The organism is Rhizobium sp. RCC_161_2 (assembly GCF_041355235.1).
Classification (GTDB): domain Bacteria; phylum Pseudomonadota; class Alphaproteobacteria; order Rhizobiales; family Rhizobiaceae; genus Rhizobium.
In genome coordinates this window covers 1-57,671 of sequence record NZ_JBFUPL010000001.1, presented here as the reverse complement: position 1 = coordinate 57,671, position 57,671 = coordinate 1, and the positions used below count along the sequence as shown (strand labels likewise).

The 57,671-nt window shown below is 57.4% G+C and carries 48 protein-coding genes and 1 pseudogene (1 of these 49 running past the window's edge); 21 read left to right on the top strand and 28 right to left on the bottom strand.

Annotated features, from left to right (window positions below):
• From AB6803_RS00245 to AB6803_RS00230, 4 genes are all read left to right on the top strand, one after another.
• Positions 1 to 792 carry the 3' portion of an O-antigen ligase family protein gene (locus AB6803_RS00245; protein WP_371106970.1) on the top strand. The gene continues 435 nt to the left of window position 1, outside the view, so 792 of the gene's 1,227 nt are visible here — the last part of the coding sequence; its start codon lies beyond the left edge, outside the window; its stop codon occupies positions 790 to 792.
• Between the two features lie 79 nt (positions 793 to 871).
• A complete protein-coding gene (locus AB6803_RS00240) occupies positions 872 to 3,097 on the top strand; it encodes a family 16 glycosylhydrolase (protein ID WP_371106969.1) in 2,226 nt (741 codons plus the stop codon).
• Positions 3,094 to 4,317 carry a polysaccharide biosynthesis/export family protein gene (locus AB6803_RS00235; RefSeq protein ID WP_371106968.1) on the top strand — a complete coding sequence of 408 codons (1,224 nt, stop codon included), beginning with the start codon at positions 3,094 to 3,096 and terminating at the stop codon, positions 4,315 to 4,317. The genes AB6803_RS00240 and AB6803_RS00235 overlap by 4 nt, the downstream gene beginning before the upstream one ends.
• An 830-nt stretch (positions 4,318 to 5,147) precedes the next feature.
• The gene (locus tag AB6803_RS00230) at positions 5,148 to 6,956 is read left to right on the top strand and encodes a hypothetical protein (RefSeq protein WP_371106967.1); all 1,809 of its coding nucleotides are present in this window, start codon (positions 5,148 to 5,150) and stop codon (positions 6,954 to 6,956) included.
• Between the two features lie 150 nt (positions 6,957 to 7,106).
• Here the strand turns inward: AB6803_RS00230 and AB6803_RS00225 are convergent, their stop codons facing one another.
• The 6 genes from AB6803_RS00225 to AB6803_RS00200 all read right to left on the bottom strand — a co-directional run bounded on the left by AB6803_RS00225 (position 7,107) and on the right by AB6803_RS00200 (position 13,552).
• On the bottom strand, positions 7,107 to 8,381 hold the full coding sequence (locus tag AB6803_RS00225; protein ID WP_371106966.1) for a neutral trehalase: 1,275 nt from the start codon (positions 8,379 to 8,381) through the stop codon (positions 7,107 to 7,109).
• A 26-nt stretch (positions 8,382 to 8,407) separates the two neighbouring features.
• Positions 8,408 to 9,463, bottom strand: a complete 1,056-nt coding sequence (locus tag AB6803_RS00220) for an ABC transporter ATP-binding protein (RefSeq protein WP_371106965.1) — start codon at positions 9,461 to 9,463, stop codon at positions 8,408 to 8,410.
• A 13-nt stretch (positions 9,464 to 9,476) separates the two neighbouring features.
• On the bottom strand, positions 9,477 to 10,307 hold the full coding sequence (locus tag AB6803_RS00215) for a carbohydrate ABC transporter permease (RefSeq protein ID WP_007699644.1): 831 nt from the start codon (positions 10,305 to 10,307) through the stop codon (positions 9,477 to 9,479).
• Entirely contained in the window at positions 10,304 to 11,155 is an 852-nt protein-coding gene (locus AB6803_RS00210) for a carbohydrate ABC transporter permease (protein WP_371106964.1), read from the bottom strand. Before AB6803_RS00210 ends, AB6803_RS00215 begins: the two co-directional genes overlap by 4 nt.
• 63 nt (positions 11,156 to 11,218) lie before the next feature.
• Positions 11,219 to 12,496, bottom strand: coding sequence for an extracellular solute-binding protein (locus AB6803_RS00205; RefSeq protein WP_371106963.1), 1,278 nt, complete (start codon positions 12,494 to 12,496; stop codon positions 11,219 to 11,221).
• A 54-nt stretch (positions 12,497 to 12,550) separates the two neighbouring features.
• Positions 12,551 to 13,552, bottom strand: a complete 1,002-nt coding sequence (locus AB6803_RS00200; protein ID WP_371106962.1) for a LacI family DNA-binding transcriptional regulator — start codon at positions 13,550 to 13,552, stop codon at positions 12,551 to 12,553.
• 231 nt (positions 13,553 to 13,783) lie between these two features.
• Between AB6803_RS00200 and AB6803_RS00195 the strand changes: the two genes are divergently transcribed.
• The 9 genes from AB6803_RS00195 to AB6803_RS00155 all read left to right on the top strand — a co-directional run bounded on the left by AB6803_RS00195 (position 13,784) and on the right by AB6803_RS00155 (position 24,282).
• Positions 13,784 to 14,515 carry a FadR/GntR family transcriptional regulator gene (locus AB6803_RS00195; protein ID WP_371106961.1) on the top strand — a complete coding sequence of 244 codons (732 nt, stop codon included), beginning with the start codon at positions 13,784 to 13,786 and terminating at the stop codon, positions 14,513 to 14,515.
• Positions 14,512 to 16,098 (top strand): ABC transporter substrate-binding protein, encoded by a 1,587-nt coding sequence (locus AB6803_RS00190; protein WP_371106960.1) that lies wholly within the window; start codon positions 14,512 to 14,514, stop codon positions 16,096 to 16,098. Before AB6803_RS00195 ends, AB6803_RS00190 begins: the two co-directional genes overlap by 4 nt.
• 66 nt (positions 16,099 to 16,164) lie before the next feature.
• Complete coding sequence (locus AB6803_RS00185; RefSeq protein ID WP_371106959.1) at positions 16,165 to 17,124, top strand: ABC transporter permease; 960 nt, start codon at positions 16,165 to 16,167, stop codon at positions 17,122 to 17,124.
• A 3-nt stretch (positions 17,125 to 17,127) separates the two neighbouring features.
• Entirely contained in the window at positions 17,128 to 18,003 is an 876-nt protein-coding gene (locus AB6803_RS00180) for an ABC transporter permease (RefSeq protein WP_371106958.1), read from the top strand.
• Positions 18,004 to 18,022: 19 nt separating this feature from the next.
• A complete protein-coding gene (locus AB6803_RS00175) occupies positions 18,023 to 18,940 on the top strand; it encodes a dihydrodipicolinate synthase family protein (protein WP_371106957.1) in 918 nt (305 codons plus the stop codon).
• An 8-nt stretch (positions 18,941 to 18,948) separates the two neighbouring features.
• Entirely contained in the window at positions 18,949 to 19,965 is a 1,017-nt protein-coding gene (locus AB6803_RS00170; protein ID WP_371107675.1) for an ABC transporter ATP-binding protein, read from the top strand.
• The gene (locus AB6803_RS00165) at positions 19,966 to 20,922 is read left to right on the top strand and encodes an ABC transporter ATP-binding protein (protein WP_371106956.1); all 957 of its coding nucleotides are present in this window, start codon (positions 19,966 to 19,968) and stop codon (positions 20,920 to 20,922) included.
• 60 nt (positions 20,923 to 20,982) lie between these two features.
• Positions 20,983 to 21,489: an N-acetyltransferase family protein gene (locus tag AB6803_RS00160; RefSeq protein WP_371106955.1), complete on the top strand. Its 507-nt coding sequence runs from the start codon at positions 20,983 to 20,985 to the stop codon at positions 21,487 to 21,489.
• A gap of 396 nt (positions 21,490 to 21,885) precedes the next feature.
• The gene (locus AB6803_RS00155) at positions 21,886 to 24,282 is read left to right on the top strand and encodes a hypothetical protein (protein ID WP_371106954.1); all 2,397 of its coding nucleotides are present in this window, start codon (positions 21,886 to 21,888) and stop codon (positions 24,280 to 24,282) included.
• A 277-nt stretch (positions 24,283 to 24,559) separates the two neighbouring features.
• On the opposite strand, the gene AB6803_RS00150 is transcribed toward AB6803_RS00155, so the two are convergent.
• The 7 genes from AB6803_RS00150 to AB6803_RS00120 form a co-directional block, all read right to left on the bottom strand.
• Positions 24,560 to 25,387 (bottom strand): FkbM family methyltransferase, encoded by an 828-nt coding sequence (locus AB6803_RS00150; protein WP_371106953.1) that lies wholly within the window; start codon positions 25,385 to 25,387, stop codon positions 24,560 to 24,562.
• A 258-nt stretch (positions 25,388 to 25,645) separates the two neighbouring features.
• Entirely contained in the window at positions 25,646 to 26,866 is a 1,221-nt protein-coding gene (locus AB6803_RS00145) for a DUF1501 domain-containing protein (RefSeq protein ID WP_371106952.1), read from the bottom strand.
• Between the two features lie 2 nt (positions 26,867 to 26,868).
• A complete protein-coding gene (locus tag AB6803_RS00140; RefSeq protein ID WP_371106951.1) occupies positions 26,869 to 28,344 on the bottom strand; it encodes a DUF1800 family protein in 1,476 nt (491 codons plus the stop codon).
• Positions 28,345 to 28,418: 74 nt separating this feature from the next.
• On the bottom strand, positions 28,419 to 28,868 hold the full coding sequence (locus AB6803_RS00135) for a periplasmic heavy metal sensor (protein ID WP_371106950.1): 450 nt from the start codon (positions 28,866 to 28,868) through the stop codon (positions 28,419 to 28,421).
• Complete coding sequence (locus AB6803_RS00130) at positions 28,865 to 29,314, bottom strand: hypothetical protein (protein WP_371106949.1); 450 nt, start codon at positions 29,312 to 29,314, stop codon at positions 28,865 to 28,867. Before AB6803_RS00130 ends, AB6803_RS00135 begins: the two co-directional genes overlap by 4 nt.
• Complete coding sequence (locus AB6803_RS00125; RefSeq protein ID WP_371106948.1) at positions 29,307 to 29,885, bottom strand: RNA polymerase sigma factor; 579 nt, start codon at positions 29,883 to 29,885, stop codon at positions 29,307 to 29,309. Before AB6803_RS00125 ends, AB6803_RS00130 begins: the two co-directional genes overlap by 8 nt.
• A gap of 241 nt (positions 29,886 to 30,126) precedes the next feature.
• Positions 30,127 to 31,542 (bottom strand): dipeptidase, encoded by a 1,416-nt coding sequence (locus tag AB6803_RS00120; protein ID WP_371106947.1) that lies wholly within the window; start codon positions 31,540 to 31,542, stop codon positions 30,127 to 30,129.
• A 244-nt stretch (positions 31,543 to 31,786) separates the two neighbouring features.
• Here AB6803_RS00120 and AB6803_RS00115 point away from each other — a divergent pair, with 244 nt between their 5' ends.
• Genes AB6803_RS00115 through AB6803_RS00085 form a run of 7 tightly spaced genes read left to right on the top strand, consistent with a single transcriptional unit; the run spans position 31,787 to position 38,532 of the window.
• Entirely contained in the window at positions 31,787 to 32,671 is an 885-nt protein-coding gene (locus AB6803_RS00115) for a dihydrodipicolinate synthase family protein (RefSeq protein WP_371106946.1), read from the top strand.
• Between the two features lie 25 nt (positions 32,672 to 32,696).
• A complete protein-coding gene (locus AB6803_RS00110) occupies positions 32,697 to 33,356 on the top strand; it encodes a GntR family transcriptional regulator (RefSeq protein WP_371106945.1) in 660 nt (219 codons plus the stop codon).
• Between the two features lie 51 nt (positions 33,357 to 33,407).
• On the top strand, positions 33,408 to 34,739 hold the full coding sequence (locus AB6803_RS00105) for an ABC transporter substrate-binding protein (RefSeq protein WP_371106944.1): 1,332 nt from the start codon (positions 33,408 to 33,410) through the stop codon (positions 34,737 to 34,739).
• Entirely contained in the window at positions 34,739 to 35,677 is a 939-nt protein-coding gene (locus AB6803_RS00100) for a carbohydrate ABC transporter permease (protein WP_371106943.1), read from the top strand. The genes AB6803_RS00105 and AB6803_RS00100 overlap by 1 nt, the downstream gene beginning before the upstream one ends.
• Complete coding sequence (locus tag AB6803_RS00095; RefSeq protein WP_371107674.1) at positions 35,677 to 36,498, top strand: carbohydrate ABC transporter permease; 822 nt, start codon at positions 35,677 to 35,679, stop codon at positions 36,496 to 36,498. The genes AB6803_RS00100 and AB6803_RS00095 overlap by 1 nt, the downstream gene beginning before the upstream one ends.
• A gap of 25 nt (positions 36,499 to 36,523) precedes the next feature.
• On the top strand, positions 36,524 to 37,582 hold the full coding sequence (locus AB6803_RS00090; RefSeq protein ID WP_371106942.1) for an ABC transporter ATP-binding protein: 1,059 nt from the start codon (positions 36,524 to 36,526) through the stop codon (positions 37,580 to 37,582).
• Entirely contained in the window at positions 37,582 to 38,532 is a 951-nt protein-coding gene (locus AB6803_RS00085; protein WP_371106941.1) for a sugar kinase, read from the top strand. The genes AB6803_RS00090 and AB6803_RS00085 overlap by 1 nt, the downstream gene beginning before the upstream one ends.
• On the opposite strand, the gene AB6803_RS00080 is transcribed toward AB6803_RS00085, so the two are convergent.
• The 11 genes and pseudogenes from AB6803_RS00080 to AB6803_RS00030 all read right to left on the bottom strand — a co-directional run bounded on the left by AB6803_RS00080 (position 38,529) and on the right by AB6803_RS00030 (position 47,923).
• The gene (locus AB6803_RS00080; protein WP_371106940.1) at positions 38,529 to 39,770 is read right to left on the bottom strand and encodes a Zn-dependent hydrolase; all 1,242 of its coding nucleotides are present in this window, start codon (positions 39,768 to 39,770) and stop codon (positions 38,529 to 38,531) included. The genes AB6803_RS00085 and AB6803_RS00080 overlap by 4 nt on opposite strands.
• Entirely contained in the window at positions 39,767 to 40,609 is an 843-nt protein-coding gene (locus tag AB6803_RS00075; protein ID WP_015918018.1) for a BtpA/SgcQ family protein, read from the bottom strand. Before AB6803_RS00075 ends, AB6803_RS00080 begins: the two co-directional genes overlap by 4 nt.
• A complete protein-coding gene (locus AB6803_RS00070) occupies positions 40,606 to 41,511 on the bottom strand; it encodes a ribokinase (RefSeq protein ID WP_371106939.1) in 906 nt (301 codons plus the stop codon). Before AB6803_RS00070 ends, AB6803_RS00075 begins: the two co-directional genes overlap by 4 nt.
• Positions 41,512 to 41,517: 6 nt before the next feature.
• Positions 41,518 to 42,288, bottom strand: a complete 771-nt coding sequence (locus AB6803_RS00065; protein ID WP_371106938.1) for a glutamine amidotransferase — start codon at positions 42,286 to 42,288, stop codon at positions 41,518 to 41,520.
• A gap of 33 nt (positions 42,289 to 42,321) precedes the next feature.
• A complete protein-coding gene (locus AB6803_RS00060) occupies positions 42,322 to 43,407 on the bottom strand; it encodes a phosphotriesterase (protein ID WP_371106937.1) in 1,086 nt (361 codons plus the stop codon).
• Positions 43,408 to 43,410: 3 nt separating this feature from the next.
• Positions 43,411 to 44,436: an ABC transporter permease gene (locus AB6803_RS00055; protein WP_371106936.1), complete on the bottom strand. Its 1,026-nt coding sequence runs from the start codon at positions 44,434 to 44,436 to the stop codon at positions 43,411 to 43,413.
• The gene (locus AB6803_RS00050) at positions 44,433 to 45,227 is read right to left on the bottom strand and encodes an ATP-binding cassette domain-containing protein (protein ID WP_153363581.1); all 795 of its coding nucleotides are present in this window, start codon (positions 45,225 to 45,227) and stop codon (positions 44,433 to 44,435) included. Before AB6803_RS00050 ends, AB6803_RS00055 begins: the two co-directional genes overlap by 4 nt.
• Before the next feature lie 85 nt (positions 45,228 to 45,312).
• Positions 45,313 to 46,254, bottom strand: coding sequence for a substrate-binding domain-containing protein (locus AB6803_RS00045; RefSeq protein WP_371106935.1), 942 nt, complete (start codon positions 46,252 to 46,254; stop codon positions 45,313 to 45,315).
• A 159-nt stretch (positions 46,255 to 46,413) separates the two neighbouring features.
• Complete coding sequence (locus AB6803_RS00040) at positions 46,414 to 47,031, bottom strand: cupin domain-containing protein (protein ID WP_371106934.1); 618 nt, start codon at positions 47,029 to 47,031, stop codon at positions 46,414 to 46,416.
• Positions 47,032 to 47,427: 396 nt separating this feature from the next.
• Positions 47,428 to 47,674, bottom strand: a pseudogene (locus AB6803_RS00035) (IS3 family transposase); the annotation flags it as partial.
• A gap of 24 nt (positions 47,675 to 47,698) precedes the next feature.
• Positions 47,699 to 47,923: a hypothetical protein gene (locus tag AB6803_RS00030; protein ID WP_371106933.1), complete on the bottom strand. Its 225-nt coding sequence runs from the start codon at positions 47,921 to 47,923 to the stop codon at positions 47,699 to 47,701.
• A 495-nt stretch (positions 47,924 to 48,418) separates the two neighbouring features.
• On the opposite strand from AB6803_RS00030, the gene AB6803_RS00025 reads away from it, so the two are divergent.
• The gene (locus tag AB6803_RS00025) at positions 48,419 to 50,062 is read left to right on the top strand and encodes a hypothetical protein (RefSeq protein WP_371106932.1); all 1,644 of its coding nucleotides are present in this window, start codon (positions 48,419 to 48,421) and stop codon (positions 50,060 to 50,062) included.
• Between the two features lie 71 nt (positions 50,063 to 50,133).
• Here AB6803_RS00025 and AB6803_RS00020 read toward each other — a convergent pair whose 3' ends face one another.
• From AB6803_RS00020 to AB6803_RS00005, 4 genes are all read right to left on the bottom strand, one after another.
• Positions 50,134 to 50,877: an ABC transporter permease gene (locus AB6803_RS00020; RefSeq protein WP_371106931.1), complete on the bottom strand. Its 744-nt coding sequence runs from the start codon at positions 50,875 to 50,877 to the stop codon at positions 50,134 to 50,136.
• A gap of 272 nt (positions 50,878 to 51,149) precedes the next feature.
• Entirely contained in the window at positions 51,150 to 52,235 is a 1,086-nt protein-coding gene (locus AB6803_RS00015) for a polysaccharide pyruvyl transferase family protein (protein ID WP_371106930.1), read from the bottom strand.
• A gap of 80 nt (positions 52,236 to 52,315) precedes the next feature.
• Positions 52,316 to 55,930, bottom strand: coding sequence for a rhamnan synthesis F family protein (locus tag AB6803_RS00010; RefSeq protein WP_371106929.1), 3,615 nt, complete (start codon positions 55,928 to 55,930; stop codon positions 52,316 to 52,318).
• A gap of 465 nt (positions 55,931 to 56,395) precedes the next feature.
• Positions 56,396 to 57,262 (bottom strand): CatB-related O-acetyltransferase, encoded by an 867-nt coding sequence (locus AB6803_RS00005; protein WP_371106928.1) that lies wholly within the window; start codon positions 57,260 to 57,262, stop codon positions 56,396 to 56,398.
• Between the last annotated feature and the right edge of the window lie 409 nt (positions 57,263 to 57,671).

Genomic DNA, 57,671 nt, shown 5'->3' with positions numbered 1-57,671 from the left:
TTCCGTCTCCGTGGTCTTTCCGGACATCCCAATGTTTTGGGTGAGCAGGCAGCGGTACTGGTGACCTTCGCAATCATCTGCTGTCGCCGTGGAATCCTCAATCGCTGGTTTTTGATCGCAGCGCTGATCGCGGGCTTTGGGGCATTGATCGCGGCCGAAAGCCGTACAAGTGCGGCCGCCGCCATCGCCGCTTGCATCATCATTGAACTGCGTGAAAGGCACTATCTCCGGCCAATGGCTGGCATCGCTCTCGTGGTCGGAGCCATCGCGCTGCCATTTATTGCGATTGGCGGGCTCCCGAGCATGTCGCCGCTCCTGGGCTCCCTGGCACGCTCCGGCTCCGCGACAGAGATTGTGACGCTAACCGGACGCACGGAACTGTGGGCAGTGGCATCCGATCTCATCGCGCGCAAGCCGCTGTTGGGTTGGGGTTTCAACGGCACAGAGGCACTCATGATGGGCAGCGTCGGACGCAACTTTGCCGGCGATCCGGTCAATGCTCACAACATGTATGTTCAGACGCTCCTCTGCATGGGCTTCCTCGGATCACTGCCGGCATTCGCTTTCCTCGGCATAGTGGTTAAACGAATGGTGACGAGGCCCGATGCCGTCCGCGATCAGGTCGTCCTGCTCGTGATGATTATCGGCATTGCTGAAGTCAGCCTGTTTGCCACTCCCGGTCTTCTCACGCTTGCCTTTTTCATCGTGCTCGCCGGTGAGCTCCATTCTTCGTCGCGGTCCGCCACGGTTCACAGTCATATTGCCGCTCCTCAGGAGAACATCAGCTCATGATTTTTGTATTCGCGCGTATTGGTGGATTACTTTATGCCGCCGGAGTGGAAACCGGCCCCTCACGCAAGCCGGAGGCATCATGACGACCGCCTTCGACACAGACACCACGCCGGAGATCTCCGGCTTCGCCACCAGCCATGTACCGGCCGTGTTTCACCGGTTACGAATGTCGCCTCATCTCGCCTGGTTCGGTTGGCCGATTACATATGCCGTCGGTACTTTGCTGCTGACCATGCTCGGCAGCGGCACAACCCTGATGGCAGCCCGCTTGCTCGATCCTGTCCAGTTCGGGACTTTCGCTCTTCTCACCAGCCTATTTACCTATGCCAGCCGCGCCGATCTCGGGATGTCGCAACTGGCTGACAAGCGAATTCCGGGCAAGGCGAACGCAATTGCCGCACACGCCGGTCTTGAGATCCTGGTCACGCTCTGGATCGTTGGGGCTATAGCCCTTGTGGCCAGCATCTCCATTGTGCTGTTCGTCGATGGGCTTGGGGTGGATCTGCCAATTCTCGGAGCGACATTCGCCATCACCGGCGGCATCATGGGCATGATTGCCAATGGGCCGGCAACTCTATTTCGCGCCGCGTCAAGGGTCTGGGAATTCACCGTCTTGGCGCTCATTTTGCAGATCGCCATGACCGTGCCGCGTCTGGCGGGTCTAGTTCTGGGCGGGGTCGACGGTTCGTTTGCCGCGGTCGCGATCTACTACGCGCTTTGTGCGGTGCTGCTCGCTCGTCCGCTGCCGCGCCTGAAGAAACGTCCGCCCCTTGCTTCGATGGCACAAGCCGCCTTGCCGCTTTTCGCCTTCAACGCATCATGGACCTTCTATCTCAGCGCTAACAGATGGATATCGTCGGTTCTGTCTTCACCGCACGATCTCGGACTGCTGTCCTTTGGAACTAGTCTAGCCATGATCGGCCTAGGCATCATGGCGGCCATCGCACAGGTCCGCTATCCGAAGATGCTGGCGCGCATGAGTGGCCAATCCCGTCAAAAAGATTCAGCTGTCGTCGAAAGGGAGGTCTTTGTCGTCACGCTTGCGCTTGGTCTTATTGCCCTTTGCGCAGTCTTCGTCAGCGAGCGTGTGATTGCAACGATCTTCCCGGCCTATACGGAAGCCGTGCCCGCGACGATCGCTCTTGCAGTTTCCTGCGTATCGCTGGGTGCCATGGTCTGGATCGTGCCCATGATCATCGTGCGGTCTCAATCGCCAGGCCTGGATTCCATGAAACTGTTCGCCGTCGGTTTCGGCACGCTGTTGGTCGCGATGACAATCGGCAACAGTCTGGCGGGCATTGCTGGACAGGCTTGGGGCAATGTCGCAGCCGGCCTGCTGATGCTGGCCGCGATGGTCGCGCTGATGTGCCGGCTCGGCATGCTGACTGTAATCGCTTCACGGCGGATCGTTGGCTTACAGGGCGTTGTGGCAACCATATTGGCGTTTCTGGCATTCTTCGGCTCGGGACATGCCGCCGCCGTCAAGCCGGAACCTGTGCAGACCTCGGTCGCCGGCTGGAAGACGATATTCAAGGACGATTTCTCGACGCTAGACCTTCGGGCTGGCGGCAAGGGAACATGGAAACCTTTCTATCCATGGGGCGCGCGCAACAATGCCAGTAACATGGAAATGGAATACTATGTCGACCCGCGACCAGGTGGCGACAATGCCGCCGTGCAGGCGCTGACGCCATTTGCCATCAACAAGGGCATTCTGGCTATACGCGTGTCGAAAATTCCTGAAAACCTTCGTGCTTATGCAGGAGGATTTGCTTATGCCTCGGGCATGCTGACGACGGCCGGGCGCTTTTCGTTCACCTATGGCCGAGTGGAGATTCGCGCCCGGATGCCAAGCGGAAAGGGCTTGTGGCCAGCATTCTGGCTGCTTCCGGCGGACAGGACGTGGCCGCCGGAAATCGACGTTTTCGAAGTGCTCGGTCACGATACACGCAAGCTACATGTAACCGCCCACAGCAGTCTTGATATTCCAGCCGGCGCGCGATCGGCGCAAAAGGGCACGGAGCTTGTAACCGCCGATCTCTCCGACGATTTCCACGTCTACGGCATCACATGGACGAAGGATAACCTTGTCTGGTCTCTGGACGACCAAATTGTCTTCTCAGCCCCGACGCCGCCAGACATGCACAAGCCGATGTACCTTCTCGTCAATCTGGCTGTCGGCGGATCGTGGCCCGGATCGCCGGACGCATCGACGCATCTGCCAGCAAGTCTTCTCGTCGACTGGATACAAGTGAAACAGCCTGAGGTTGGTAACGCAGTTCAAGAAAAGGGGATCACACAATGAAGATCATCAGTCTTTCGGCGCTCAGCATTGTCACCGCGCTTTCGCTGTTGCCCCAAAAGGGCTTCTCTGAGGAGCGAGATGCTTACAAGCTCGGTCCCGGCGACATTCTGCAGCTTAGCGTATTCGGCGTTGCCGACTTCGCGCGTCGCGTGACCGTCAATATCGATGGCGACATCTCCGTCCCGTTCCTGGGCGAACTACACGGTGAAGGCCTAACGATCCGCGATCTGCGCATAGCGCTGATCGACGGCCTGACGAAAGACGGGCGGATCCAGTCGGCCGACGTTTCGGTGGAAATAGTCGAGCTCCGGCCTTTCTATATTTCAGGCGACGTGTCGCGTCCAGGCGCTGTGCCCTATCGCCCCGGATTGACCGTCAGACATGCTATCGCGCTTGCCGGCGGCTATGACGCCTTGCGCTTCCGAACCGAAAACCCCCTGATGACCGCTCCGGATCTCAAGAGTGAAAACGAGGGTCTCTGGATCGATCTCGCCCGGCAGAAGGCTCGCGCCATCAGCCTGAGGGCAGAACTGAACAGAATGCCGGACATCGACCTTACGAGCATTTATTCCGCGCCGCTGCAGCGTAAGACGCTGGACGAAATCGCTTCCTTCGAAGAAAGCGACCTGAAGATGCGCCTCTCCAATTATACAAAGCAGCGCACATTCCTCCAGATTTCCCTCAAAAACGCTGAAGGCACCATAAAGGCACTTCAGGATATGCGGGAGAGGAACGAGGAAAGCATCAACCTTCAGCAGGATGCCGTCGACCGGATGAACATATCGGCATCCAAAGGCCTTGTCATGGCCAACCGGGTCGATGACGAACGCCGGTCGCTCGCCGAGATTCGCAGCCAACAGGGCGACACCGAGGCAAGGCTCGCGCAGGCTCAACACGACAGGGACGAACTTGCCCGCAACATTGAGATTCAGGACGAGCAACACAATATGCAGTTGAACGATTCCTTGCGTGACACCTCGATCGAGATCGAGAAACTTGCGGGCCGGATTCGCGCCTCAAGCGAGAAGCTGCTCTATACAGGCGCGGTCAAGGCGCAGATACGCGGCGGCCAGGGTGGCCCATCGCTCGTCATCTACCGCAAGAACGGCGAGCAAACGATGCAGATTGCCGCTCAGGAGGATACACAGCTCCGGCCCGACGATGTTGTCGAAGTCACGATCCAGCCCGAACAGATGGTAGTGTCTCCCATCAGCCAATAGACAAGGCAACAGATACTACCATGAATTGCATAGGGCGAACAAGAAACCGTGCGCTCCAATGTCGGCTTTGATCTCCAAAACCCAAAGGACGGACGCAGGAAGCGCGATCGTCCCGCCGTCGGAGGCAAAGCCAAATGACTCTTGGCGAATACGATGCTGCGTCCATGACGACCCGCTAATGGAACTCCTTAGTATATCACTCTCGTGTGGATGACAACGACATGCTATTGCAGAACATATTGAGGTTTATCCAGACTATAAATAGAATTATTATTGTGATATTGTTGCATTAATATTGCGTTTGCTATCGTCGATATTCGGAGCTCATCGTTGAATTCGTTTAAAAGCATATGCTAAAACTCTCCTTAAAGCGACTTCCCGGTTCTTCGACGCTCGGCAATTGCGGATGATTTTGCCTCACAGCACGACTTGTCCATGACGTGAGCAATTCATAGAGCGATCGATAGCTTTCTGATTTAGACGAACGATTGGCTTAGTTAAGATCCCACGACGACCTCAGATTTGGGTTTGCTTGCTAGCTTTCAGCGCGCGCGTGAAGCAATGGGAAGGTCGTTCAGATAGAAAATGCGGAGACGATGATGACGGAGCCGTATCCAAGAGAGACACGAAGTGGAACGGTGCAATTCAGTTTTGACGTATTTGATACAGCCGTTTGTCGCCTCCTCCATTCTCCAGAGCATATCCACCTCATCGTCGGGAGAAAGCTTCGTAGTCGCGGTATTGTCAGCCTCAGCGACACCGAGTGGATGTATGCCCGCGCAGAGGCCGAGTATCAGCAACGTCTGACCGTCCCTCACAGGGAAGTAACGTTGAACGACATCTATAGCCGCCTATCCCGCTCGCTCAATCTGAGCCCGGAAGATGCGCGCATCGCGTTGGAGACCGAGCTAAATGAGGAGCTCCGCCTCATTCGACCGATCGCTTCGACACGGCAGAGGGTGTCCGAGCTGATCAAGGAAAACAGCCCCCCTCTTTTTCTCTCAGACACATATTTCACATCCGCACAGGTCGAGGCGCTTCTCACGCAATGCGGATATCCACAGCCGCTCGACATCATAGCCTCCAGTGAAGAGCTCAAGAGCAAGTTTGCCGGCACGATCTTTGACCATGTCGCCCATCAAAGGGGCTTCCAGAACTCGCACTTCCAACATTTGGGAGACAATGCTGTCGGCGATTTGCAGAACGCGCGGGCAAGCGGGTGGAACGCACAAATCTTTGTCGATTCCCACTGGACGACCCGTGAGCGTGTCCTGTTCGCGTCCGGAAAGGGAGATTTCCTATCCTCCGCCATTGCTGGCTCGGCGCGTGCGGCGCGGCTGGGCCAGGAGGTGCCGGTAAAGGAAGGAATATTAACCGCTAGTGCGAACGTTGTCGGGCCGTTGTTCGCCGCCTACGTCCTTTGGATCTTACTCGACGTCCGGGCGCGTGGCGGCCGCACCATTCACTTTCTCGCACGCGACGGCCAACTGATGGTTCCGATCTGCCAGCGCCTCGCGCGTTGGCTCGGCACCGATATTGACGCACGCTATACCTACGCCTCGCGCCAGGCCTTTCTATTGCCGGCATTGCCCGAGGATGACGGTGACATGGTCGCTCAGGCCCTGGCACTGGCCTATTATGACCACATAACCCTGTCCGAAGCCCTGACCTCGCTGAAATATTCCGATGATGAGATCAAAATGGTCTCGCGCAATGCGGGTATCGCAATCGACGAAACATTCAGGTCGCTGAATGAAAGCCAGAAAGCAGCGTTGCGAGACGCGTTGCTCCGCGCGGATGTCCTTGATCCTTTGCGTGCCCGCGTGCGGACCGCCCGCGCCGCGACGCTATCCTATCTTGAATCCGAAGGTATGTTGTCATCTCCAAAGGCTTACATCGTCGATCTAGGTTGGCGAGGCAACACGCAATTGCGTCTTGAGCGGGTTGTCGGCGATCGTGTCAAACTCGTTGGTTACTACATGGGGATGAGCAATTCCGTCCTCGGTCCCGAGCACAAAACGCGCATCTGGACGACGACGACTCCGTGGAAGACCGCTTTGTTGGAAGTCATGGCGGCCGCCGACCACACAAGCGTCAAAGGATTCGGTTTCGACGAAGACGGCAAGCCGGTGTGCGCGCCTCCCATTACGGAAGACACCGTCCTGGTCTCATGGGGTGCTCGCGAGCAGCAAGCGATTGCGCTTCGATTTGTCGAATATCTCACAGATGCCATCGAGCTTGAGCACTATAGCCCCGAAGAGGTGTATGCGGCACTTAAGAGCGCGGCATTGGATGGCTATCGCCACTTTCGCCTGTCGCCGACCTGGGCGGAGGCCGAGGCATATGGCGGCATCCTGCATCAGGAGGATGTCAACCATGTCAAATATCGGGAACTGGCCCAACCTGTCACGAGCATGGACATTGCGCTGTTCGCTTTGAAGAAGAAGTCCAAAGGCGCGGTCACAAGTTGGTATATGGGCTCTCTTGCGCGGTCAAAGGGACAGCTGGTGCCGACGCTGATTTCCAGGAGCATAGATCGAGCCATCAAATTCATGGCCCGTCTCGATACGAAACGAAAAAAACAAGCCGCGCGTCGCCTGGCACAAGCTTCCCTAAGAGGCCGCGGCACAAAGGATTAGGCGCGAAAAGGTCAGCCCGCGACGGCGCGGACATGCTGCCTAAGCGTCAGGACAAAAGAGACACGTCGTTCCACGCACCAGCGAGAGGACGCTGCGTCCGCAATCCGTGCGTTGGACTGCGGAAATGCATCATTTTGGCGCGCGGCTTGCTTATGCCGCCTTCCGGGTCATCTCTATATAGACCGCGGCCGTCCATGAGAAATCCAGACCACCGCAGCCCTCTCCGGTCAACGGGTCGAAATATTCGGCGAACCCCTGTTGTTCCACCGCCTGAACCGTCGCGACACGGAGCCTCTCAGCAAGCTCAGAGCGACCGTTACGGCGAAGGCCAGCGATCAGCAGCCAGTTGATCACGCCCCATACGGGGCCACGCCAGTAACGCTTGGCTTCAAACCCGGCAAAGGCCTGCGGCGTCGACGGAAACGCGACCGCGAGACCTTTGGCCCAGCTCTCCATCTCCGCGCAAGCCGCGTCCAGAATGTCGGCGTCGAGATCGAGCGCCAGGAGCGGAATGAACCCCGCCTGGGTCGGCGCCTCCACATCCTCTTGGGATATGAGGTCGCGGGAGACGAAGCGGCGCAGATGCGGGCGCCACTGTGCCAGCAATGCCTTTCTCGACAGTGTATTCAGCTGCCGCAGCTCGGCTGCCTCCTCAGTTCGGCCAAGCACAACGGCAAGACGCTCCAGCTCCTCGCCGGACTTCAGCAGAATAGCGGTCGTCTGCACCTCGGCGATCTTGAACGGCGCGGCCTTCCACTGGCGCTCTGGATCCCAATCGCAGGCCGCATAGGTGTCGACGAGGTGGATGAAGCGCCGATAGTCCTCATCGCGGGGACGCATGGCCTGGTCCACATGACCGGTATCCTTGCGGACAACAGCGGTCTCCGTGGTCGTCGGCACGCGCGCCAGCGCTATATCCCAGGCCGGTGAATTATCGCTGCCACTTTCCCAAGGGTGCAGCAGGGCGACAAGCCCCGTTTGCTCAGGGTCACGGGCCGCATACCACCATCGATGCCAGCGCAGCGCCGCCTCGAAGAGCGGGGCGGATCGGTCGGCGGCATTCGCAAGGCCGCTTGCGATAGCAGCATCATGGACGCGTTTCAGCGCCATGCCGAATACAGGCGGCTGGGTGATGCCGGATGTTGCGATAATATGCGAGGTCCGCCAGACATCCGGACCAGGGAAGTAGCTGTCGCTCGGGGCGTGGAAAACGATATGGGGTATCATGCCATCAGCCCATTGGCCTTCCACCAGGCGTTCGAGCTCACGATAGGCGCGGGGCACGTCATAGGCCGCAAAGCCCATGGCGACGAAGGCGGAGTCCCAGTTCCACTGGAAAGGATAGAGCCGGTCGGTCGGCACCGTATAGCCGCCGCGATCGTTCGTCTTCAGGATGGCGTGAGCCTGGGCGATAAAATCCGTCATGTCGTTGGTCCTATGTGGAATTCTGGTCAGTTGGCGGCGGCGTTAAGCGCGATGCCGGTGTCCGGTGAGAGCCAGGTCAGGCGGCTCGGATCCGGCCTCAGCCCGATCCTGTCGCCAGCTCTGACCTTTTCACCCGGCGGCAGAATCACACGAACGGGTTGGCCGGCGATCGTTCCGGTCAGCAACAGGTGCGAGCCCATCGGTTCGGAGACTCGCACGTCGAGCGGCAGGCCTTCGGAAAGAGGTGCGAGCGCCACGTCTTCGCCGCGCAGACCAAGCACGATATCGCCGCTTGCCTGCGGTACGGCCTGTGCCTGGCTGCCAAGCTTCACCGTCCCGCCTTCGACCGGCAGCCGAATGAAGTTCATCGGAGGATTTCCGATGAAGCCGCCGACGAAGCGGGTCGCCGGATGGCTGTAAATCTCGACGGGCGGCCCCACCTGCTCGATGCGGCCGTTGTACATGACGGCGATACGGTCGGAGAGGCCCATGGCCTCGGTCTGGTCATGCGTGACATAAACGGTCGTCGTGCCCGATGCCTGCAATACGGCCTTGAGCTCGGTCCGCATCTCCAGGCGCAAAAGCGCGTCGAGGTTCGACAGCGGCTCGTCCATCAGCAGCACCTGCGGCTCGACTGCCAGCGCGCGCGCCACGGCGACACGCTGCCGCTGGCCGCCGGACAGCTTGTTCGGGTAGCGGTCGAGATAGGGTTCGATATGGAGCAGCGCCGCCGCCTTCTCCACCTGTGTCTTCACCCTGGCAGCATCGGCTTTCTGCATGCGCAAGCCGAAGGCGACATTCTCGAAGACCGTCATGTGCGGGAAGACGGCATAGTTCTGGAACACCATGGCAAGGCCACGATCCCTGGGCGCCAGGCCATTTACGGCTTTGCCGCCGATCAAGATATCGCCCGAGGTCTCGGTTTCCAGTCCCGCGATGATGCGCAGCAAGGTCGTCTTGCCGCATCCCGACGGACCGAGCAGCGACACGAACTCCCCGTCACCGATCTCCAGCGAGATTTCCTTCAGCGCATCGAAGGAGCCGAAGCTCTTCTTGATGCGATCGATCTTGATATTTGCCATGGTCAGATCCCGCTCATTTGCTGGAGATACCCCAGATCGCGAACAGGTAACGTCTGACCGCGAAGATGAAGACGACGGACGGAAGGATAAGCAGCAGCCCTCCCGCGAAACGATAGTGCAGCGGACTTTCCGCAAGCACGGTCAGGAGATAGGCCGTCAAGGTCCTGTTGCGTACGGTCAGCACGGAGGCTGCGAACACTTCGTTCCAGGAGATAACGAAGGCAAAGACGGCGGTTGCCGCAAGCCCGGGAAGCGCAATCGGCGCAACGATGCGAAAGAAGGCCTCGATGCGCGAGCAGCCGAATACCCACGCCGCCTCTTCCAACTCCCGTGGGACGCCCATGAAGATGCCCTGGGTGACGAGCGCGGCAAAGGGCAGCGCCAGCACCGTATGCACCAGACCAACACCGACAACGGTGTCATAGAGCCCCATGCGAATGAAGGAGACGGTAAGAGGCAGAGCGAGGATCGCCAGCGGAAAGGCGCGCGTCAGCAGCACCAGTAATCGGAAGCTATCCTTGCCCCGAAACTGGTAGCGCGCAAGCGCATAGCCTGCCGGCGCACCGATCAGGATCGAGAGCACGACCGTGATCGCCGCCGCACCGAGCGAATTCAGAAAGGCGGTCGCCACCCCCTCCGTCTTCAGGAAGAGCAGGAAGGGATCGATCGAGATGCTGGATGGCAGGATCGACTTCGGCCATTTGTAGACGCCTGTTTTGCCTCCGAGCGCGCCGAGCGCCACCAAATAGATCGGCACCAGGACCCAGGCGCAGAGCACGACGATGCCGCTCCAGAACAGGAGGGTACGCGCGCCGGTGAAGCTCGCTGTTCGTGACGCGCTCATGGCAGACGCTCCGGATCGACCTTGACGACCTTGAGATAGACGACGGTGGCGGCGAGCGAGATGACCATGATCAGCACAGCATAGGCCGCCGCAACGCCATAGTTCTGGTTCTGGTTCTGCCAGGTGTAGGCTTCACCGACGAGAACGGGCATGTTGGTCCCTCCGAGCGCATAGACGACGGCAAACACTTCGAATGCCAGCACTGTGCGCAGGATCAGCGCCGACTGCAGCGCTGGCCGGATCAGCGGCAATGTGATCCGGCAGAACCGCGTCCAGCGGCTGGCGCCGAAGATTTCGGCCGCCTCGCGGAATTCCTTGGGCACCTGGTTGAGACCGGCAACGATGATGACCATGACGATCGCGGTGCCACGCCAGATTTCGGCAATCGCAATCCCGATGAACAGCGCGACCGGGGTCTGGTAGGTCAGCCAGTTCGCCTGCCGCGAGATAATGCCAAGCTCGAAGAGCAGGCTATTGAGATAGCCGCTGTTTTGCAGGATCGAGAGCCAGACGAGGCCGGCGGCCAGATCGGAGATGCCAAGCGGGATCGTCCATATCCACAGGATCGTCTCCCGCCCTCCCCCAACCTTGGCGACCATACTGCCCATGACGAGCGCCATGGCAACCTGGATCGGGACGACGACAAGCGTCAGAAGGAATGTATTGCGGATGGCCGACGCGAAATTCAGATCGCTCGTCAGCGTCTGGAAGTTGGCGACCGAAAAGCTCCCGTCCTGCGAAACGGCAAGCCAGATCGTCTGCGCAAGCGGAACGATGAACAGCAAAGCCAGGAAGAGGACGGCCGGCGCGATCAGCAGATAGGGAACCACGGAGCGGTTTGCAGTCATAAGGATTACTCACGTTGGATCGTGGGCTCCGGCGACAACCGGAACCCACGGTGACCGGACGGCTTATTCGACCGGGCAAGCGCCATCGCTGGCCTTGTCCGGCGCCCAGCACGGCGCCTTGGTGTCCGTCATGATCTTGGAAAGAGTGACGGCCTGCTCGTTCAGCACCTGATCGATCGGCTCGTTGCGGATGACGATCCGCTGGAACGTATCCATGTAAACCTTGTTGAACTCGCCGCCCTTGTCGCCGAGCCCGACCGGAAGCAGCGAGACGATGGCGTCCTTGGCGTTCTGCGTCGCATCGACGCCTTTCGCCAAAAGGGCGATGCCGGGATCGATATTGTCGGGAAGCTTCGCATCCACCGTCGGGAAGAAGCCGACCTTTTCGGCCGCAGTGAGCTGGATGTCGGGCTGGATGAGATGCTCGATCACGGCGCGCGCGCCCGCTTCGTCCGGTGCACCCTGCGGGATGGCGAGACCGGCGACAACAGGCATATAGCCTCGCCCCTTCGGACCGGCCGGCGCCGGAAAGACGACATATTGATCGGGATTGCTGCTGACGGCCTCCTTCAGACGCGCTAGATGGTCCCAGGCGACCCAGACTTCCTCGGACAACAGCGGCTCCTGCATGAAGTTGTAGTTCGTCGAGTTCGGATTGACGACCGTCCAGAGCTGCTTGAAGCTCTCCCAGGCCTTGACCGCATCAGGGGACTTGAACGGCCGCACGACGCCGCCGGTGAAGGATGGGTAGAAATAGCCCTGGAAGAAGCGTGGCATCAGCCCCTTGGGACCGGCGGGGAACCCGATGCGCGGCTGGCCTGTCGCCTCTTGCATCTTCTTGCCCCAGGCGATGAGCTGGTCGTAGGTCAGCGCATTGATATCGGCGCCTTCGGGAAGATATTGCAGCGCCTCCTTGTTTGCGGCCATCACATAGGTTGCCTGCATCCAGGGAATGTATTGCTGCTTGTCCGTCCCCAGCTTGCCGAGATCGATCACAGTCTTCGGCATGCCGGCCGCCGCTAGCTTGGCCGCCATATCGTCAAGCGGCACGAACCCGCCCTTGGCGGCGATCGGCGACAGCTCGCCATGCAGGGCGCCGACCAGGCTGATCGTGTGCTTGCCGGCCTGCCGCTCGGCTTCCATGCGAACGGCAAATTGCGGCGGCTCCTCGACCACGTATTCGACGGGCGTCTTCACATCCTTCAGGAGCTGTTCGCGCACCACCGTCGCCTCTTCGATCGGCCGCAACTGCGTCGACAGGAAAATCGTGTCTGCGTAAGCAAGCGAGGTGGTCGCAAAGCTCGCGGCAACGACCAGGCCGTATAGATATGAGCGCTTCATTGGTTTCCTCCTCTTTGAAACGTCGGCCGCTTCGGCCGGGCATGCATTCGGCTGTCAGGGGCGACGGCGGTGGCTCTCTCTCGGAACGAATTCCACCGGGTAGATTTCTTGAAGTGTCACAGGGTCTTCGCCAGCGATCGCACGCAGCAGCAACGACGCCAGCCGCTCGCCGACGTTTGCTCCGGTCATGTGCATGGTCGATAGCGGCGGGTCGCTATAGGCGCCCATCGGCACATCGTCGTGGCCGATGAGGCTGACCGCGTCTCCGCCCTCGATCTCACGAAGAGCACTGAGAGCCCCGATCGCCATTTCATCGGTGCAGCATAGGATGGCCGTGGGCTTGTGAGCGCCCGACATCAATGCCTTCGCAGCCTCATATCCACCGCGCTCGGTCGGATCGCCGACCGCAAAAAGATCCGCATTCAAACCGGCCTCGGAAAGCCCCGCTTCCCAGCCAGTCCGCCGCAAATGCGCGAAATTGTAGTCACGCGGCCCGGCGAGATGCCCAATGTGGACATGGCCCTCTTTTGCAAAACGAAGTGTGGCCTCGCGAAACCCGGCGTGGCCGTCCCCATCGATGAAGGCATGCGGCGTCTGGGCCTCGGTCCGACCATGGGTGACGAAAGGAATGCCGCGCGATTGCAGAAACTCGACGCGCTCGTCGTGCCGCTTCGTGCGGACGAGAACCATAGCGTCGACGCGGTGGCCATCGACGAAGCGACGGCACATGTCCAGCTCGCTCTTGCCTCTCGGCACCGGCGCAATCACCAGGTTGAGGCCTGCGACGGCGAGATGCTCGGCACAATCGGACAGCATGTCGATGAAATATGGCGGGCTGATCTGGCCCGGAGCGCTCGGCAGCGGTACGGCGACCAGTTCGGCACGCTGGCGCCGCAACCGTCGCGCCGAAGCATTCGGCTGATACCCCGCCAGGCGCGCCGCCTCTTCCACCCGCAGCCGCGTTGCCGGCGACACATCCGCGTAGCCATCCAGCGCCCGCGAGACGGTCGTGATCGACAGGCCAAGCGAATTAGCAAGTTGTTTGAGGTTTGACATCGCTTCTCCCAAAACGTTTTGGAAATGAACTCCAAAACGTTTTGGGAGTCAAGACTTCGGATTAGCTCGATGGGTCACCCGGGCCGTCCTCCACTGCGCAAAGACCGTCCGCGCGAGAAACAAATGAGGCGGTGGTTCAGAGGCTGCAATCGCCAAGTCTGGCATATCCATTTGACAGATATCCTACAAGTGAATATCTAGTTTCCGCACAACGATGAAGCGAGAACCCGCATGACGCTCAAGACGATGAAGCCTCTGACCCGCGCGCCTCTGTTGCATATATCCGTGCAGGAAAGCCTGAGGGCCTACGTCGCCGACAACGCGCTGCAGCCCGGCGCCATGCTGCCGGCCGAGGGGGAACTTGCCCATCAGCTCGGAGTCAGCCGCAACTCATTGCGGGAAGGCATCAAGGCGCTGGAATCGCTCGGCGTGCTGGAATCGCGGCGTGGTGTCGGCATCTTCGTCAAAGCCTTCTCCTTCGAGCCGCTGCTCGACAACCTCGCCTATGGGCTTGGCGGCGCGCTCCGCCAGATCGAGGAGGTCCTGGAGATCCGCCGCACGCTGGAAGTGGGTCTCATCGGCAAAACCCTGGAGATCATCGGCGAGGAGGATATTGCCGAACTCAGAGCAACCGTGAACCGCATGCGCGTACATGCCGAGAAGGGAGAGGCTTTCGCCGAGGACGACCAGCTTTTCCATCGCCTGCTCTTCCGATGCCAGGACAACGAGACGCTCGTTCGGCTCATCGATGTCTTCTGGATGGCCTTCTACAAGGCCTCCGATTTCGTCAACCTCGACAATCTCGATCCGGTCGGCACGTGGAAGGATCACGCGGCAATCGTCGACGCGGTGGAGGCGCGGGACCTTGCGGGGGCCAAGCTGCGGCTGGATCGCCATTACCAGGGCATTTCCCGGGTGATCGCCAATAACAAGACGAATTCAAATGTGGGAGGAACACAATGAATCGACTGTCCAGACTGTCATCGGCCATTGCGCTTGCCGCGATAGCGTCAACGGTGACCATCCCGGCTATTTCCGCTCCGGCGTCGGCGGCAACATTGTCCGGCGGCTTCGATGTCGGACCCGGCGGTTTCCAGGGTAACTTCAATCCGCTGGCGGCCACCGGCGGCTTCACCTGGCTCAGCATCTACTACGAGCCGCTGGTAAGCTATGACGAGAAACTGCAGAAAGTCGTCGGCGTGCTCGCCTCGTCCTACGAGGTCAGCGCCGATCAGCGCAGCTACACCTTCAAGCTCACTGACGCGAAATGGCATGACGGACAGGCCTTCACGGCAAAAGATGCGAAGTTCACCATTGAGCTCGCAAAGAACCCGAAGACCGGCTCCGTTCTCGCCGCCCGGCTGACGGCCATCTCCTCGATCGAGACACCGGACGATAAAACGTTGGTCATCAAGCTCAGCACGCCATCGGCGAGCCTGATGGACACGATGACCAAGATCATGATGCTGCCGGAGCATGCGCTGTCGCAGATCCCCGCCGACCAGCTCGCCAAGAATAGCTGGTGGTCCACTGAGCCGATCGGCACCGGCCCCTTCAAGTTCATCCGCTACGTGGCGGACCAATATGTCGAGCTTTCGGCCAATGCAGATTATCGCGGCGGCAAGCCGGCGCTGGAAAAGCTGATCGACCGGTACTTCGCCGATCCGGCGGCGGCGATCTCAGCACTCAGGGCCGGCGAAATCCAGTTCACCTACGTCGATTCCAACGATGTATCGACCTTCAAGGGCAACGCCGATTTCCGGGTGATCGAGGGTGAGTCCTTCGTGGTGAACTATCTCGGCTTCAACCATGATTCACCAATCTGGAAGGATCTGCGAGTCCGGCAGGCGGTCATGTATGCCATCAACCGCCCCGCCATCGTCCAGAGCCTCTATGGCGGCGCGGCCAAGCAGGCCAACTGCGCCTATGTCGCCGACCATCTCGTGCCGAAGGACGTCGAACCCTATGGCTATGATCCGGAAAGGGCCCGGCAACTGCTAAAAGAGGCCGGCTGGGACAAGATCAATAGGGACAAGCCGATCACCTTGCTGACCTACTACACCACGCCACTCGCAGCCAATGTCATGGCCGCCCTGCAGGCCATGCTCGCCCAGGTCGGCATCAATGTGACGCCGCGCGCAGTCGACACGCCGACCTTCAACAGCATCGTGCTCAATCCGAAGCCGGATGTCGCGCAGTTCCAGATGATCTATGCCGGCCTGCAGAACGGCCCAGATCCCAGCAGCATCAATGCCGGCCTCAACGAGAAGCAGATCCCGCCGGCCGGCGCCAATGTGGTGCGCGCCCGCATGCCGGATCTGACCACAGCGCTCGACGCTGCCCTTGGCGAAACGGACCTCACCAAGCGCAACGCCCGCTATCAGGATGTCTGCAAGGTGATGAATGGCGAGCTTCCCTGGGCAACGCTCTGGGTGGCGAACCGTTATGGCGTCGTCTCCTCCAAGGCGAAGGACTTCGTCTGGACACCTGCACCGGGCGGCGGGCCTTACCAGGCGCACCCGGAGAAATGGTCGCTCGCCGAATAGGCCTGACACTCCCGCAGCGTGAAGGTGGCGCATTGAACCGCGCCACCCCAACAGGGGACGTTTTTCATGCTCAAATATAGTGCCCGGCGCCTTTTGATCGGTTTGGGAATGCTGCTCGCCGTGAGCCTGCTGACCTTCATCCTCCTGCGGCTTACCCCCGGCGATCCGGTCGATGCCTATGTCGATCCGAACGTGCCGATGTCACCGGCCGATCTTGTGGAATTGCGGACCCGGCTCGGCCTCGATCACCCATTGCCGGTGCAATATCTGGCATGGCTGAAGGAGGCCATCACCGGCAATCTCGGCTATTCGATCAAGAGGTTCGACCAGCCGGTGCTCGATCTCGTGCTGTCGCGCATCGGCCCGACGCTGCTCCTGATGGGATCGGCGATCGTGATCGCGGTCGTGGCCGGCGTGGCGATCGGGGTCATCAGCGCCGTGCGCCGCAACTCCTTGTTCGATATTTCGTTCTCCGTCTTCGCACTCGCCGGGATTTCAAGCCCCGCTTTCCTCAGCGCGCTGATAGGGCTCTATATTTTCTCCGTCAGGCTGCATTGGATTCCGTCCGGCGGCATGCTGACGCCGGGGGCGGATTTCTCCGTCGGCGATCTGTTGCGCCATCTCATTCTGCCGGCTTCACTTCTCGCCATCGCCCAAGCTGCCCTTATCACGCGCTACATGCGCGCTTCGCTGCTTGAAGTGCTCAATCAGGATTATGTCCGCACCGCGCGCGCCAAGGGCGTCTATGAATTCTGGGTCATTGCCAAGCACGCGTTACGCAATGCGCTGCTTCCCGTCGTCACCCTCATCGGTTCGACCATCGGCCTTGCGATCGGCGGCGCAATCTTCATCGAGAGCGTTTTCAACTGGCCGGGCATGGGGCTGCTGCTGGTCGACGCCGTCGGCGCGCGCGATTATCCGGTCATCATGGGCGCGACACTGGTGATCGGCGCCTGCGTCATCGTCGTCAACCTCCTGACGGACATCACCTATGCGATGATCGATCCACGCATCAAGGTGGGTTGAGCGATGCTGGCCCGATCCCCCACCCGCAGCCCCGGCCCGCTCTCCCGCGCCTTCGAGCGTTTTCTGTTCAATCGGCTCGCCCTCTTCGGCGTCTGCCTGATTGTCCCGATGCTCGCGCTTATCCTCTCCTATCCGCTATGGTGGAGCTTCAAGCCAAACGACATCGATCTGCTAGCCATGAACAGCGGACCGACCGCCAAACACTGGTTCGGCACGGACGGCGTCGGTCGCGACGTGTTCGCCCGCGTGCTTGCGGGCGGACGCATCTCGCTGCTCGTCGCCATCGGATCGACCACGATTTCCGCCGTCATCGGCTTCCTGGTCGGCGCCGTCTCCGCGCTTGCCGGCCGTTTCGCGGACGCGATCACCATGCGCTTCGTCGATCTCGTCATGACGCTGCCGCCGGTGATCTTCCTTCTGGTGCTCGCCTCGATCGCCGGCACTGGCATCTGGCCGACGGTGCTCGTCATCTCGCTGCTTTCCTGGCCACTGCTGGCGCGCATGATCCGCTCGCGCCTCCTCGAACTGCGCGAGCGCGATTTCGTGATAGCGGCACGCGGCATGGGCGCCGGTCTCCCGCATCTGCTTTTGCGCCACGGGCTGCCGAACTCCATCGATATTCTCGTCGTTTTCGCGACGTTGCAGATCGCCAATGCCATTCTGCTCGAAGCCGGCCTCTCCTTCTTAGGGCTGGGTATCGCCCCGCCTGCCGCAAGCTGGGGCAACATGCTGAATGCCGCCCGTTCGACGGCCGTGTTCGAGCAATATCCCTGGCAATGGCTCTTTCCCGGCGGCGCACTCGTCCTTGCCGTCCTTGCCATCAACTTCATCGGCGACGGTCTTCGCGATGCCTTCGACCCTCGTACTGAGCAAAGCTAACCACTGAGAGAAAGCCAACATGAGTAAATTCAAGGGTGTTGTTCCCCCCGTCGTCATACCGCTGAACGCGGACCTCACCGTCGACTACGCCTCCTATACGCGGGTGCTGGAACGTCTGATCGAGGCCGGCTGTCACGGCCTCTTCGTGCTCGGCTCGACGAGCGAGGTGATCTTTCATGACGAGAAGACCCGGCAGGAGATCATCGAGCACTCGGCCAAAGTGATCAACGGCCGCGTGCCGCTGATCGTCGGCGTCATCGATCCGACCACAGACCGCGTCATCAACCATGCGAAGATCGCCAAGGCGGCGGGCGCCGATGCGGTCGTCGTTACCGCCCCCTTCTATACCGTCACCAACCAGCCGGAGATCCTCGATCATTTCCGCTATATCCGCGACGCGGTCGACGTGCCGCTGATCGCCTATGACATCCCGGTCTGCGTGCATGTGAAGCTGCAACGCCAGACGACCGTCACGCTCGCCCGCGAAGGCACGATCATCGGGGTCAAGGATTCCAGTGGCCACGACGGCAATTTCCGCTACCTGCTGCTCGATCTCGCCGACCGGAAGGATATCTTCCTGATGACCGGCTCGGAGATCGTCGTCGACAATGCGCTGCTGATGGGCGCGCATGGCGTGGTACCCGGCATCGCCAATGTCGATCCGCACGGCTATGTCCGCCTCTGGGATGCCGCTCAACGTGGCGACTGGGTGGCTGCGCGCAAGGAGCAGGAGCGCCTCTGCCGGCTGTTCGAGATCGTCTGGGTGGCGCAGGGCCGGGTCAGCGGCGGCGCGTCCGGCATCGGCGCCTTCAAGGCGGCGATGAAGAGCCTGGGGATCATCGACACCGCGCTGATGCCGAGGCCACGCGCCGCCCTCAACGACGCCGAGACCGGCAAAATCAACGATATTTTGCGCGCCACCGGTCTGCTTGGCTGACGGTCATGATGCACCAGAGCGCCGGCACTATACTCGACATTAGAGGACTGCGGACGGTCTTCCGCCTCCGCTCCGGCGCAGTGACGGCGGTCGATGATCTCGACCTTACGATTGCGGCCGGCGAAACGCTGGCGCTGGTCGGCGAATCCGGCTCCGGCAAATCGGTGACCAGCCTTTCGGTGATCCGCCTGCTGGCGCGCGATATCGGCGCGATCGCGGCCGGCAGCATCCGGCTGAGGCGCAAGTCCGGCCAGGTCAGCGACCTCGTGCCGCTGGACGAGAAGGAGATGCGCTCAATCCGGGGCAGCGATATCGGCATGATCTTTCAGGAGCCGATGTCGAGCCTCAATCCAGTCTTTACCATCAGCGACCAGATTTCGGAGCCGATCCGCATCCATCGAGGAGCAAGTCGCAAGACGGCGATGGACGCGGCTGTCGGACTTCTCGATAGCGTGGGCATTCCCGATGCCCGACGTCGCGCCGGCCAATATCCGCATGAGCTTTCGGGCGGCATGCGCCAGCGTGCCACGATTGCCATGGCGCTCGCCTGCAATCCGACGCTGCTGATCGCCGACGAGCCGACGACGGCGCTCGACGTCACCATCCAGGCACAGATCCTCCACCTGTTGCGAACATTGCAGCGCGAACGCGGCATGGCCATGCTGTTCGTGACCCACAATCTCGGCGTGGTTGCCGAGATCGCCCATCGGGTGGCGGTCATGTATGCCGGCCGGATTGTCGAGACCGGGCCGGTGGGCGAGGTTTTTCGCAATCCGAGGCACCCCTACACCATGGGCCTGTTGGCCTCGATGCCGAGGCTTGGCGATGCCAGCCGCATGAAGCAGGCCGGCGAAAAGCTCGCCGCCATTCCCGGCGTGGTGCCCGGCCTCATGAATATGCCGGCCGGCTGCTCCTTCGCGCCGCGCTGCACGTTCGCGATCGACGCCTGTCGCGCCGCCGTGCCGCCGCTTGCCGTGGTCAATCCGCGCCATCAAAGCCGCTGTATCCGCTGGCAGGAGATCTAGATGAACGAGCCCCTGCTCTCCGTTCGCAATCTCGCGAAGCACTATACGACCCGCGGCACGAAGACCTCCGTCCTGCAGGATATCTCCTTCGAGATCGGCAGGGGCGAAGTGGTCGGCCTCGTGGGAGAATCCGGCAGCGGCAAGACGACGATCGGCCGCTCGGTCCTGCGCCTCATCGAACCCTCGGCAGGCAGCGTCCGCTTCGACGGCATGGACCTGACTACCCTTTCGGCATCGGCGATGCGGCGGATTCGGCCGCGCATGCAATACATTTTCCAGGACCCGTTCGCGAGCCTCTCGCCCCGCATGACGATCGGTGAAATCCTCACCGAGGGCCTGACGATCCAGGGTATCGGCACTTCGAAGGAGCGGCTAGATCGTGCTCAAAGCTCGCTCGAACAGGTGGACCTCCCGGCCGATGCCATCCATCGCTATGCCCATGAATTTTCCGGCGGCCAGCGCCAGCGCATCGGCATTGCGAGGGCGCTCACCCTCGCGCCGGATTTCCTGGTGGCCGACGAGCCGGTGTCGGCCCTCGACGTGTCGATCCAGGCGCAGGTCATCAACCTCTTGCGCGACCTGCAGCAGCGTCTCGGCCTCACTATGCTGTTCATTTCGCATGACCTCGCCGTCGTCGAATATATCTGCGACCGGATCATCGTGCTCTATCTCGGGCGCATCATGGAGATCGCGCCGAGCAGCGAGCTCTATGTCGCGCCGCAGCATCCCTATACGCGGGCCTTGCTGTCGGCGATCCCCTCGTCCTATCCGGACGCGCGGCGTGACCGACAGATCCTCAAAGGCGACATTCCGAGCCCCGCCAATCCGCCCAGCGGCTGCGTCTTTCGTACCCGCTGTCCCAACGCCCTGCCGGCCTGCGCCGACGTCGTGCCGGATCTCAGGGAAGTCTCGCCCGGCCATTTCAAGGCCTGCATCCGCGATGACCTCTCCGATTGAGGCGTTGCCTGCTCCCATTTCTGTCATCTATGGTACCGGAAGCGGCATGGGGAAACAGCATTGAGCGGAAAAGGGATAGTGATCAGGCACATCAGCGCCGATGAGTTCGATATCTTTCGGCGCATTCGCCTGGAGGCGCTTCGCGTCGAGCCGTCCTCCTTTGCAAGTAGCGCAGAGGACTGGGAGGTGCTGTCCGACGAGGAATGGCGCCGACGGCTGAGCGATCCCGTTTTCGTGGCGTTTCGAGATTATCAGCCTGTCGGCGTGATGGGCCTATTGCGTCAGCGATCCAGCAAGATGGCGCATCGCGCCACGCTGATCATGGTCTATGTGCGCAAAGATCTGCGAGGCACGGGTCTTGCGAAGGATCTCCTGGACACAGTGATTGCCTACGCGCTGAGGGAGGGCATCGTGCAGCTCGAACTGGTCGTCAGCGCGAAAAATCCGAAGGCAATCGGCTTCTATCGCCGGGAGGGCTTCTCCGAGATTGGCAGAATTCCCGGTGGCGTCCGCTACAACAGCAAGGAGATCGATGACATCATGATGGCACGACGGCTCACGGCTTGAGAATGCGCCCACCTGAGTGCCCGCCAGCTTCCGGTTATTTTGTCGATTCAGTTCACACCGGATCATAATTTATGGCATCAAAACCAAACAAACATACAAATGCTTTGTCTTGCAGTCCAAAGCATTTGTATGTTTGTTTGGTTTTATACTCTGCCTTATACGCGTCTAGCGTATAAAATTGACGTAAAACGGCTGGCATCGATGCGTCACTATATGAATATTTCATGCTGCAACCACGGCAGAGAATTACAGCTCTAATCGCAACTTCGCCCCTTTAAGCCACCTTCATGCAATTGCAATGAAGTCATTTCGCGCGATCCAATCCCAGATCTGACCAGATCACGGTGATCCCCGAACTGACCTATGCTTGCAGGCAAAATGATTGGGAGAACTTCAATGAAACCGTTCTTTTGGCTCAATCTACTTTTTTTGATTCCAGCTTCGGCATTCGCACAATCCGGACCTGTTATGGGGCCTCCGACTTCAACGATTGGAAACGTTGCGGTTTTCGGCAACACCACCGGTACACAGATCTTGGACGGAGGAAAATCTCTGCCGGGTGGTGCTATCGTCGGCACGACTGATACTCAGACCCTCTCGAACAAGACAATTTCGTATACCGCACCTGGTACGGGCGCCGTTGCATCGACGGTTGGCGGCAAACTCAGTCAGATCATAAATGCGGCTGATTTTGGTTTGGCGAACGATCCAAATTGCGCAACTGACGCTACCAGCGCGCTCCGAGCAGCCATCGCTGCCGCTGCAGGCAAGAAGCTCGTCCTTCCGGCGGGACAGTTCTGTCTGAACACCGCGACCAGCACTCTACAGATTAACAATGCCATGGAGATCGAAGGACAGGGCACAGGCACCACTCTCATTAAATGGAATGCACCGGCTGGTTCAAATTATGCGCCAACTTTTGATGTCTTGGCCATCGGTGTAACGGTGCACGATCTGGCTGTCGACGGCAATGCGGTAGTTGGGAACTATCTGGATTCCATCTACTACGGCGGCGTTGTTACGTCGCTAATGGCCCCGTGGGGTGAGGTAGCCTTTGTAATAGAAGGCGACAAATTTACCGGATACAACCTGAAGGTCAGCTCTGCGTTCTCCAACTGTATAGGCATCGGTAAGGTGACGGATGGGACAAAGTCCACTTTTGGAAGTCCTCAAAATGTAAATCTGAACAATATTTATACCGAATTTTGCGGCAGTGGCGTTGCAGCTGCGAACCAACCTATCCCGGGACATTCGGGCTTCGGTATCGACAACGGATCCGGGCAATATGTGAATATAAGCAACGTCATCGACAGGCAGTCTTATAGCAATTTCGGGAATGATATAGATACAGGCGCCGCAACAAATTGGACCAACGTCTGGGGATACTTTGCGCGTCATGATCCCGCCAACACTGGCGCACCTTCGAGTGGTTTCGGATTCTACAACGGATCTGCCGGCGGCACTTTTACCAATATCAACATCATATCACCGGATACTTTTGGTGTCTGGGCTGATGCCCATTCCTCACAAACATCGTGGAGCAATGTAACTGTACGTGGAGCGGGCCAGGAATGCCTAATAATCGGAGCGACATCCTCGAATTGGAGTGACGTTGAATGCCAGTCGCCATCGCAGTCAGCGATTGGAAGCTATGCAGCAGTCCGCATACGTACCGATCAACAATCATGCGATGCACAAGCAAACTGCGAGCCGCTGCCGATTTCCAATTTAAATATGAATAATCTCGTAGTCGAAGGGCAGACAAATACCATTGAACAGCAAACCTCACCTCCCACCTGGTCCTATGCAATCACCGCGACAGGGGGACCCAACAATGTGACAGGCGTCATCAATATGAATGCCGCTACGGGTTTGCAGGGACCTACTGCGTTCGTCATTGCTCCCACGGTTACCGGTCTGCTGATCAATCACAAGGAAGCTTTGACTCAATCTTTCGGGGATCAGAACATAGGTTCTCTATCGCCTTATAGATTCGCCTTTGACGGTCTGATGAATGTCAAGTCCGTTGGAGAGAACACGAGCTGGCAGTCTTCCGCATTCGGCGATTTCTCGAACAATGGTAGCTTATTTGTTTCTGATACGGCGACACCCTCCAAGAGGCTTGCCTTCGGTTGGGACCCGGTGAACAACATCAGCGTTATACAATCTGTCTATGCGTCTATTGCCGGAATGCCACTTGCACTCAACCCGTCAGGAGGCAGCGTTTATCTTGGGCAGCAGGCACTCACGCCCGCATCGTCTACCGGTTTTCCCTATATGGGAACAACTGCAGGCACCCCCACAGGAACTCCCATCATAGTTTCCGGAATGGCTCCATTTACCTTTGACGCGACGAACCGAAACTTCAATGTCTATAGCGGCGGCTGGCTGAAAATTCCAACCGTTACTGCGGCTGCCTCCGATATGCTTGCAGGAACGGCAAATCGATTGGTTCAGCCCTCTTCCATCAACGCCGCAGACGCCCCGGTAAATTTAACCGATGCTTCCAACATTGCCCTTAATTTTGCGACAGGTAAAAACTATTCGCTACCCCTTACGCTACCGGTAACAAATCTGAACAATCCGCAAAATGTCGTGCCAGGACGCACCGGATTCATTCGAGTGTCTCAAGATTCGACCGGAGGCAGAAGCGTAGTATTTGGTAATGCTTTTAAATTCTCGGGAGGAGTACCTTGCGTGGTCACATCAACACCCAATGCGGTTTCCTATATCCGTTGGTCCGCTTTTAGTTCCACGGAATTGAATACGGCGTGCGATCTGGATGTCAAATAGAAATAGAAATCTGTGGAGTAGCCCCCGAGCCCGATGCCATGTTCAATTGCAATACTGTGGGAGCGCACGGCGATGCAAGCGCTTGCAAAGCTGCTGTATTCTGGATTCTGGACAACAGGCAGGTTTGTTGTCTTGGCTTAGATCAACGCCGGTAAACAGCAAACAAAACGCGGCGCTTTTAGCAAAAATTCCGCCCAGGAAGCTTAGCAGACTACGGTGGTACAGATGATGAGCCGATATTATTCAACTGCTGCAGCCTTGTTAAACGCCTTCACGTTCAACTCGACAGACCTTGGCTAGCAAGCGCGCGCAACTCCTCATAAAGTCCCTTCAATTCTTTCTTAAATAGGAACAAATTAGCTGTCGGGACATTCTGCACTTCCGGATCCGCGATATCTCGAACTGAAAATAAACCATTATGCAAAATTAGATAAAATCCGAAATACTCATTCATTGGGAAACTATTCTTTATAAATGAGATATTCTCCTTAAATAAACTCCATATGTAATTCGGATGCACTTCAATTTCTAGAATTTTTGGTCGCAGAAGCTCATTGATGCTCTCTTTAATTAGCGCCGCTTCAAAACCTTCAATATCCATTTTGATCATGTCAAACGGGCCGAAAAACTCCCGCATTCGACCAATGGAAGCCTGAGTCACATCTAACGTTCCAATATTATGCAGCGAGACACCATCGCGCCCAAGGAGACCGGGACTTTCGGGATGCAAGTCGATCTTTGCAAGCTCCGGACCATCAATCGTGGAGCCGGCGGTGTGAAGCACAATAGCGCGATGGCCCAGATTGTTTGCACGCAAATTCTCGTTCGACGTTTGAACATTAAGCGGAAGCAAGTCCATACCGACGATCTTGCCTCCATCCGGGCAAGACGCTGCCATGATAGCTGTAAACAAACCCCATTGGGTTCCAATCTCCAGAATATTCGATGATACTTGAGCACAGCGATGAAGCACGTAAGCTTCGGCATTGACGTGTGTGATGGGTAAAGAAATATTACCGGTTCTCGGAGCCGACCCAAATGCCGGCAGAGTTATCGAAAGAGGGATATCGCCTACATTGAAACTGAAACTCCGCAAATCAGACATATGAATAACTAGCTCCCCACTGGATAACATGTTGAGATGAACGGAACATTCCATCTCAGGAATGTAACAAATACCTGAGTGCTCGACTGGGCTATTCATATTACGGCAAGGCTATACAGGATTGACCGATGCGCTTCTTTTGATGCTCAAAAGCCGCTCGGAAAAAGGTGATACAGGAGCTTACAGAAGCTGCTTCCTGATGGGCGGATTTCATTGATAGAGATTCTCCCACTCCCACGGCAATCAACCCCCAACCGCTCACGCAATCAAACCTTTCATCGGGGCCACGAAGCCCGATCCCGGAAAGACATCACGAGCCAATATGGCGGGGGAAGCGCCGAGCAGGTCGACGGCAATGCCCTTTATCACGGCTCGCAGGTCTGTCGTGGCGGCAAGATCGCGGCCGTCGCGCAGTTGCGCTTCCTTCAGGCCCGGCCAATCGGCAATGACGCGCCCGCCCTTGATCGCACCGCCAGCGAGGAAGGCTGTCGTGCCAGTGCCATGATCGGTGCCCTCCGTGCCGTTGATCCGCGCGGTGCGCCCGAATTCCGTCGCGACGACGATCGCGGTATCCTTCCAGCTTGGCCCGAGCTCCTGCTCGAAGGCGGCCAGCGAGTTGTCGAGGCCGGTTAGCAGCCGCGTCAGGCGGCCAATTTCCCCTGCATGCGTATCCCATCCTTCGAAGGCGAGCGCTGCGACACGCGGTCCGTCGTCCTGCGCGAGCAGGCGTGCCGCCCCTCTTGCCATCTGCTCCATCCCGGCGGGATCTCCCGGACCGCCTCGAGCTTTGACATCGACGCCAGCCGCAATCTTGCCCGTGGCGATGCCCTCGGCCAGTATGTTTGCGAAAAGAGGATCGGTATGGGTGTAGAGATCCATCAGGCGGGGTGGAAGGTCCGCACTGACGGGCTGCAGGCTCGACGGCGACCAGCCGAGTACCGGCGCCTTGCCGCGAATGACCAGCGGCGCATTCGCCCCGACGGCAAGTCCGCGGAGAATGGTGCTGTCGGGCGCGACCTTGTCGCCTTTCGGAAGACCTTCGAGCATGCGGTTCAGCCAGCCGGAGTCCACGCGGCCCGGCGTTTCATAGCCGGACTCCAGCACATCCTGGCCGTCGAAATGTGAACGGTCTCGATAGGACGTGGCGTTGGCATGGACGACGGCTGCCTGTCCCGCCCGATAAAGCCGGTTGAAATTGGGCATGGAGGGATGCAGGGCGAAGAAGCCGTCCAGCGGAAGGGCGGCATTAGGCCCGCTGGTCGTCATCGCGATCGACTGGCGGAGGGGTTCATAGTCGGGATCGCCGACCGGCGGGACTGCAGTCAAACCATCAAGGGCGCCGCGCAGGATGATGGTGATGAAGCGTGGGTCACGGCCACCGGCCGCATGGGCAAAGCGCGGAATGAAGGCCCAGGCGAACAAGGCGCCCGAAGCTCCGAGGACGGCACGGCGGGTGGGGGTTACGAGTTCACAGGTCATGATCAGCGCCTCTGAAATTCGGGGGAAAGATAGGCAATCGCAAGACCCTGGCTGCGGGTTTCCGCACGCGACACAGCCCGCAAGGTTTCGTCGGAAAGAAGCGGTCCGAGGCTGTCGGAGACAAAGCGACGGGGATCGACCTGCGGGGACGCCGCGTTGGCAATCGTGTTGGCGACATCCATTCGGGTGCTGAGCCCCTGGCCGGACGCCCAGGCGTCGACCGTGTCGGGAAACCCATTCGGTCCGGACGGCGCCCAGAACGGCTGGCCCATGGCGGCCAGGGCACCGACGATGACATTGGGTTTCGGCTTCTCGCCGCTGGCGCGCAAAAGCGCGATGACGTATTCGAGCGGCGACCGGATCTTGGCCAGTTTCGGGTCCCAAGCGTCGTCGGACCCTAGCAGCGCTAGATAGACCGCTGAGAGATCGCCGTCGGTCTTGGTGAATGTCGCGGAAAGCTTTTGAACGAGCGCCGGCCGCGGCGCGTCCGAAACGAAGTGGCGAACGAGTTTCACGGCGATATGCCTGGCCGTCGCCGGATGGCGCGAGAGGTCATGCAACGCCTCCCTGCCCTGACCGAAGCCATGGTCGGCATAGGTAAGCCCCAGAAGCGTCTGGTCGCCCGGCTCGTGGGCATTGGCATTGAAGGCAAAGGTGCCTGAAGGACCCAATGGCGATTGACCGCGCACAACCGTCCAGCCGGTGATGATCCTCGCAAGCGTGGTGACGTCGGCCTGCGTGTAACCGCCGTCCACACCGAGCGTGTGAAGTTCGAGCGTCTCGCGGGCGAGATTTTCGTTCAACCCGCGCTTTCCCTTTGCATTCGCCTTGGAATCCGGTCCGATCGACTGTCTATTGTCAAGGAAGGTCAGCATGGCGGGATGGGTCTCGACAGCCAGTAGCATGTCGGAGAAGCGTCCGAAGACATGCGGCCGGATGGCTTCCCGTTCGAATGCTCCAGCAAGAATATGGACTTCCTCCCCACTCGACGTCGAAACCGCGAAATGGTTTGCCCAAAACATTGCCAGGCGCTCGCCAAAGCCGATCAGCGGCTCATGGATGGTACCGTTGAAGCGTGCCTCGACCTCGGCCAGGAAAACCTGTTGCGGAAGATAGGGCGCGGCAGGTGGCGGTGGACCCATGGCTTTTGGCAGAGCCGACGGTTGGCCGGCTTTCATGTCGCCACCAGACCTTGACGGTTGCGGACCCTGGTTGGCCGTCATCGGCGTCGCGGCGACTGCGACCGGCTGTTCCCTTGCTTGTTTACGCTGCTCCTGAAAATCATAGAGAGCCACAAGAAGATCGGCGGTGGGTTTCAGCTCGACGCCCACAGGCACCGGCACGAAACGTTCGGTGATCTCTTCCCGCAACGCGCCGCGTGGGTCAGACGCTATGGCGGCGACGCCATTGCTGTCGGCGCCGAGCCCAAAGCGCGAAAGGGCGATTGCGGCATGAACGTCATTTGACGGTTGCGTCATGTCCTTACCAACTCCTGCGTCAACTATCCGTTTAAACGCAGGCAACCGGCCGATCCGTCGGCCGGCAAATGTGATCATTTTGCGGCAGCGGGTTTCGGGACGCTGCGGCGGATCAGGCTTTCCGCGAGCGCACGGCGCTCGTCATAAGATAGCGTGGCGGCAAAATCGACGGCACGCTGCTCGAGCTTCGCGCGCAAGGCCATATCGGCGTTGCGGGCTCTCGCCAGTGCCGCAGACAGCGCCTCGGCATCGAGGGTCGGCTGCCCCAGAAGGGAGGCCGCATCTATTTTCGCCTGCTGAGACTCCAGGACACTTGGCCGCTCCGTCTTGCGCGCATCACTGAGCGCCTGGCGGAAGGCTTTTTTCTGCCCGGAAGGAAGCTGCTCACCGGCCAGCGGCAGCGTCTCGACGTGGGTCTGCGTGCTGCTGATCCACGTCAGTCCCCCACCCGCCAAAGCGCCGATCAGGAAGGTGTTCAGCACCAATAGAGATAGGACGAATATCCGAAAGCAGCGTTCTGTCATTGCGTGTCCTGTGCAGTATTCACGTCGGTTCCGATATCACCGAAAACCGTGATGGTTTGGTCCGTGGCGATCGTCGTGTCGGAAGTTACGCTTGGTGCCAGAACCGCGATGGCAATGCTTCCCGCCAGCGCGCCGGCAATACCCACGCCAACGAGACCGATACCGGCGGAGGAAAAGCGAAACCATTTGCGCATCCGGGACCGGCGAGCAAATCGCGTGAGAATCCGATCCCCGAGACCGTCATTCCTGGCCTTCAGCGCATAGGCGTCGAGCAGGTGGTCCAGCCCGCCGGCGGCCGCGAGTGCGGATACTCCGGCAGGCATCTTTGCGAACGTCTCGGCCGAGGCTCGCTCCTCTTCTGGCCACCGATCGATCGTACCGCCATATGCCGCAGCCAGGGCGACAAATCGGTCGGCACTCATGGCCGTCTCGACATATTCAGTCATCGATCCGCTCCTTCAACAACAGCGTTTGCAGCGAGCGCCTTCCGCGCGCGAGCAGGCTTTCCAATGCGTCCACGCTGATCTCCATGATCCCGGCCGCCTCCGCGTTCGACATCGCCTGATAGTAAACCAGAATGATCGCCTCCCGCTGGCGCGGCGCGATCATCTGCATGGCCCGTTCCACGCGCTTGCCCGGATCGTCTTCGCTCAACAGGCCAGCATCCGGCGCGGGACCCTCATAGGGGACATCGGGCGGATCCTCGGCGAGCACATGCTTGCGGCGGCGCAGGCGGTCATAGCAGAGATTGATCGCGACGCGGTGGATCCAGGTGCTGAAGCGCGCATTGCGCTGCCGCCAGCCGCCGGCGTTGCGCCAGACACGCAGGAATGTTTCCTGCGCCACATCCTCGGCCTCATTGGCGTCACCGAGCACGCGTGTCGCGACAGCCAGAATGCGCGGCAACTGCCGCGATATCAGGGCGCGGGTTGCCTTGACATCACCGGCCGCGACGCGGCCAAGCAGATCCTCGTCCGGATCACCGTTTTTGGGTGAGCGATCCTCGTTCATTGCCAATCGCCGCCATCCGAGTTTCGCGCGACGTCCCCATAGCACGCCTGCTCCTCGCCGATGACAAGGGCTTCGAGCCCATCGATCAAATCCGGCGACCTCACGCCATATGCTTGCGATATCTCCGACAGGCCGGTCTTTTCCTTCAAAAGCGAATGGACGCATTTCGGCTTTAACGGCTGACCGACAAAAATCCGTCGGTCGCACTCTGTCAATTTTCAGGAAGGCGTAAGCCACGCCCTCGAGATCAAGACGCCGCTTGTTCGATCTCGCAAAAGGAAGCGAGGATGCGGACCCAGGACCGAATGCCCTTATGAAAGCTCGAAAGGTCGTATTTCTCGTTCGGGCTGTGAACTCGATTGTCGAAGCGGGCGAACCCCACCAAAAGAGCATCGCAGCCGAGGTGACGCCTGAACTCACCGACGATCGGGATGGAACCGCCGGTACCGGCAAGGGCTGCCTTGCGCTGCCATTCGACGGTGAGCGCTTCCAGCGTCTTGCGCAAAAACGGGCTGTCGAGTGGCATGGTGGTGGCGGGCGACAACCCATATTCCTTGAAGCTGACCGAGCAGTCAGCTGGAACACGCGCCCGGACATGGGCCTGGAATGCGTCGCGGATGGCAACCGGATCCTGGCCCTCGACCAGGCGGAAAGAAATCTTGGCATTCGCTTTTGCCGGGATGACCGTCTTGAAGCCGTCACCGGTATAGCCGCCGCTCATGCCGTTGATCTCGCAACTCGGCCGAGCCCAGACCTGCTCGAGGATCGAGCGGTCCTTCTCTCCTGCGGGGATCGAAAGGCCGACGTCGCGCAGGAAGCCATCCTCATCGAAGGGCAGGCTTTTCCACTGCGCCTTGACGGCCTCGGGCAATTCCCGGACGCCATCATAAAAGCCGGTAATCGCCACGCCGCCATCCGGCGTGCGCAGGCTGGCAACGATCTCCGACAGCACCTGTAGCGCATTGCGCGCGGCATTGCCGAACATGCCCGAATGAAGATCGCGATCGGCGCAGATGATTTCGATTTCCTGACTGACGATGCCGCGAAGCATCGTCGTCACAGCCGGCGTATCGCGGTCCCACATGTCGGTATCGCAGACCAGCACCGTATCGGCGGCAAGTTCGGACGCGGTTTTATCCAGAAACGGAGCAAGGCTCGGGCTGCCGGCCTCTTCCTCCCCTTCGAAGAGGATGCTGACCTTAATCGGCAGCGTTCCGGTCACGGATTTCCACGCGCGGCAGGCCTCGACGAAGGTCATCAGCTGTCCCTTGTCGTCGGAGGCGCCGCGCGCGACGATTGCCGTGTCTCCATTTTCCAGCGGCTGCAGCACCGGTTCGAAAGGGTCGGTCGTCCAAAGCGGCAGCGGATCGACCGGCTGGACGTCATAATGGCCATAGAAGAGAACATGCGGCCCGCCGGCCCGTTTTTCATGGCCGACGACCATCGGATGGCCGCTGGTGTCACGTACCGATGCATCGAAGCCAATCGTGGCCAGATCGCTTGAAAGCCATTCGGCGGCCCGGCGGCAATCATCCCGGTAAGCGGGATCGGTGGAGACGCTGGGGATGCGGATGAGATCGAACAGCCGTTGCAGGCTCTGATCCATTGTCTGATCGACATGAGAAAGCACGGCTTCGATCTGATCGTTGGTGGGCTTTGGCATTTGGGCATTCCTGGCTGTGGAAAAGCGGCATTTGCAGGGTTTGGGAGACGATGCCGCCGGCTACGATTTCGGGGCATCGTAGCATCAACCGGCCCGTCATCAAGGTGCAGGATCACGCCAGACCCTGCCCAGACAGGCTTTCTCCGCGAGATTTTTTCACGCTTCGGCGCGGACATGAGATTCAGGCTATACAACTAACATGTTAGTCTGTATGTACTGACAACACATCTGGGAGGAATGGAACTTGTCGCAGAAATTTGGCCTATCAGCCGCGCTCACCACACCCTTCGACGGCAACGGCGATATCGCCATCGACCCGATGATCAAGCAGGCCAGGCTGAGCCTTACATCTGGATGTTCCAGCGTCACGCTTTTCGGCACCACCGGCGAAGGATCCTCGATCGGCACGCAGGAGCGTGAAGAGGTGCTCGACGGCTTCCTGAATTTGGGGATCGCAGCAAACCGCATCATCGTCGGCGTCATGGCGGATTCCGTCGAGGATGCCGCCGCCCAAGCCGGATCGGCGCTTTCCAGGGGCGTGCGCAATATCCTGCTGGCACCGCCCTTCTACTTCAAGAATGTTAGCGACGAAGGCCTGTTTCGCTGGTTTTCGGCAGTCTTTGCGCGGCTCGGAAACAAAGCGCGCGACATCATCGTCTACAATATCCCCTCCATCACCATGGTGCCGCTCTCCGTGGCGCTGATCGGCCGGCTGCGCAGCGCCTTCCCCGGCGTTGTCACCGGCGTCAAGGATTCCTCCGGCGATTGGCCTTACACGGAGGCGCTTCTGAAGGCGCATAGCGACCTCATCATCCTGATCGGTGATGAGCGCCATCTGGCCAAAGGCGTTCGGCTGGGAGGTCAGGGCGCGATTTCGGGGATGGCGAATTTCGTGCCCCATGAAGTCCGGCTCATGGCCGAAGACGGCAAGGATGATCCTCGCGTCGAGGATTTTGTCCTGGAATTGCTGAAATATCCGGTGACGGCGGCAGTCAAGGTCATGGTGGCGCAACTCTCCGGAGACGAAATCTGGCTTGCAGTTCGCCCGCCGCTGGTTTCAATATCCGGCGAAGGACGGAATCATCTGGCCGGCGCATTCAATGCGCTTTTCAGATCCAAAGCCGCTTAGGCAAACCGGACAGGGAGGGGGACGAATGGACGGCATGAACGAGCAGCCGACATTGCGGGAAAAAGCCTATGCAAGCTTTACCCAGCATCTGCTTGCCCGTGATGTCCGGCCGGGCGAATTCGTCTCGCAGCGCAGGCTCGTGGAGCTGACCGGCCTGCCGCTCGGCGCTATCCGCGAGCTGATCCCGCGGCTGGAGGCCGAAGGTCTGATCAAGACTGTCCCGCAGCGTGGCCTGCAAATTGCCCATATCGATCTCGACCTTATCCGCGAGGCATTTCAGCTCCGCATTTTTCTGGAGAAGGAAGCCGTTGCGCTCTTTACCCGTTCGGCTTCGGACGAAACCATTGCCGGGCTCCTGAAGCAGCACCGCGATATTGCCGATGCCATCCAGGCCGGCGATACGTCACAAGAGCTCGAACTCCATGCGCAATCGGTCGATTGGGGCATGCATGATGCCTTTATCGATGCACTCGGCAACACCATCATTTCGAATGCCTATCGCGTCAATTCGATCAAGATGCGGCTGATCAGCCAGGACCGGTTCCGGATCAACGGACATGTCGGACCGGTCATGGTCGAACATATCAAGGTGCTTGAGGCGATCCAAAGACGATCGGTGGAAGATGCCGTCGCATCTCTCGTTTCGCACATCAACGGGGCAAGAGACCGCGCATTGAAGATTTGAATGAAACAGGCCGCGAATGAGGAGATTTTCGGCCAAAGGAGGAGGAACAACATGTCATCGTCATTCATCAATCCCACGCGCCGCCATTTCATGGCGGGTACGGCGGCTTTAGGGGCAGCAAGCCTGCTCGGTGTCCGCACCGCATCGGCGGCCGTGGACTGGAAGCGCTTTTCCGGAACGACGCTGGAAGTCAATCTGGTCAAAAGCCCGCGCAGCGAAATCATCATCAAGTACCTCAGCGAATTCGAGGCGCTGACCGGCATCAAGGTCAATGCCGAAGCAACGCCGGAACAGCAGCAGCGTCAGAAGACGACGATCGAGCTCAGCTCCGGAAAGCCGAGCTTCGACGTGGTGCATCTGAGCTATCATGTGCAGAAGCGCCAATTCGAAAAAGGCGGCTGGCTCGCCGACATCAGCGGTTTCCTGAAGGATCCGTCCCTGACGGATCCATCGCTGACAGAAGGCGACTTTGCAGAAGCCGGCATGAAATTCGCCAAGGATTCCGATGGCGTTCTGCGCTCCCTGCCCTTCTCGGTCGATTACTGGATCGTCTACTGGAACAAGACGCTCTTCGAAAAGAAGGGGCTTGCCTACCCTGAAACCTTCGAGGACATGGCCAAGGCCGCTGAAGCGCTGACGGACAAATCGACCAATACCTACGGCTTCGTTGCCCGCGGCCTGAAGAATGCCAATACGCCGGTCTGGACCGCCTTCATGCTCGGCTATGGCATAACGCCGCTGTCTGCGGACGGCAAGTTGCGCACCACATCGCCGGAAGCAGTGGAGGCCGCCAAGCTCTATCAGCGCCTGATGACCAAGGCAGCCCCTCCCGGCGTTTCCGGATTCAACTGGGCCGAGTCCCAATCCGCCTTTCTGCAGGGCAAGATCGGCATGTGGTTCGACGGCGTCGGCTTTGCGCCGCCGATCGAAAACCCGGAAAAGTCTCGCGTCGTCGGCCAGGTCGGCTATAGCGTCATCCCCAAGGGACCTGCCGGACAAGCAGCCGCCACCTTCGGCGACGGCATCGGCGTGACTGCGGCAAGCCAGAAGAAGGAGGCCGCCTATCTCTTCTGCCAATGGGTGATCTCGCACGAGATGGGTGCGCGGCTGTTGCAGGCCGGCGCTGGCGTGCCGTTCCGCCAGTCCGTCCTTGAAGACAAGAAAGTCCGCGAGGGCGTCAAGATGCCTGGGGCCTGGCTGGATGCCGTCGTCGGTTCCGGCAAGGTCTCGGCACTCGGCCTGCCCGTCATCATCCCGGTTACCGAGTTCCGCGACATCTACGGCGTGGCGCTCACCAACATGATCGGCGGCGCGGATCCGGCAAGCGAGCTGAAGAATGCAACCGCACAGTTCGAGCCGGTGTTGGCGCGAAGCGAGGGGTGATGGCGTCCGTGAGCATCGAGAATACCACGGCGACCGCCGTCAAAACGAGGAGCAAGCCCAAAAGAGGGCTTGTTCCCAACTATTGGCCCTTCGTCATCCCCGCCCTGGTGGTCATTGCCGCGGTCATCGTTTTTCCGTGGGTCTTCACCCTGTGGATGAGCGTGAATAGCTGGACACTCGGGCAATCCCAGAGCTTTGCGGGCTTTGCGAACTACGCCCGTCTGGCGACCGACATGCGGTTCTGGGAGGCGCTGTGGCATACGGTGCTCTATACGGGCCTTTCCGTCATCGCGCCGGTTTTCTTAGGGACCCTTGCCGCCCTGATCTTCGATGCGCAGTTCCCGTTGCGCGGTTTCCTGCGCGGCATTTTCGTCATGCCGATGATGGCGACGCCCGTCGCTATCGCGCTCGTCTGGACGATGATGCTTCATCCCCAGCTCGGCGTGCTGAACTATCTCCTGTCCTTCGTCGGCATCGGCCCGCAGGAGTGGATCTACAATCAGGTCAGCGTCATCCCCTCGCTGGTCCTGGTGGAGACCTGGCAGTGGACACCGCTCGTCATGCTGATCGTGCTCGGCGGTCTCGCCGCCGTCCCGCGCGAGCCTTATGAAAGCGCCGAAATCGACGGCGCCAATGTCTGGCAGAAATTCCGTTATCTCACCCTGCCGATGATCGCGCCCTTCCTGATGATCGCCGTCATCATCCGCAGCATCGATGCGGTGAAAAGCTTCGACATCATCTATGCGATGACGCAGGGCGGGCCGGGAACGGCCTCCGAGACGATCAATATCTATCTCTACAACACCGCTTTTTCCTACTACGACATCGGCTACGGCTCGGCCATGGCGGTCGTCTTCTTCATCCTCATCGTCGCGCTCTCCTTCGTCCTCCTGATGGCGAGACAGCGCGCGAACTGGTCGGACACGGAGACACGATGATGAAACGCAAGACGCTCGACAAGATCGGTCTTCTCTTCGTGGCACTGGTGATGATTTCGCCAGTGGTGCTGTTCTTCCTGTGGATGATCTCGCTCTCGCTGAAATACGAGATCGATAACGGTGCCTATCCGCCGATCTTCATTCCTGACCGCTTCGCCTGGTCGAACTACGTCAAGGTTTTCGAAGAAAACAATTTCTTCCTCTATTTCTGGAACTCGATCATGGTGACCGGGGCCGCGACCTTGCTTGCTCTGCTGATCGGCGTTCCCGCCGGCTACGGTATTGCGCGGCTGAAGGCGGAGAAATCGGCGGTCATCATCATGATTGCCCGCATGACGCCTGGCCTCTCCTTCCTCATCCCGCTGTTCCTGCTCTTCCAGTGGCTCAACCTTTTAGGCACGCTCTGGCCGCAGATCATCATCCATCTCGTCGTGACGGTCCCGATCGTCGTGTGGATCATGATCGGCTATTTCGAGACGACGCCGATGGAATTGGAAGAGGCTGCCAGCATCGACGGCGCGACGCCGTGGCAGGTCTTCCGGCTGGTGGCGCTCCCGATCGCCAAGCCGGGGATCGTCGTTGCCTTCATCCTCTCGGTCATCTTCTCCTGGAACAATTTCGTCTTCGGCATCGTGCTCGCCAGCCGCGAGACGCGCACCCTTCCGGTCGCCGTCTACAACATGCTGTCCTTCGAGCAGGTGAGCTGGGGGCCGCTCGCGGCCGCCGCGCTGATCGTGACGCTGCCGGTGCTGGTTCTTACAATATTTGCCCAGAAGCAGATCGTTGCCGGCCTCACCGCCGGCGCCGTCAAGGGCGGCTGAACTCCCTTTCGAACAGGATCCAATCATGGCACCCGTGAACATACAGAACATCCAAAAGCGCTTCGGCCAGGTCAAGGTCATCCATGATATCAGCGTCGATATCGCCGATGGCGAATTCGTCGTCCTCGTCGGCCCGTCGGGCTGCGGCAAATCCACCTTGCTGCGCATGATCGCCGGCCTGGAGGAGGTCAGCGACGGAGAGATCCGTATCGGCACTCGCGAGGTCAGTAACCTGCCGGCACGCGATCGCGACATCGCCATGGTGTTCCAGAACTATGCCCTCTATCCGCATATGACGGTTGCCGAAAACCTGGGCTTTGCGTTGAAGTTGAGGAAAGCCAGCCCTTCGGACATCTCGGCAAAAGTGGAGAAGGCGGCCGGTATTCTCGGCCTTGAAGCGCTGCTCGACCGCTTTCCGCGCCAGCTCTCCGGCGGCCAGCGCCAGCGTGTCGCCATGGGTCGTGCCCTGGTGCGCGATCCCCAGGTCTTCCTGTTCGACGAGCCGCTCTCCAACCTTGATGCGAAGCTCCGCGTCCAAATGCGCGCCGAGATCAAATCCATGCATCAGCGCGTCGGCACGACGACGATCTATGTGACGCATGACCAGGTCGAGGCGATGACGATGGCCGACAAGATCGTCGTGCTTCATGGCGGCCTGATCGAGCAGATCGGTGCGCCGCTCGACCTTTATGACCGCCCGGCCAATCTCTTCGTCGCCGGCTTCATCGGCTCGCCGGCAATGAATTTTATCGACGGAAAAATTGAAGAGGGCGTGTTCCGCAGCGACAAGGGGCTTATCCTGCCTCTGCCCGAGGGGCTGCCGATCTCGCAATATGGCGGGCGACCGCTGGTCTACGGCATCCGGCCCGAACATATCCGCGCGGCGTCCGGTGGTATTTCGGGACGAGTCGAGATTGTCGAGGGCACCGGGTCGGAGATTTACGCCAAGCTCGATTGCAGCGGCCAGGAAATATCCTGCCTCTTCCGCGAACGGCTCGACATCCGCTTCGGCGATACGGTCGGCATCGCGATCGATGCGGCCAGCGTGCATCTCTTCGACAAGGCGAGCGGCAAGCGGCTCTGATGTCCCCTTCGATCTTCGATCCGCCGGCGGGTGCGCCGAGACACGTCCTCTGTGTCGGTGCCGCCGTTCTCGATACGCTGTTTCGCGTCCACACGCTGCCCTCAGGCCAGGGAAAAGTCCTGCCCTACGAGATGTTGCAGATCGCCGAGGGCATGGCGTCAAGTGCTGCCTATGCGATTGCGCGTCTCGGCGGCAAGGCAAGCCTGTGGGGCGCGGTGGGCGATGACGAGACCGGCGAGCGGATTATCCGCGACCTCAGTGCCGACGGTATCATCACCGATGGCATGTTGCGCGTCGAGGGAGCGCGGTCAGCGCTGTCGACGATCCTAATCGACGACGATGGCGAACGGCTGATCGTGCCCTTTTACGATCCCAAACTCCATGAGACGGTGAAGGCGGTCACAGCGGACGATATCGCGACGGTTGACGCCGTGCTGGTCGATGTCCGCTGGCCGGCGCTTGCGCTGAAGGTGCTGCAAGCAGCAAGGGATGCCGGTAAGCCTGCCATTCTCGACGGCGATGTTGCACCCGCCGGGGTGATCGAACGGCTGGCGCCCGCGGCAAGCCATATCGTGTTTTCCGAACCGGCCGCACATCGGCTCGCCGGCACCACCGATGTCGTGGAGATGGTCCGGCGGCTGAAGCAAAGGTTCAGCCACGCCTTCGTCAGCGTGACCGCCGGCGCTGCCGGCAGCTACTGGTTTGCCGATGAGGGCAGCCAGGTCGAGCACTGGCCTGCCCTCGCCATCAAGGCCGTCGATACGCTTGCGGCCGGCGATATCTTCCACGGCGCGTTTGCCCTTGCCATCGCCGAGGGCAAGACGCCGAAGGACTCGATCCGGCTTTCGTCGATTGCCGCTGCGCTCAAATGCGAGGTGTTCGGCGGCCGTTCAGGGGCGCCGACACGATCGCAGGTTATCGCCCGAGCCAGTCACCAGCCAAGCAGTTAGTTGACGCTTTCCATCGTCGCCTCCAGGAGCAGCCGGGCACCGTTGATGGCATCGGCCGGCTCGACATATTCGGCCTCGTTATGGCTGATACCGTCGCGGCAGGACACGAAAATCATCGCGGCAGGCGCCACCCGGGCGACGAACAGGGCATCATGGAATGCGCCGGAAATCATCCGCTTGTAGGGCAATTCAAGCGCCTTTGCCGCCGCCTCGATCCGGTCCGTCATGAGTTTTGAGAACGAACCGGGCGGCATATCAAAGGATATGGCGATCTTGACGGTGCATCGCTGTGACGCTGCCGCTTCTTCGCAGGCCGCGCGAACCTTTGCTTCGATGGCCGTCAGGGTCACCGCATCCGGATGCCGGATATCAACGGTAAAGGTCACCCGATCCGGAATGGCATTGATCGAACCCGGATGGACTGAAAACCGCCCGACGGTCAGCCGTGCATCATCGTCCTGCGGCATGACCGACATCTGCAACCGGTTCAACGCCGCAGTTGCCGCAACCATCGGATCACGCCGATAGGCAAGCGAGGTGGTGCCGGCATGGCCAGCACTTCCTGAGAAGGTCACAGTCAGCCATCGCGTGCCCTGAACGGCGGTGACGACACCGGCTGCCAGACCTTCACGCTCAAGCGAAGGCCCCTGCTCGATGTGCAGTTCGAGATAGGCGGAGATAGGCGTGCCGAGCGAGCGCATCTCGGCCTCCGGCAGGGCCGCAAGCGTCGCCGCGAGTTCCTCCCGGAAATTTGCGCCATCGCTTGCGGTCGCAGACTGAAAATCATCAGGATGTGCCGCGCCGACAAAGGCCATGGATCCCATGACGCCGGGCGCAAAGCGGCTGCCCTCTTCATTCGTCCAGGCAACGACTTCGATGGCAGCCTCGGTTTCGTGGCCCGCATCCTCCAAAGCCTCCAGCACTTCGAAAGCAGCAAGCGTACCGAGTGCGCCGTCAAAACGGCCGCCTGTCGGCTGGCTGTCGAGATGGCTGCCGATCAGCATCGGCGGCAGCGCCGGATTGCGGCCCTCCCGGCGTATGAAGAGATTGGCGATCGCATCCTGAAACACCTTGAAGCCACGCGCCGCTGAGAGATCGGCGAGAAGACGCCGTGCGGCCCGGTCTTCGCTGCTTAATGCCTGCCGGTTGACCCCACCGGCTTCGGTCTTGCCGATTTCGGCGAATTCGCTCAAACGGCGAAGCAAGCGCTCGCCGTTGACCTCAGGCCTGCCTCTCATCGGCGCAATCCGGCGATGAAGGCCTCGACCCTTTTCAGATCGACGGCATTCCACCAGACACCATCATGTTTGAGCGAACTTGCGACGATAACGCCATCGACAATATCGAGAATGTCATTGGCATTCTCCGGCGTGACGCCGCTGCCGACAAGCGTCGGCAGACCCGCCGCTTCCTTGATCATGCGGATATAGCCGAGATCGGCGGCATGGCCGGTGCGCTGGCCGGTGGCGATCACGGCATCGGCATCGAAGAAGACCAGATCCTTCACCTGTTCCTCGACCGGCCTGTCGGCGACGATGGCGTGCGCCCCGTGCTTGACATGGGCATCGGCGAAAATCTTGATGCCGTTCGCCCGCAATTTGGCGCGAAAGCGCATCGCACGCGCCGCCTCGCCTTCGATGAAGCCTTCGTTGGCGACATAGGCATTGGCCCATTGGTTGACGCGCACGAAGCCCGCGCCGGATGCGCTGGCGATGGACAAGGCGGGAATCGCGGCATTGGCCAGAACGTTGATGCCGATCGGGCGACCCAGTTCCCGGCGGATACGATCGGACACGACCGACATATAAGCTGCGGTCTCCGGCCCGATATCATCGGGCTTCGAGAAGGGGATATCGCCGTGATTTTCGACGATGACCCCGTCGCAGCCGCCATGCAGATAGGCTTTGGCGTCGTCGAGGCCGCGTTGATAAATCGCTTCAACCGCCTCGCCGTCGTAGCGCGGCGCGCCGGGCAGAGGTGCCAGATGGACGACGCCGATCACGACCTTCGTCCTGCCGAAGAGCGAGAGAAGTGCATCGCCGGACGCTTGGCCGACAGGCTTCTGAGAGGGTGTCATAGGCTTTCCGCCTCCATTGTGTTCATGAGTTTCGATAGCTCCGCCCGGCTCGGGCAGGCTTCCAGTGTCCCAGGACGGCCGACCGCCAAAGCGGCAGCCGCAACCGCCAGCCGCGCCGATTGCGCGAGCGTCCAGCCCTTCACTAGGCATCCGGCGAGACATCCGCAAAAGACGTCGCCGGCACCGCTGGTATCGACCGCGACCACCTTGACCGCGGGGATCAGATCGACAGTATCGCCTTCCAGAAGCAGACATCCCTCGGCACCCAGCGTGACGATCGCCGCCCGTGCACCGCGCAGAAGAAGACCTCGAGCGGCTCGCTCGGGATCAGGCTCGCCGGTGATCTCGAACGCCTCACTCTGGTTGACGATGACGATATCAACCGCCGTAAGATCGGGCGCCGCGCCCGACAAGGGACTCGGATTGAGAATGATGGTTGCACCCACAGCCTTCGCAGTCCGGAAGCACACATCGGTGACCGTTGCCCTGAGATTGCCCTGCATGACCAGAAAGTCGCCACGAGCGATCAACGCGGCAAGACCTGTCTCCTGCAAGGGGTCGAAATCAGCGGCGCAGGCAACGCCGCTGACGATCAGATTTTCACCGTCCCGGCTGACAACGATCGTCGATCTGTCGCTTGGCAACGGCTTTTCCGACAATCCGCCCAGATCGAACTCGCCTTTCAGCCGCTCCCTGATGAAGGCAGCGGCGGGATCGGTTCCGAGTGCGGCAAAAAACCGGATATCAGCACCGGTCCTCGCGGCGGCAACGGCCTGGTTCGCGCCCTTGCCGCCGACACCGTCCGCATGGCTTATCGCATTAAGTGTCTCACACGGCACCGGAAAACGATCGACCCGAAATGTAGTATCGATGCAGACGTTGCCGACGACATGGACCGGCATGGCGCATCAATCCTTGGCGGTGGCGAAGGCGAGCATCTGTTCGAACAGCGTCTTGTAGCCACTCCAGGCAATGAAGTCTTGCGGCAGCCAGTGTGGCCCGACATCCGATGTCCAGGCAATGGTGCGCCCCTTGCCATAGCGCCCCGTGACCAGCAGCGGCAGGGAGCCGTAATCGGAGGAAACAGTCGCCAGGACTTCCGCGTCGTCCTTGACGACAACTTCGTTGAAACCGAGTAGAACCGGCCAGTCCTTGCCGAGCCCCGCCAGGATCGGGTGGCTCTCGTCGCCAGTGACGACAGGTGCAAACCCTTCCGGCACCTCGACCCGGTCATCGACGGACAAGCATTCTACCGGCAGGACATCCTCGACCGGCGTCTTGCGGTAACGCGCACCGCCATTGATACCCTGGAAGCTGTAATAGCCGCCGAACATCAGCAGGCCGCCGCCACCCCGCACATAATCGCGCAGCAGGCGCAGCCGGTTCGGCGTCGTCTTCGAATGGATCCAGGTATCCGGATGTAGCAGCAGCGTGTTTGCGCCGATGTCCGACAGGACAACCGCATCATAGACCGACAGTGCCTCGATGGTCTGCGGGAAATCGCGCTGCGCTTCATGCGCCGGCATGAAGGTGACATCGAAGTCACTGTTCTTCAGTGCGGCAAGCAGCTCGTCGGCGCCGGTGTGATATGTCACGGTCGGAAACTGATCGAAACCCTTGATATGGGTTGCCGTCGATACCCAGGATTCCCCGGCGAGAAGGATCTTCTTCTTGGACATGTATGCTCCTTGCAATGCAGATTTCTTGGCCGGTCAAGCGGCGGAAAAAACGGATTTCGGATTGTCGGTGAGCATGCGGTCGATGGCCGCCTGCTCGACACCATGGCGCAGCAGCCGTGGCACGAAATGCTTGAGGATGTAGCCGTAGCCAAAGCCGCCATAGCGCGTCAGCATGATCTTCAGGAAGACATCCTGCGACAGCAGCAAGCGGTCTACAAAGCCCATGTCGACCAGCGACCGGATGGCACGAGCATTCTCCTCATCCGACGGCGATTGTGCGTCCTGATCGGCATAATAATAGTCCATGCCGATCATGTCGTATTCGAGAAAAGCGCCGCGCTCAGCCAAGCCCTTCTGATAGGCGAGGTCGTTGTGGCTCGGGTTCATATGGCAAAGAACAGTGTGCCGGAGATCGGCCCCCTCCTCCTCGACGACATCGAGCACCTTATGCGCCAGCCTCTCCCAACCGGGAAGGTGGATCGTAAGCGGCAGGCCGGTGATGCGGGACGCGCGGGCAGAGGCGCGCAGTGACTTCAATTCCTCGGCGGTAAAATCCTTGCTGACGCCGACCTCGCCGATGATGCCGGCCATGATGCCGGGCTGTTCGGCACCACCGCCGACGTCGTTGACGATGAACTCCGTGACGGCATCAAGGTCCATACCTTTAAGCCATTCCGGATGGGTATGTTCCAGATAGAACCCAGTCCCCATGATGATCTTCATGCCGGACATGCGTGAGATACGCGCGAGCTTTTCCGGATCGCGCCCGATGCCGATATTGGTCGCTTCGATGACCGTATGGCCGCCGAGCGACTGGAATTTCTTCAGCTCGGCCAGCGCCAGATCGCTATCATCCAGCGAGACATTGTCGCGGTTCATATAGGGATTCATCCGCAACTCGCCGACGATCTCGATATTGACCTTCTGCTCGGCAATCTGCCTTTCATCGGGATGGCAGGGGCATTTCCAGGTCCGCGCGCCGTCGAGCAGGATATGCTCGTGCATGAGCGTGATGCCGAGATCATCGACCGAGACCGGTCCCAGGACCGTCATGGCGGTGCCGGATGCAATGCCGATCGGCGCCCGCTCCGGCGGTGAGGTTTCAAACAGATGATCCATGCTTCATCGGCTCCTGACGGCACCCTTGAAGATGCGAAAGTTCAGCCAGATCGCAATCAGGATGATGGCGCCGGTGACGATCGGCGTGAGAAACGGCGACATATGCGCAAGGATCAACCCATTGGCGATGACGGCGACAGTCAGCGCACCAAGAACCGTACCCAGGATCGTGCCGCGCCCGCCAAACAGGCTGGTGCCGCCAAGAACCACCGCGGCGATGACGTCAAGCTCGAAACCCTGGCCGGAATTGGAGGATCCCGAGCCGAGCCGAGCCGCGAGAATGATGCCCGCAAGGGCCGCCGCCGTACCGGACAGCATATAGACGCAGAGGGTGACGAAGCGGGTGTTGACGCCGGCGCGGCGCACCGCCTCGGCATTGGCACCGACGCCGGTCACATAACGGCCGAAAGGCGTCTGATTGAACACGATATAGGCGAGGACAAGGACAAGGAGCGCGATCAACGCCGGCACGGGCACGCCAATAAACCACGCCCTGCCGATTGCCGTAAACGGGCTCTCCGCATCCACGGGGATGGAATAGCCAGCGGTAATCAGCAAAGCCAGGCCGCGCACGACCGAAAGCCCCGCAAGCGTGACAATGAAGGCCGGAATGCGCTCATAGGCAATGAAGAAGCCCTGCAAGGCACCGACGGCAGCGCCGAGAAGCAACATCAGCACGACGACGAGCGGCCAGGCGATACCCGCCTGCAGCGCTGCCGCAGAAAGGGTAGCGGCCAAGGCAAGCACCGACCCGACGGAAAGGTCTATTCCGCCGGTGGTGATGACGAATGTCATAGCGGCGGCAACGATCAGCAACGGTGCCGACTGTCGAACGACATTCAGCAGATTGGGGGCCGTCAGGAAGGCGCTTGTATAGAAGGAAAAGAAGACGCAGACGACGAGGAAGAACAGCGCAATCGAAATGATGCTGCCATTGCTCAGGACTTTGTCGCGCCATCTGCTCTTGTGGATGCGCGAGTGCGGTGCCGCCGCAACGGGCACATTTGCCGTGGAAGAGGATGTCGTCATGCCTGGGCTCCCTGGTCTTGGCGATGGCCGGCCGAGCGTGCCTGGAATTTGCGACCGACGATCAGATTGACGACTTCCTCGATGCTGGTGTCTTCAATTCTGCGTTCGGCGACATTGCGCCCTTCATACATGACCTGGATGCGGTCGCAGACGAGGAACAGATCCTGAAGGCGGTGGGTGATGAGAATGACGCTGACGCCGCGGGCGCTGACCGTCTTGATGAGATCGAGCACGGCCTCGACTTCTGCGACGGCGAGTGCCGCCGTCGGCTCATCCATGATCAGAACGGAAGGGTTGAACGATGCCGCCCGGCCGATCGCGATCGATTGACGCTGGCCGCCGGACAGGTTTTCCACCTTCAGCCGCGTGTCGGCTATGACGATGCCGAGCCGGTCGAGCATGTCACGCGCCTCGTCATGCATCTTCCTGTTGTCGAGAAACGGAAGCCCGAGCAGGTGGCGCCGCGGCTCGCGGCCGAGAAAGATATTGCCGGCCACATCAACGCTGTCGCAGAGCGAGAGGTCCTGATAGACCATCTCGATACGAGCCGCGCGTGAATCGGCGGGGGATGCGAAGCTCACCGTCTTGCCATCGATTTCGATGGATCCGGAATCGGGAATAACCGCCCCGGACAGGACCTTGCTCAAGGTCGACTTGCCGGCACCATTGTCACCGACGAGGCCGAGAACCTCGCCAGGCTTCAGGGTCAGCGATACATTGTCGAGTGTCTGGATCGTCTGGTAGCGTTTGGAGATACCGGTCATTTTGACGCGGTAGATGTCGTCGTTCATGGCGTTTCCACCTGAAAAGAGTCTGCTATGCGGATGTCGCGAGAGCCGTGGCCGCTCAACGGCCACGGTCGCACATGCGAGCTGCTTACTTGAACATGTCCTTGAACTTATCGACATTGTCCTTGGTGACGATCGTCACCGGAACATTGATGATCTTGTCGATCGTCCCACCCTTTTTGACCTTGTCAAGCGCTTCGACGGCGGCCTTGCCTTCGCCGGCCGGATCCTGTTGGATGACCGCGGTGACCCAGCCTTGGTCGATGCCTTCGATCGCCTGCTTGGTCAGATCCCAGCCGAACACCTTGATGTCGCCGGTGCGGCCCTGGCTTGTCACGGCCGAAACCGCGCCAAGAAGCGCCGGCTCGCCAGTCGCGTAAAGCGTCGTCATGTCCGGATTGGCCGTCATCAGGTTTTCGGCGGCACTGAGCGCGACATCCTGGACATTCTGGCCGTCGACGGTGTCGAGAAAGGTCACCTTCTCGCCGCTGTCTGCGACTGCTTTTTTAAAGCCGTCGAGACGCTGGTTCTGGATGAAGGAATTGAGCGCGCCGACGACGCCGATCTTGGCGGAACCGCTCATCTTGCTCTTGACGTAATCGGCATAAAACTTGCCGATGTCGCCGCCGGCCTTGGTGTTGTCGACACCGACGAAGGCGATATTGTCGCCATCTGGGATCTGCGCATCGATGGCGATGACCGGAATGCCGGCCTTCTTGGCCGCCGTGACAGCCGGCTTCACGCCGTTCACGTCGATCGCGACCAGGATGATGCCGTCGACCTTCTGGGTGATGTAATTCTCGATGGCGTCGTTTTGCGCGCTCGGCACGTTGTTGGCGTTGAAAATGACGAGATCGGCTCCAACAGCCTTGGCCGCGGCCTTGGCCCCGTCATTGATCTGATTGAAGAAGAGAGCCTGCTGGTTGATAGTCACCAGCGCGAAGGTTTCGGCGGAAGCGGATGCGGAGCCGAAAGCAAACGTCAAAGCTGCGGCTGCAGCGCAACCCGCTGCAAATCTGGAAAGGCGCATATGTGTTCCCCTTGCGGAAAGGCCCGTGATCGGGCTCATTGGCATTATCAGCGAGGGCATAATTCAAGAGACTTGAATGGTTGTCAAGTCTCTTGAATTTTACTTGATGTAGCGCATGCCGGAAAGTCGTGGAGCTTCCGGATCGATCCTGTCGGACGATCAGAATGTCGCCGGCGTATTGACCCAGAATATACTGGCGCGTGTTGTTCCGACGTTTCTGTACCAATGCGGCAGTTCGGACCGGAACACGAAGGAGTCGCCGATCGAAAGCTTGAAGGTCTTCTCGCCGACCATCAGCTCGATCGAGCCCGCAAGCAGATAGCCGACTTCTTCGCCGGCATGCTGAATGGGCCCTGCACTCTCTCCGCCGGGCTCGATATGGTGAATGTTGCACTGAAGCAGATGCCCCGGCGAATAGGGGATGATGCGCTCAAGCGAGATGCCTTCACCGCGCCGAAGCGGATCAAGCCCGATCAGCGGGCGCGTTCCCGCCCGAAAGACAATTCCCTCATCGCCATCCGCCTCTTCGAACATCCAGCCGATATTCGTGCCCAGCACCTCCACCAGCCGATGCAGCATCGGCAAGGAGGGCGACGCCTTGCCGTTTTCAATCTTCGACAGCAAACTCTCCGAACAATCCGCCGCCACCGCCAACGCCTTCAACGTCATCCCAAGCGTCTGCCTGGCAAGCCGCAACCGCGTGCCAAGACGACCATGACCAGCGCCCGAAGGACGATCATCGGTGTCTGGCTGGGTGGGCTGGATATCGATTTTCATGGGGATTTATGTGTCCGGGGTGATTGCGGTCGGACGGGAGAGTAGCGGAAATTAGGCTGGGGTGTCTAGAATGAGTGTTGGGGTGACGTATGTTGTGAAATTTTGACGGGCAAAGCGAAGATGCATCTATATGATCAGGGCCGAGGTATACCGGTTTGGTGTTGGCAAAACGGCCATTAAAATCATTTATCTTTACATTTTTGGATAGCATTGGACATGGCGACAAGCCGAACATAGCTTCGGCAATCGTGAGAGCTTGCGTCGATAGCCATATCGGCCATACTGGAGTGCGAGTGCCGTAATGTCGGCGGTCACGGCGTTCGCCGGGAAATCGATTCACTGGATCGATTTCTACTCCGGCCTACCATCATCGGGTGTTTTGGCGATCTTGCATTAGGTGGAACGATGCTGACCAAGAACCCCGCAGGCCCGCCGTTGGGACACGCCCAGCTCCTCGACAACACGATCCACACAAGCGCGACGACGATGGGGCTTAGAAGTTTCCATTGGCAGCCTTCGCCAAAATTATCTTATCCAGCGTCAAATCGGAAACCGCTCGTCGAAGTCGGGCTTTTCAGCCCCCAGCTCCTCTAAGTGTTTCACCCGCTCACCTTAGACCGCCGTATTCGGTCCGCCAGCGATAGGATCTCCCACAACAACAAACAAGCTATGATTGCGTTCTGATGGTGAAGGAGGCCGGATCGGGTTTCCCGGAGCGCTTTTCTAAGGACTTATTTTCAGGCGATCCTTCCAAGAGCGGGATTTCCAAAGACACCTCTATCAACTGCAACAAGCCGCTTTTTTGGTGTTTGGAATCGACTGCACCATTTTGAAGGATCGCAGCGAGAATGTTGCTCGCCACGGTTCCCTCCGACAACCGGTCGTCGCCCATCACTTCCACTCTTATAAATATTCTAGGCATAGAAATTCACCACCATCATTCATTATCGTAATATCAATGTAAAATGTCTTGCTGATGCTGCGCTGATGACAACTTACATTAAGCAAATTAGATTTTCATCCGACTTTTAATATTCGCCCATCATAATAATATTATAGGTTGATTGGAATCATAAATAAAAACACGCAAAAATTAAAAGGAAATCGCTTAGAGCTATTTGAAGGGATTTTTGATCTTCGATTTGAGATGGGCACTGGTGTAGAAAACGCGCTAACATGATGGAGAGAATTCGCCCCGTCGTTATGAGGTGCTGCCAGATTTTGGGCCAGCGGGGGCTGGAATTTTCCGGGGGCACGTCAAGCGGGCAGTTCAATCAGGGCATTGGGAATGTTCCGGTAAATTTAAATCCGTAGTGGACATATAATTTCCGATAAGTTGCCCTAGATGTGTACGCAACGTTGGTTTGACCACACAGGGATAGTACCCATGCGTCGAAGAGCATTTATTCAGGGGTTAGCCGTTACAGCATTTACCTCTAGAGCTATTGCCCAGGATAATTCATTTCCAACTCCATCCATACGGACTGACCAGAAGACAAGCTGGTCGGTCTTGGACTTCCAGGGGTCCTCATTCAGAGCCAAACTAGAAAATGCAGTTCGAGAAGCAGTTGGAACGGGCATTAACATTCAATTACCTGGAGGGGCGCCGCACGATATTGACGCGCCGATTGAGGTGACGACCAACGATGTTGTAAGAATCGCAATCTCAGGAGAAGGAATGGCGTCTACGGCTATCCGCTGCGATGGCGTCGGGATATCTCTTAATGGAGGCGCCGGCTCGCAATATTCATTTAAAGGCATATCGTTCCTGCCACAGCGCGAGAACCAAGGAACCGCGCTAAAACTTGAATGGGCAAAGGCGACGATAGGTAAAGGTTTTGCAATCGAAGATGTAGGTTTCGGCTCTAACTCCCCAGATGACAAGAATTTTTTCTCCCGAGGTCTAGAGATTAGAAACAAAGGAACTGGCCAAATCATCGGGTGCTGGTTCAATGGTTTATCGACCGCCGATCCTCAGGGAGAAGGATTGGTGCTGGCAGCGGCTAACGATGTCACCATGACCAATACCTACATGTATAATCTCGCCTACGCGTGTCGATCGGATGGCGCCGGTAGCCTTGAGGGTTTCAGGCTGCACGGAGGCACTTTCGTTCGTGTTGGTCACGGAGTGTATTTTCAAGCAGCCCCCGTGGGGATTCCGTATATTGAAGTAGCATTGTCGCATATTAATGCCTGTTATGAAGCGATCCATATAGAGGGCTATAGTCAAGTTAATATTGTCGACAACCTTCTCTATGCTCGGAAGGATATTAAGGCGAACACCGACCAGAACGACATATTCGTTCAAAATTGCCCAGCACTCACCATCGCGCGTAATAAATTCTTCAGCGGCATGGATAAATCAACAATCAATAAAACCGCGATCAAAACAGTTGGATCTGTTCGCAATGGTAACATCGCAGAGAACCTTGCTAGCGAGAGGACGGTCTTTCTCGATGTCACGGATAACGGGGTGAACGGTGCGGAAGACATTGTGATCTCAAAAAATAGATCAGAACGCGATTTAAAGGGTAGAGCAACCGTTTTGGCTATGTATCGCTTTACAAACAGTCCTTTGCACAAACGCATCACGTGGGAAGGATACGATGATGATATCTCGACGAAAGGCTTTATTACAGATGCCTACCAGTTAGCGGTATCTAAATGGCAGATCATGCCTTTCATACCAGACCCTAAAGCGACCGCACTAGGAATAGATTTCAAAGTGGCTGACCAAGTGGGCGAGTTCGTCACTCCACCAGGCGTCACAGAGTGCAAAATAAACTGCCGCATTCATATGAAAAGCGCACACCAAACGGCTTGCGAAGCAAGGATCACTCTTGATTCCGGCAATGGTTTTGAAGAGGTTGCGGTCGGCTCAACGTTTGGCGACGACATTAGCGTCAATGCAGAAACCGATGTCCTGCGGGTAACTATCGGTTCTCGCATCCGCATTGAGGTGAAAGTCGAAGCGGGCGCCGTCATCGATATAGCACCCGAGGTGACGCGAATAATAATCACGCCGACCTAATGCCGAACATTCTCATTAGCTGCATTGACCAGTTGAGCTGATTGGAAAGGGGCGGTTATACCATATCCGAATCATTTCCCTTCAAGCATTGTTCTTCTAAAGCAGCGTTCCAAGCTTAAGCCCAACAAAAGAGAAATTGTAGCAAACGAAAGTACGTATAAGGGACTGACCAATTTATCGCTATAGTTTTCGTAGAACGAAGCGCGCATCCATTCAACGCATTCAAGGACCGGGTTAAATGATAGATAATATGAGACGCTCAGCGGTAAGTCTGACGCAACGAATAATGACCCAGATGTGATATATACAATTATAACGGTCAAATTATATGCAGTGACTATCATTGGGAAAAACATAGACATGATGCCAACACAATATCCAACACCAAAAGCCAGCCATAAAGTAGCCAAATAACCACAGACAGCCCATTCCATATCATTTGGAAAAGGGTTCTGCCCCATAACCCATAAAACAACGAATATTAGTCCAAGAGTAGCAAATGCCGCTAAAATCTCGAGAAATGCGCGGCCCATAACTATATCGGAGACCTGTACAACTGGAAACGCCAGCATTGGTCTATTCTGCATAAGCGAAAAGACCATAAATCGGGAAACATATACGAAGACTAGCGTGGGGATAAGCCCCGTGGCAAAAAAAACGGGAGTGCTATCTCCATATGGAGGAACCCTTCCCGTTACAGAGTGAATAATGATAAGTATAGACATATGAACAAAGGGCCAAAGGGGCACTACAAGGAAACCTAAGCCGTGACCAAAAAACCGCGTACGCATGTCGCGCAAAATCACGGCGTTCATCACATCTCGTTTAGTAATTAGAGCACTGATGAGCGGATGACGCTTTGGAGCGGATGCAGATCGAGCCATTCGGCAATAAGCCCTCAATAAACAACAGATGTCGACAGATTCTTATCGCTTAATCTCACGAAGAATAGCTATGAGCCCCCTTTGCGAGCTCTATGCTTCTATTATTGCGACCATTCGAACGTAGTGTTAGCGCGCCCTAATGTCTCGCGCAACATCGCGTTTAGCTTTGTACCCATCGAGCAACTGAGTTAGCCGAACATTCCTTAGCACGACAAAGAATTTCTTTTGAAGAAGTCTCTAAATTTGTTTCTATATGCTCTATAACCGTTTGAAAAAATTTCAAGTTTCTCCGCATCGTAGAACCTAGAAAAATCGATATCCTTTCGGAGGTCAATCTCATCACCTCTAACATAGGGGATGTTGAGCACACGAGCTGATTCAAGAGTTCGGGAGTCATGAACAATAAGTGTCGCCGGCGTTCCTGCGAGTAAGGACGCAACCGCTCCATGCAATCTTGTGCCAACATACAGCGATCGAGTGCTCATAAATTGCAGCCACTCCGACACATCGAAGAAAACGTGAGCTTTCCTAGAAAGATATTGAGTAACACGTCTTTCGCTATCGCCATACAACGCTCGGACAAGGATAGAAGATCGAGCCAAAATATCCTGATTGTTCAACCGACCTAAAGAGAAATACATATCCGCGAGTTCAGACTGCAGGACCTGGTCCAAACTGAATTTTAGAGCTTGTCGATATAGATGGAGCTGAAGTAAATCAGCACTTTCAAATCCATGCCGTGTTGCTCCAATCACGATTTGATCCCTTCGCTCTCTATTGAAGGGTCTCAAAGTGGGCGCCGCCGAACCCGAAAGCAACAATGATGGGCATCCAGTAACCGCTATATTCTGAATCCCATATCTCTCAAGCACAGTAGCTGAAAATTCGCCTCTTACCGAAATTAAGGCCGACCTTTCCGCAATCAATTTTAGGAGGTTCACCGTTCCTTCCTTCAGGACAGGAATCTCAGAATTCAGCGAAGACTGAGCGCCCAACCCAACAATAACAACGGCTTTTTTAGTTTTCTTCAGTCGCTCATAGAGCACACTAAAATCCGTAGTCGAATCCAACCAATTCGCGGCGGCAAGCACAATGCAATCTTTGTCTTCTATACTTTCTTGAGTAAAACCAAGATGCCCCATGGAGGCACCTTCCAAATTACGATACAAGCTTTCACTAAAAAAAAGATTTCCAGTATTCTTACCTGAATTAGAAAATGCCTGTTCAAGACTGATATTACTTATGTTTTTCTGAGAAAAAATACCCAGAATTACTGGCGATTTAAACATAGTACACCACACAAATTTCGTTATCCAACGTGAAAATTCACGTCTCGATCTGTTTTCATGAATTGCAGCAGTTTAACAACTCAGGGAATATTTTCCGCCCAACCCTGAACCCTCCCTTTGATCAGCAGTTCGTTCGCTTTAAGACGTTGCTTCAGCGCGGACATGCTAATACCCTTTTCCCTTGCAAACGATCGATCTCTTTCGTTCGCTTGGGTTATAGCTGCTTTCGCATCATTATAAAGGCAAATCCCAAACTCCTGAGCCCAAAATTTTCCCTCGGTGATGGCAGTCTTCAAGAGCACTGCGCCCGGGAAATCATGTGAATGATAGACAACTGCGTCATCAACATATCCCTTTTGGAATCCCGCCTTGAGAGCAAGCGATGCCCATACATAGTCTTCGCCCCATTCAATTTCCGGATAAGGAAGGTGTTTCCAAACGGCCCTGGACATCGCCGAATTATTATCTGAATAAAAATAGGCAAGCATTCGCCATGCAATACTCCCCGGATAGTAGAAACTTGGAAGCCCCAGATTGGAGTCGATTACCCTTGGCAAAAGGGCCAGATTATCAAAATGCGCCTTGATATCGCGTGCAACAAATGCGCCGTGTTGTGGATAAGCTTCGTGCCTTCCCGTTACGCCAGCAATCTTGGGGCCGAAACTAAAGCCATGAATGAGAGAGGCCAACCAAGTGTCATTTACTGGTAATGCATCTTGCGTCAAAATTGCAACGTGGTCCCCCTCAGTCATCGATATTCCAAGATTCCTGGTTCGCCCATGCTGAAACTCAGCCTTTGGAATCTGACTGAACCTCACATTTTTATGGCGGAACTGCTCCACTATCTCCAACGTATTATCTGTGGATTCGCTATCGATAACTAATACATCGAATTTGAAATCACATTTCTGGTGGGATAGCGCAGACAACACATCCTTAAAAGAGGATCCTGCATTGTGCGTAGGGATAAAGACAGAAACTCGGGGTTTTTCTATAATTACCGGCGACTCCAATAGCTTTTCCGACACGTCGGTGAAGCCCAATTCACCGAGTCGCTCCTTCAGAGCAGCCTCAACCTTACGTGCGCTCTGCTCCCAAGAGACGCCCCTAATAAACTCCAGTCCTCTCTCCACCTGAGCATCGATTTTTTCTGGGTTATCGATCAAATCCACTACCGCTGAAGCTATATCGTAGGGAGTAGGTAAAGCGAACTTAACCTCTCCGTTCTGAAAAATGGCCCGCGTACTGGGGACATCAAGCTCTATAACAGGAAGGCCACAAGCCATCATTTCGAGCGGTATAAGGGAATAGTTTGTCGCAGAGAATACTAGACCAAGATCCGAGCTTCGATACAGTTCAGCTAGCTGATCGTGATTGAGAATCCCATGTTGCTCATAGGGAAAATTATACGTGACATCGACGTTCTCTTCACCAAAGAGGTGAACTTTGAAACGTGTCCCAGAGGCATGCAGTTGTTCAAGTGCTGCAAAACCCAGCTCAACAGCCCGTCTAGGTGTGTATGGTCGTGCGTAAAACGCAATCTGTATTTCGCGCCGTTGATTCGTGCCAGAACTTGGTAATCTTGATGCAGGAAAATAGATATCGTGGTCGACAGATAGATCCCAGCGGCGCGACCACATACCCTTACTTTTCATTATGTTATCCAGCCACGCTCCCGCGCACAGAGCTGAGAAACCAAAATTATATGTGCTCTCTGCCACAAGTTGATTTGCACCGGCTGCATGAAAGTCAGGCTCATAATCCTGAACAAAATAAAACCTCTCCTTGAAAGAGGTCGCCTGACTCACGGGAAATGCAGTCCAGCAATCTGTAGCGATAAGAACATCACCCGAAAGCTGACGAACGTCGTCTGGTAAAAACAGAACGTTAACGCGCGGACCGATAGGTAGATACCAATCACTGATTCTCTGACGCGCGGACTCCTCGCTTGGCATATTGGTTGCCCCTTGCAGCCAAAGTGTTTGGTGATGGCCAAACTGCTCAAGGAATCTGACGATTCGAAAAATCGTCATATGCCCTCCCGCCCCTTTTCCAAAGCTCGGAATAACCCAATGGATATCCAACGCAATACCGTTAAACACGTTGCTCTTAGGTCCCAAAGGAAGCACCGGACGTAAAGCTGCCCGCGGCGTATCTCGTGGCCACTTGTCCGCCGCGGTAGTACCGCTTTGATCACGAACGGGTGCAGGCAATGGGGTACCAAGAGAGATTCTAACGGGAGTTGAATAAGATTTTACATCGAAACCAGCGGACTTTACCGCTACAGGGATAACCCGCTCTAGAGCATGGGCGAATGTATTGTCGACCTGCCCTTCCTCTAATTCGAAAAGGTCCACGCTTTTTATTGATTCAAGTAATTGTACCAACGCCTTCGAGCGGAACCAGCACATCGAACCAGCTGCAAAATCATCCATTTTTGCTTGAGAAGCGTCCAGCCCAAGAAATTGTAAAGTATTATCGACATTTTCAATATTTGGATTGGAGAGCGTAAATTTCTTTATCTCGTAGTAATTCTCTGGATACAGCGCCCCTAATTTAGCATCCACAGTAAATTTTTCGACGACAGCGTTAACGACCTCTTTGCTCCCAATAAGTTGGTCAAAAAGATACCTTCTCCAGAGCACACCCCAAGTAATGTGTCCGCTATTTTTTGTATGGATATGTAGAACTAGATCGAATTTTCGCCATATTGAGGCCGATCCAACAAGAAATGGCGCGATATCTCGACCTCTGTTCGGAACAACCACTACGTCTACTTCTATTCCATCTAAATATCGCGCGACATAATTAGCAGTAAAGACCCTATCCGCTTCGCTACAAACGGTAAAAACTACATGCACACCCGTAGGGAAATTTAGTATTCCCTTACACACTTCTCCAAGCTGCTCCGGATAATAACAATGAACGTGAACACAAATGCTTGGAGCCTGGCCGGAGCGAGATACTACTGGAGACAATACCAGAGAGCTTTCGGGACGTACTCTTCGATCGCCTTCACCTATAGTCGAGACAAAATGCACCAACGGATTTGCCTGCGGGCTCTCAGACAGGTAGGTTTTCTTATAGAAGAAAGTGTCAAAGGTTGCCGACGGATTGCGATTTTCGTGATGCCCAAAATTCATATAGTGCCAGTACGGGTTAGCACTGGCTCTGCCCACGTCCGGATACATCGATAAATAAAAGCTGGAATCAAAATACTCTTGGCATTTGGCCTCCACTTCGGGCTCCATTTCCTCCATTAACGCAGTAACGGAATAAGCGGCAGCGCCCGATGACAAAGTATTCGTATTCCATTGATAGCCGCCATAGAGCATGAGGCAGCACGCTGCAGGATCCGATTTTGTTGGATCTATATTCGGATGCGCGGCCAGAAAACCTGCCCTATCAAACAAAGGGGACGGCGCCCGCCCTTCACTCCATCCATGCAAGATATAATGAAGAAGGGGGTTAGTTCCCTTGAGTCTTACATCCTCATATATGCCCAAATAAAAATTTGAATCAAAAAACCTTGACGGCTCTACGCCTAATTTCTTCCAGCTTCTGATATAATGGGCAGCATAGTCACCTTTAATTTCCCCGCGTATGGATTTTGCGTAGAAATTTTTATCAAAAAAAGGAGAATTTTTAATTAAACTTGCCTGCCAGCGTGCATCTTTATTAGCGAAAAGCGTCATGCTTTATTATCCAATTATGGCGCACGAAATAGGTAAAATCAACCTATACTGGCGCAATCTGCCTTAAACTGGAAGCATTATCTACGATAATACTTACCGGACTCCATATAAATAACAAATCGCGTTAGAAGCTAGTCCAGCGCCATTGCTTCGTACATAGCATTTCCATCTAACCTAACCCCAACGTGTATTTCGAAGTCATCATGAAATATCGGGTGCCTTGCACTTGCGCAAGCGCTTAATGAGATCACGCGATAAAGATAGAAAAAAGCGTCGCAATTCGAGATCATTTCATTCTGAAACGCGAACTCACAATTCCCGCAATAATTGAATTCGATCAGACCAAGAGAACCGACAGAGAATCGACCTCATCAATATTTCTTTCGATTCACAACCACTGAGACATATCCCGCCTGAGCGGTCGTAAAGTACAGTCGCGTCAACTACCAATGTTCTCAATATTGATCATACTGAAGTGGCGCATGCGATAAACTCTTTCACGTTTTCGGATAAGATTAATGGAAGGAATTTGTCTATTTTTTCCTCTGTCCAATTCCACCACGCAATGTTCTGAAGCGCGATTGCCACTTCGACAGAATGTCGGCGCTTAATAAATCGTGCAGGATTCCCTCCATGAATTTCATAAGGTAGAACATCGCGCGTGACGACCGCCCCTGCCGCTATGATCGCACCGTCTCCAATAGAAACACCAGATAAGATTGTGGCTCGACCGCCAATCCATACGTCGTTACCAATTACAATATCGCCCTTTGATATATGATCCCGATGGTCTCTCGGTGCTGATGGCCAAAAACTCGACAAGGCTGCAAAGGGATAAGTAGTCGCAGACTGATAGGCATGATTCGCAAGCACAATAAGGACATCCGGGCCGATCGAGGTAAACTTGCCAATAGTCAGATTGGCGTAGCCTCCATCAGCTACTTTTGGATGGCCATAGGTATGGTCACCAATTGACCAGCCGTAAATTTCAATTTCCTTCCCCAAATGCTGTTTAGTACCAGGACGCATAGGAATAAAGTTTCCGGAGCCGATCGCCTCGAGGCGCAATGCAATGCTCGACCTGCCAACTAAGGGGCCTTGAAATGCAAGGAGAGGTTCCGCCGTGCGTCGTAATTGGGCCGACTTATTACCATGAACGTCGTAGAATGAGATTTCATTTCCATCCCAACTCCAAGATGAGAGATGATGACTTTGATAACCAAAAATATTTCCATTTGAAAGAAGCTTTAGACGATCAGCATAAATCTTTCCGAAAGCGTGAGAATATGTCCATATGTATTCGCTGATCTGCTCTGTACAAAGATTACGCATATTGCCTCTCCATAAGCGCGGCGAAAATAGTAATATTTTATCGGCACACGAAAGTATCAAACATATTGGCGACCTAGCGTAAACGGGTTCACTGTAACTCAACTGAAAACCTCGGCCGAATCTTGGTCCTGACCGCCGCACGGAACTTGGCTGTCGTAATAAAATACCAGGCAATTAAGAGCGATGTCCGTCGCGTTGGTTATTGATCGAGCCCTCAAGAAAGAGCTAACTCACATCTACACCGGCCCCAAAATCTGCCTTAGGCCGTGTCCCCATAACGGGGTTCATGTTGGTGCTGGTATGTGATTCAATCTCCAGAAAAGGAGATTGCTATGCGCCGTCATGAATTGACCGACGAGGAATGGGCGGTTATCGCGCCCTTGCTGCCGACCAACAGCCGTGGAATTGA

Excerpts from the sequence above, each read along its gene's own strand:
- AB6803_RS00070 (WP_371106939.1), bottom strand. The coding sequence starts at position 41,511 with ATGCCGGTCCATGTCGTCGGCAACGTCTGCATCGATACTACATTTCGG.
- AB6803_RS00145 (WP_371106952.1), bottom strand. The coding sequence starts at position 26,866 with ATGACCTGTGAACTCGTAACCCCCACCCGCCGTGCCGTCCTCGGAGCT.
- AB6803_RS00170 (WP_371107675.1), top strand. The coding sequence starts at position 18,949 with ATGCACCAGAGCGCCGGCACTATACTCGACATTAGAGGACTGCGGACG.
- AB6803_RS00110 (WP_371106945.1), top strand. The coding sequence starts at position 32,697 with ATGGACGGCATGAACGAGCAGCCGACATTGCGGGAAAAAGCCTATGCA.
- AB6803_RS00005 (WP_371106928.1), bottom strand. The coding sequence starts at position 57,262 with ATGCGTAATCTTTGTACAGAGCAGATCAGCGAATACATATGGACATAT.
- AB6803_RS00090 (WP_371106942.1), top strand. The coding sequence starts at position 36,524 with ATGGCACCCGTGAACATACAGAACATCCAAAAGCGCTTCGGCCAGGTC.
- AB6803_RS00120 (WP_371106947.1), bottom strand. The coding sequence starts at position 31,542 with ATGCCAAAGCCCACCAACGATCAGATCGAAGCCGTGCTTTCTCATGTC.
- AB6803_RS00105 (WP_371106944.1), top strand. The coding sequence starts at position 33,408 with ATGTCATCGTCATTCATCAATCCCACGCGCCGCCATTTCATGGCGGGT.
- AB6803_RS00080 (WP_371106940.1), bottom strand. The coding sequence starts at position 39,770 with ATGAGAGGCAGGCCTGAGGTCAACGGCGAGCGCTTGCTTCGCCGTTTG.
- AB6803_RS00020 (WP_371106931.1), bottom strand. The coding sequence starts at position 50,877 with ATGAACGCCGTGATTTTGCGCGACATGCGTACGCGGTTTTTTGGTCAC.
- AB6803_RS00225 (WP_371106966.1), bottom strand. The coding sequence starts at position 8,381 with ATGACGGATTTTATCGCCCAGGCTCACGCCATCCTGAAGACGAACGAT.
- AB6803_RS00065 (WP_371106938.1), bottom strand. The coding sequence starts at position 42,288 with ATGTCCAAGAAGAAGATCCTTCTCGCCGGGGAATCCTGGGTATCGACG.
- AB6803_RS00205 (WP_371106963.1), bottom strand. The coding sequence starts at position 12,496 with ATGAAGCGCTCATATCTATACGGCCTGGTCGTTGCCGCGAGCTTTGCG.
- AB6803_RS00055 (WP_371106936.1), bottom strand. The coding sequence starts at position 44,436 with ATGACGACATCCTCTTCCACGGCAAATGTGCCCGTTGCGGCGGCACCG.
- AB6803_RS00165 (WP_371106956.1), top strand. The coding sequence starts at position 19,966 with ATGAACGAGCCCCTGCTCTCCGTTCGCAATCTCGCGAAGCACTATACG.
- AB6803_RS00195 (WP_371106961.1), top strand. The coding sequence starts at position 13,784 with ATGACGCTCAAGACGATGAAGCCTCTGACCCGCGCGCCTCTGTTGCAT.
- AB6803_RS00175 (WP_371106957.1), top strand. The coding sequence starts at position 18,023 with ATGAGTAAATTCAAGGGTGTTGTTCCCCCCGTCGTCATACCGCTGAAC.
- AB6803_RS00185 (WP_371106959.1), top strand. The coding sequence starts at position 16,165 with ATGCTCAAATATAGTGCCCGGCGCCTTTTGATCGGTTTGGGAATGCTG.
- AB6803_RS00220 (WP_371106965.1), bottom strand. The coding sequence starts at position 9,463 with ATGGCAAATATCAAGATCGATCGCATCAAGAAGAGCTTCGGCTCCTTC.
- AB6803_RS00025 (WP_371106932.1), top strand. The coding sequence starts at position 48,419 with ATGCGTCGAAGAGCATTTATTCAGGGGTTAGCCGTTACAGCATTTACC.
- AB6803_RS00050 (WP_153363581.1), bottom strand. The coding sequence starts at position 45,227 with ATGAACGACGACATCTACCGCGTCAAAATGACCGGTATCTCCAAACGC.
- AB6803_RS00180 (WP_371106958.1), top strand. The coding sequence starts at position 17,128 with ATGCTGGCCCGATCCCCCACCCGCAGCCCCGGCCCGCTCTCCCGCGCC.
- AB6803_RS00045 (WP_371106935.1), bottom strand. The coding sequence starts at position 46,254 with ATGCGCCTTTCCAGATTTGCAGCGGGTTGCGCTGCAGCCGCAGCTTTG.
- AB6803_RS00040 (WP_371106934.1), bottom strand. The coding sequence starts at position 47,031 with ATGAAAATCGATATCCAGCCCACCCAGCCAGACACCGATGATCGTCCT.
- AB6803_RS00085 (WP_371106941.1), top strand. The coding sequence starts at position 37,582 with ATGTCCCCTTCGATCTTCGATCCGCCGGCGGGTGCGCCGAGACACGTC.
- AB6803_RS00150 (WP_371106953.1), bottom strand. The coding sequence starts at position 25,387 with ATGTCTGATTTGCGGAGTTTCAGTTTCAATGTAGGCGATATCCCTCTT.
- AB6803_RS00060 (WP_371106937.1), bottom strand. The coding sequence starts at position 43,407 with ATGGATCATCTGTTTGAAACCTCACCGCCGGAGCGGGCGCCGATCGGC.
- AB6803_RS00235 (WP_371106968.1), top strand. The coding sequence starts at position 3,094 with ATGAAGATCATCAGTCTTTCGGCGCTCAGCATTGTCACCGCGCTTTCG.
- AB6803_RS00095 (WP_371107674.1), top strand. The coding sequence starts at position 35,677 with ATGAAACGCAAGACGCTCGACAAGATCGGTCTTCTCTTCGTGGCACTG.
- AB6803_RS00200 (WP_371106962.1), bottom strand. The coding sequence starts at position 13,552 with ATGTCAAACCTCAAACAACTTGCTAATTCGCTTGGCCTGTCGATCACG.
- AB6803_RS00190 (WP_371106960.1), top strand. The coding sequence starts at position 14,512 with ATGAATCGACTGTCCAGACTGTCATCGGCCATTGCGCTTGCCGCGATA.
- AB6803_RS00210 (WP_371106964.1), bottom strand. The coding sequence starts at position 11,155 with ATGACTGCAAACCGCTCCGTGGTTCCCTATCTGCTGATCGCGCCGGCC.
- AB6803_RS00155 (WP_371106954.1), top strand. The coding sequence starts at position 21,886 with ATGAAACCGTTCTTTTGGCTCAATCTACTTTTTTTGATTCCAGCTTCG.
- AB6803_RS00215 (WP_007699644.1), bottom strand. The coding sequence starts at position 10,307 with ATGAGCGCGTCACGAACAGCGAGCTTCACCGGCGCGCGTACCCTCCTG.
- AB6803_RS00030 (WP_371106933.1), bottom strand. The coding sequence starts at position 47,923 with ATGGGCGACGACCGGTTGTCGGAGGGAACCGTGGCGAGCAACATTCTC.
- AB6803_RS00075 (WP_015918018.1), bottom strand. The coding sequence starts at position 40,609 with ATGACACCCTCTCAGAAGCCTGTCGGCCAAGCGTCCGGCGATGCACTT.
- AB6803_RS00135 (WP_371106950.1), bottom strand. The coding sequence starts at position 28,868 with ATGACAGAACGCTGCTTTCGGATATTCGTCCTATCTCTATTGGTGCTG.
- AB6803_RS00010 (WP_371106929.1), bottom strand. The coding sequence starts at position 55,930 with ATGACGCTTTTCGCTAATAAAGATGCACGCTGGCAGGCAAGTTTAATT.
- AB6803_RS00015 (WP_371106930.1), bottom strand. The coding sequence starts at position 52,235 with ATGTTTAAATCGCCAGTAATTCTGGGTATTTTTTCTCAGAAAAACATA.
- AB6803_RS00140 (WP_371106951.1), bottom strand. The coding sequence starts at position 28,344 with ATGACGCAACCGTCAAATGACGTTCATGCCGCAATCGCCCTTTCGCGC.
- AB6803_RS00100 (WP_371106943.1), top strand. The coding sequence starts at position 34,739 with ATGGCGTCCGTGAGCATCGAGAATACCACGGCGACCGCCGTCAAAACG.
- AB6803_RS00240 (WP_371106969.1), top strand. The coding sequence starts at position 872 with ATGACGACCGCCTTCGACACAGACACCACGCCGGAGATCTCCGGCTTC.
- AB6803_RS00130 (WP_371106949.1), bottom strand. The coding sequence starts at position 29,314 with ATGACTGAATATGTCGAGACGGCCATGAGTGCCGACCGATTTGTCGCC.